Source organism: Comamonas sp. wu1-DMT (assembly GCF_040187805.1).
Lineage (GTDB): Bacteria > Pseudomonadota > Gammaproteobacteria > Burkholderiales > Burkholderiaceae_C > Comamonas > Comamonas thiooxydans.
Genome location: NZ_JBANEM010000014.1, coordinates 55,514 through 113,184, shown reverse-complemented (window position 1 = coordinate 113,184; position 57,671 = coordinate 55,514). Strand labels below are relative to the sequence as shown.

At 62.4% G+C, this 57,671-nt stretch carries 46 protein-coding genes, 1 other RNA gene and 3 pseudogenes (1 of these 50 cut by a window edge); 26 read left to right on the top strand and 24 right to left on the bottom strand.

The window, feature by feature from the left end; translation table 11 throughout:
- Positions 1-65 precede the first annotated feature (65 nt).
- From phnC to V8Z78_RS19310, 8 genes and pseudogenes are all read left to right on the top strand, one after another.
- Complete coding sequence (gene phnC, locus V8Z78_RS19345; protein WP_003056095.1) at positions 66-905, top strand: phosphonate ABC transporter ATP-binding protein; 840 nt, start codon at positions 66-68, stop codon at positions 903-905.
- Positions 899-1,777: a phosphate/phosphite/phosphonate ABC transporter substrate-binding protein gene (gene phnD / locus V8Z78_RS19340; protein ID WP_003056094.1), complete on the top strand. Its 879-nt coding sequence runs from the start codon at positions 899-901 to the stop codon at positions 1,775-1,777. Before phnC ends, phnD begins: the two co-directional genes overlap by 7 nt.
- The gene (phnE, locus tag V8Z78_RS19335; protein WP_003056093.1) at positions 1,774-2,574 is read left to right on the top strand and encodes a phosphonate ABC transporter, permease protein PhnE; all 801 of its coding nucleotides are present in this window, start codon (positions 1,774-1,776) and stop codon (positions 2,572-2,574) included. The genes phnD and phnE overlap by 4 nt, the downstream gene beginning before the upstream one ends.
- Before the next feature lie 8 nt (positions 2,575-2,582).
- Positions 2,583-3,566, top strand: coding sequence for an NAD(P)-dependent oxidoreductase (locus V8Z78_RS19330; protein WP_011517523.1), 984 nt, complete (start codon positions 2,583-2,585; stop codon positions 3,564-3,566).
- Between the two features lie 577 nt (positions 3,567-4,143).
- Positions 4,144-5,682, top strand: a pseudogene (locus V8Z78_RS19325) (IS3 family transposase).
- 70 nt (positions 5,683-5,752) lie between these two features.
- Positions 5,753-6,223: pseudogene (locus V8Z78_RS19320) on the top strand (LysR substrate-binding domain-containing protein); the annotation flags it as partial.
- Positions 6,220-6,888: an epoxyqueuosine reductase QueH gene (locus V8Z78_RS19315; RefSeq protein ID WP_003056085.1), complete on the top strand. Its 669-nt coding sequence runs from the start codon at positions 6,220-6,222 to the stop codon at positions 6,886-6,888. The pseudogene V8Z78_RS19320 and the gene V8Z78_RS19315, both read left to right, overlap by 4 nt.
- 103 nt (positions 6,889-6,991) lie before the next feature.
- Entirely contained in the window at positions 6,992-7,882 is an 891-nt protein-coding gene (locus V8Z78_RS19310) for a methylenetetrahydrofolate reductase (RefSeq protein WP_227472608.1), read from the top strand.
- Positions 7,883-8,409: 527 nt separating this feature from the next.
- Here V8Z78_RS19310 and rocF read toward each other — a convergent pair.
- Together rocF and ocd are read right to left on the bottom strand one after the other, a co-directional pair.
- The gene (gene rocF / locus V8Z78_RS19305) at positions 8,410-9,363 is read right to left on the bottom strand and encodes an arginase (RefSeq protein ID WP_280030893.1); all 954 of its coding nucleotides are present in this window, start codon (positions 9,361-9,363) and stop codon (positions 8,410-8,412) included.
- Between the two features lie 13 nt (positions 9,364-9,376).
- Positions 9,377-10,483: an ornithine cyclodeaminase gene (gene ocd, locus V8Z78_RS19300; RefSeq protein ID WP_349731918.1), complete on the bottom strand. Its 1,107-nt coding sequence runs from the start codon at positions 10,481-10,483 to the stop codon at positions 9,377-9,379.
- 129 nt (positions 10,484-10,612) lie between these two features.
- Here ocd and pyrC point away from each other — a divergent pair, with 129 nt between their 5' ends.
- From pyrC to V8Z78_RS19270, 6 genes are all read left to right on the top strand, one after another.
- The gene (pyrC, locus tag V8Z78_RS19295; protein WP_349731924.1) at positions 10,613-11,659 is read left to right on the top strand and encodes a dihydroorotase; all 1,047 of its coding nucleotides are present in this window, start codon (positions 10,613-10,615) and stop codon (positions 11,657-11,659) included.
- A gap of 150 nt (positions 11,660-11,809) precedes the next feature.
- Complete coding sequence (locus tag V8Z78_RS19290; RefSeq protein WP_012839874.1) at positions 11,810-12,691, top strand: NYN domain-containing protein; 882 nt, start codon at positions 11,810-11,812, stop codon at positions 12,689-12,691.
- A gap of 14 nt (positions 12,692-12,705) precedes the next feature.
- A complete protein-coding gene (locus V8Z78_RS19285; protein WP_349731923.1) occupies positions 12,706-13,524 on the top strand; it encodes a DUF3025 domain-containing protein in 819 nt (272 codons plus the stop codon).
- A 73-nt stretch (positions 13,525-13,597) separates the two neighbouring features.
- On the top strand, positions 13,598-14,470 hold the full coding sequence (gene htpX, locus V8Z78_RS19280; protein ID WP_003068113.1) for a protease HtpX: 873 nt from the start codon (positions 13,598-13,600) through the stop codon (positions 14,468-14,470).
- Positions 14,471-14,594: 124 nt separating this feature from the next.
- Positions 14,595-14,963: a YXWGXW repeat-containing protein gene (locus V8Z78_RS19275; protein WP_003068115.1), complete on the top strand. Its 369-nt coding sequence runs from the start codon at positions 14,595-14,597 to the stop codon at positions 14,961-14,963.
- 86 nt (positions 14,964-15,049) lie between these two features.
- Positions 15,050-15,844: an oxepin-CoA hydrolase, alternative type gene (locus V8Z78_RS19270; RefSeq protein ID WP_349731917.1), complete on the top strand. Its 795-nt coding sequence runs from the start codon at positions 15,050-15,052 to the stop codon at positions 15,842-15,844.
- Between the two features lie 18 nt (positions 15,845-15,862).
- Here V8Z78_RS19270 and V8Z78_RS19265 read toward each other — a convergent pair whose 3' ends face one another.
- The 5 genes from V8Z78_RS19265 to V8Z78_RS19245 all read right to left on the bottom strand — a co-directional run bounded on the left by V8Z78_RS19265 (position 15,863) and on the right by V8Z78_RS19245 (position 22,358).
- Positions 15,863-16,432, bottom strand: a complete 570-nt coding sequence (locus V8Z78_RS19265; RefSeq protein WP_012839871.1) for a hypothetical protein — start codon at positions 16,430-16,432, stop codon at positions 15,863-15,865.
- 176 nt (positions 16,433-16,608) lie between these two features.
- On the bottom strand, positions 16,609-18,393 hold the full coding sequence (locus V8Z78_RS19260; RefSeq protein WP_179626880.1) for an NAD(P)/FAD-dependent oxidoreductase: 1,785 nt from the start codon (positions 18,391-18,393) through the stop codon (positions 16,609-16,611).
- Between the two features lie 220 nt (positions 18,394-18,613).
- A complete protein-coding gene (locus V8Z78_RS19255) occupies positions 18,614-20,557 on the bottom strand; it encodes a TRAP transporter large permease (RefSeq protein ID WP_179626879.1) in 1,944 nt (647 codons plus the stop codon).
- Positions 20,554-21,126, bottom strand: coding sequence for a TRAP transporter small permease subunit (locus tag V8Z78_RS19250; protein WP_003068125.1), 573 nt, complete (start codon positions 21,124-21,126; stop codon positions 20,554-20,556). Before V8Z78_RS19250 ends, V8Z78_RS19255 begins: the two co-directional genes overlap by 4 nt.
- 116 nt (positions 21,127-21,242) lie before the next feature.
- Entirely contained in the window at positions 21,243-22,358 is a 1,116-nt protein-coding gene (locus V8Z78_RS19245) for a TRAP transporter substrate-binding protein (RefSeq protein ID WP_012839868.1), read from the bottom strand.
- Between the two features lie 339 nt (positions 22,359-22,697).
- Between V8Z78_RS19245 and V8Z78_RS19240 the strand changes: the two genes are divergently transcribed.
- The gene (locus tag V8Z78_RS19240; RefSeq protein WP_349731916.1) at positions 22,698-23,651 is read left to right on the top strand and encodes a dioxygenase family protein; all 954 of its coding nucleotides are present in this window, start codon (positions 22,698-22,700) and stop codon (positions 23,649-23,651) included.
- A gap of 8 nt (positions 23,652-23,659) precedes the next feature.
- Here V8Z78_RS19240 and V8Z78_RS19235 read toward each other — a convergent pair whose 3' ends face one another.
- The 4 genes from V8Z78_RS19235 to V8Z78_RS19220 are packed head-to-tail and all read right to left on the bottom strand — an operon-like array spanning position 23,660 to position 28,909.
- A complete protein-coding gene (locus V8Z78_RS19235) occupies positions 23,660-27,091 on the bottom strand; it encodes an AAA family ATPase (RefSeq protein WP_349731915.1) in 3,432 nt (1,143 codons plus the stop codon).
- Complete coding sequence (gene sbcD / locus V8Z78_RS19230) at positions 27,088-28,332, bottom strand: exonuclease subunit SbcD (RefSeq protein WP_349731914.1); 1,245 nt, start codon at positions 28,330-28,332, stop codon at positions 27,088-27,090. Before sbcD ends, V8Z78_RS19235 begins: the two co-directional genes overlap by 4 nt.
- 30 nt (positions 28,333-28,362) lie before the next feature.
- Positions 28,363-28,641: a hypothetical protein gene (locus tag V8Z78_RS19225; RefSeq protein WP_057093566.1), complete on the bottom strand. Its 279-nt coding sequence runs from the start codon at positions 28,639-28,641 to the stop codon at positions 28,363-28,365.
- A gap of 1 nt (position 28,642) precedes the next feature.
- A complete protein-coding gene (locus V8Z78_RS19220) occupies positions 28,643-28,909 on the bottom strand; it encodes a DUF2164 domain-containing protein (protein WP_003068137.1) in 267 nt (88 codons plus the stop codon).
- 241 nt (positions 28,910-29,150) lie between these two features.
- On the opposite strand from V8Z78_RS19220, the gene V8Z78_RS19215 reads away from it, so the two are divergent.
- Together V8Z78_RS19215 and V8Z78_RS19210 are read left to right on the top strand one after the other, a co-directional pair.
- Positions 29,151-30,125: a quinone oxidoreductase family protein gene (locus tag V8Z78_RS19215; RefSeq protein WP_280040327.1), complete on the top strand. Its 975-nt coding sequence runs from the start codon at positions 29,151-29,153 to the stop codon at positions 30,123-30,125.
- A 15-nt stretch (positions 30,126-30,140) separates the two neighbouring features.
- A complete protein-coding gene (locus tag V8Z78_RS19210) occupies positions 30,141-31,085 on the top strand; it encodes a LysR family transcriptional regulator (RefSeq protein WP_046460572.1) in 945 nt (314 codons plus the stop codon).
- Positions 31,086-31,163: 78 nt separating this feature from the next.
- Here V8Z78_RS19210 and V8Z78_RS19205 read toward each other — a convergent pair whose 3' ends face one another.
- From V8Z78_RS19205 to cysK, 6 genes and pseudogenes are all read right to left on the bottom strand, one after another.
- The gene (locus V8Z78_RS19205) at positions 31,164-32,405 is read right to left on the bottom strand and encodes a helix-turn-helix transcriptional regulator (RefSeq protein WP_046460573.1); all 1,242 of its coding nucleotides are present in this window, start codon (positions 32,403-32,405) and stop codon (positions 31,164-31,166) included.
- A 215-nt stretch (positions 32,406-32,620) separates the two neighbouring features.
- Positions 32,621-33,865, bottom strand: coding sequence for a TolC family protein (locus V8Z78_RS19200; protein WP_046460574.1), 1,245 nt, complete (start codon positions 33,863-33,865; stop codon positions 32,621-32,623).
- A gap of 65 nt (positions 33,866-33,930) precedes the next feature.
- The gene (locus V8Z78_RS19195) at positions 33,931-37,029 is read right to left on the bottom strand and encodes an efflux RND transporter permease subunit (RefSeq protein WP_349731913.1); all 3,099 of its coding nucleotides are present in this window, start codon (positions 37,027-37,029) and stop codon (positions 33,931-33,933) included.
- Positions 37,029-38,097 (bottom strand): annotated as a pseudogene (locus V8Z78_RS19190) (efflux RND transporter periplasmic adaptor subunit). The gene V8Z78_RS19195 and the pseudogene V8Z78_RS19190 overlap by 1 nt, the downstream one beginning before the upstream one ends.
- Positions 38,098-38,921: 824 nt before the next feature.
- The gene (locus V8Z78_RS19185; protein WP_349731912.1) at positions 38,922-40,766 is read right to left on the bottom strand and encodes an ABC transporter ATP-binding protein; all 1,845 of its coding nucleotides are present in this window, start codon (positions 40,764-40,766) and stop codon (positions 38,922-38,924) included.
- A 249-nt stretch (positions 40,767-41,015) separates the two neighbouring features.
- Positions 41,016-41,936, bottom strand: coding sequence for a cysteine synthase A (gene cysK / locus V8Z78_RS19180; protein ID WP_012839856.1), 921 nt, complete (start codon positions 41,934-41,936; stop codon positions 41,016-41,018).
- 156 nt (positions 41,937-42,092) lie between these two features.
- Between cysK and V8Z78_RS19175 the strand changes: the two genes are divergently transcribed.
- Positions 42,093-43,034, top strand: coding sequence for a LysR family transcriptional regulator (locus V8Z78_RS19175; protein WP_349731911.1), 942 nt, complete (start codon positions 42,093-42,095; stop codon positions 43,032-43,034).
- A 160-nt stretch (positions 43,035-43,194) separates the two neighbouring features.
- Here the strand turns inward: V8Z78_RS19175 and V8Z78_RS19170 are convergent, their stop codons facing one another.
- The 3 genes from V8Z78_RS19170 to V8Z78_RS19160 form a co-directional block, all read right to left on the bottom strand.
- Positions 43,195-44,559 (bottom strand): amidase, encoded by a 1,365-nt coding sequence (locus V8Z78_RS19170; protein ID WP_349731910.1) that lies wholly within the window; start codon positions 44,557-44,559, stop codon positions 43,195-43,197.
- A gap of 14 nt (positions 44,560-44,573) precedes the next feature.
- A complete protein-coding gene (locus V8Z78_RS19165) occupies positions 44,574-45,251 on the bottom strand; it encodes a DUF2848 domain-containing protein (protein WP_179626871.1) in 678 nt (225 codons plus the stop codon).
- 74 nt (positions 45,252-45,325) lie between these two features.
- Complete coding sequence (locus V8Z78_RS19160; RefSeq protein ID WP_349731909.1) at positions 45,326-46,645, bottom strand: MFS transporter; 1,320 nt, start codon at positions 46,643-46,645, stop codon at positions 45,326-45,328.
- 413 nt (positions 46,646-47,058) lie between these two features.
- Between V8Z78_RS19160 and V8Z78_RS19155 the strand changes: the two genes are divergently transcribed.
- Positions 47,059-47,223, top strand: coding sequence for a hypothetical protein (locus V8Z78_RS19155; RefSeq protein ID WP_230847704.1), 165 nt, complete (start codon positions 47,059-47,061; stop codon positions 47,221-47,223).
- Here V8Z78_RS19155 and V8Z78_RS19150 read toward each other — a convergent pair.
- Positions 47,207-48,121 carry a DMT family transporter gene (locus V8Z78_RS19150; RefSeq protein WP_039050235.1) on the bottom strand — a complete coding sequence of 305 codons (915 nt, stop codon included), beginning with the start codon at positions 48,119-48,121 and terminating at the stop codon, positions 47,207-47,209. The two genes, V8Z78_RS19155 and V8Z78_RS19150, sit on opposite strands and share 17 nt — an antisense overlap.
- 91 nt (positions 48,122-48,212) lie before the next feature.
- Between V8Z78_RS19150 and V8Z78_RS19145 the strand changes: the two genes are divergently transcribed.
- Positions 48,213-49,037, top strand: coding sequence for an AraC family transcriptional regulator (locus V8Z78_RS19145; RefSeq protein ID WP_179626869.1), 825 nt, complete (start codon positions 48,213-48,215; stop codon positions 49,035-49,037).
- A gap of 21 nt (positions 49,038-49,058) precedes the next feature.
- Positions 49,059-49,396, top strand: an RNA gene (rnpB, locus tag V8Z78_RS19140) — RNase P RNA component class A.
- Positions 49,397-49,437: 41 nt separating this feature from the next.
- On the opposite strand, the gene V8Z78_RS19135 is transcribed toward rnpB, so the two are convergent.
- Positions 49,438-50,220, bottom strand: a complete 783-nt coding sequence (locus tag V8Z78_RS19135) for a helix-turn-helix transcriptional regulator (protein ID WP_179627154.1) — start codon at positions 50,218-50,220, stop codon at positions 49,438-49,440.
- Positions 50,221-50,356: 136 nt separating this feature from the next.
- On the opposite strand from V8Z78_RS19135, the gene V8Z78_RS19130 reads away from it, so the two are divergent.
- Both V8Z78_RS19130 and V8Z78_RS19125 read left to right on the top strand, forming a co-directional pair.
- Complete coding sequence (locus tag V8Z78_RS19130; RefSeq protein ID WP_046460583.1) at positions 50,357-50,842, top strand: DUF3237 domain-containing protein; 486 nt, start codon at positions 50,357-50,359, stop codon at positions 50,840-50,842.
- Positions 50,843-50,869: 27 nt separating this feature from the next.
- On the top strand, positions 50,870-51,898 hold the full coding sequence (locus tag V8Z78_RS19125; RefSeq protein WP_223305622.1) for a Bug family tripartite tricarboxylate transporter substrate binding protein: 1,029 nt from the start codon (positions 50,870-50,872) through the stop codon (positions 51,896-51,898).
- A 45-nt stretch (positions 51,899-51,943) separates the two neighbouring features.
- Here the strand turns inward: V8Z78_RS19125 and V8Z78_RS19120 are convergent, their stop codons facing one another.
- Both V8Z78_RS19120 and V8Z78_RS19115 read right to left on the bottom strand, forming a co-directional pair.
- Complete coding sequence (locus V8Z78_RS19120) at positions 51,944-52,711, bottom strand: pseudouridine synthase (protein ID WP_349731908.1); 768 nt, start codon at positions 52,709-52,711, stop codon at positions 51,944-51,946.
- A 66-nt stretch (positions 52,712-52,777) separates the two neighbouring features.
- Positions 52,778-54,472 (bottom strand): MBL fold metallo-hydrolase, encoded by a 1,695-nt coding sequence (locus tag V8Z78_RS19115; RefSeq protein ID WP_349731907.1) that lies wholly within the window; start codon positions 54,470-54,472, stop codon positions 52,778-52,780.
- A 159-nt stretch (positions 54,473-54,631) separates the two neighbouring features.
- Between V8Z78_RS19115 and V8Z78_RS19110 the strand changes: the two genes are divergently transcribed.
- The 3 genes in view from V8Z78_RS19110 to V8Z78_RS19100 are tightly spaced (at most 60 nt apart) and all read left to right on the top strand, a layout consistent with a single transcriptional unit that may run on beyond the window.
- Entirely contained in the window at positions 54,632-55,414 is a 783-nt protein-coding gene (locus V8Z78_RS19110; protein ID WP_349731906.1) for a crotonase/enoyl-CoA hydratase family protein, read from the top strand.
- A gap of 38 nt (positions 55,415-55,452) precedes the next feature.
- On the top strand, positions 55,453-57,357 hold the full coding sequence (locus V8Z78_RS19105) for a feruloyl-CoA synthase (RefSeq protein ID WP_349731905.1): 1,905 nt from the start codon (positions 55,453-55,455) through the stop codon (positions 57,355-57,357).
- Positions 57,358-57,417: 60 nt separating this feature from the next.
- Positions 57,418-57,671, top strand: the beginning of a protein-coding gene (locus V8Z78_RS19100; RefSeq protein ID WP_179626865.1) for an SDR family NAD(P)-dependent oxidoreductase. 514 nt of this gene lie beyond the right edge of the window; only the first 254 of its 768 coding nucleotides appear in the window; the start codon lies at positions 57,418-57,420; its stop codon lies off the right edge, out of view.

Genomic DNA, 57,671 nt, shown 5'->3' with positions numbered 1-57,671 from the left:
GCGGCAAATGTGCGTCATAAGCGCTCTCGCGCTGCTCGCAGGCAGAAACTTGCAAAGGTAACAACATGAAGTTGGAGAAGGACCGAGACGTTCTGAGTCTCAAGGGTGTTTCCGTCCGCTACGTTGACTCGACCGTGGCCTTGCACCCGACGAGTCTGGATGTGAAGCAGGGAGAGTTTTTGGTGCTTCTGGGCGCCTCGGGCGCAGGGAAGTCCACCTTGTTACGAAGCATCAATGGACTGGTGCTGCCCACAAAAGGCGAGGTATCGATACCTGGCCTGGCAGGTGGGGTAGTCAACGCAAAGACGCTGAGAGAGCACCGCAAGCGCTGTGGGATGGTTTTCCAGCAGCATCATCTGATTGGACGTCAGTCGGTCCTCAGGAATGTTCTGATGGGAAAGCTCGGTGACAGGGGTGCATTCGCTTCGCTATGGCCGTGGAGCAAGAAGGACAAGCTGGAGGCGCTCACAGTGATTGAGCGTGTCGGGCTGCTCGAAAAGGCGCTCTCCCGGGCTGATGCCTTGTCTGGGGGGCAGCAGCAGCGCGTAGGCATAGCTAGGGCGCTAATACAGAAGCCACGAATCCTGCTGGCCGATGAGCCTGTTGCCAGCCTGGACCCGGCAACCGCACATAGCGTGCTCACCTTGTTGCATGAGATCTGCAAAAAGGACCACCTCACCGCAATCGTGAGTCTTCACCAGGTGGAGCTCGCGCGCTCGTTTGCAGACCGAATCATTGGGCTCCGCCAGGGAGCTGTTGTATTCGAGGGTAGGGCAGAGCAGCTGAGTCCTGATGTTGCGCGGAACCTCTATGCAAAGCAGTCCAACGCTTCCAACACGAGTGCGTCCACTGATAGCCCCCGAACTCTTCAATCCAGTCAAACCAAGGAGCTCTTGCCATGCTGAATCGCCGTAACTTCTCTCTTGTTGTCAGCGCAGCTTCTTTTGCTGCACTCCTTCCTCTGTGGGCTCATGCGCAGGGAAAGGATCCATCAAAGCTTCGTGTCGCCCTTCTTCCAGATGAGAACGCTGCCAGCATCATCCAGAACGCGCAGCCTCTTAAGCGCTATCTTGAACAGCAGCTCAAGAAGGATGTTGAGATTGTGGTGACTACCGATTACTCCTCGATGATCGAGGCAATGCGGTTCGGTCGGATTGAGGTAGCGTACTTTGGACCGTTTTCGTACGTTTTGGCCAAATCTAAGGCGTCCGGGATTGAGCCCTTTGCGGTGGGCGTTGAACGTGGGTCGCCCACATACCAGTCGGTCCTCATCGCAACGGCCGGAGGGCCGGTGAAAACGCTTGAAGACGTGCGCGGCAAGCCCTTCGGATTTGGCGACCAGGCGTCCACATCAAGCCACCTTGCACCACGTGCACACCTGCTCAAGAAGTACAAGCTTGATGGTGAGAAGGACTATCGGCCAGTTCACCTTGGGGCACATGACGCGGTCGCACGTGCGGTGCAGTCGGGTCAGATTCCAGCCGGGGCTCTGTCCAAGCCGATTCTGGACAACCTCATCGCTCGAGGAAGCATTGATGCCACGAAGATTGTTCAGCTTGACCTTTCTGCTCCCATTCCAAACTATCCGGTCGTCATGCAGGGGGACCTCAAGCCTGAGCTCAAAGCTGCCATCCGCTCTGCCTTTCTGGACATGAAGGATGCTGAGGTGCTCAAGGCGTTTCGTGTCCAGGCGTTTGCCGCCACTGATGACGCTGCATATGACGTCCTTAGGGATACCGCAACCATCCTGAAGCTTGATTTGGGCCGTATGCAATGACCTCGGCTGCATTCGAGAACATCATCAGTCGCGACAAGCGGGAGCAGTTCATTGGACTGCGCAATACAGCGTTCGTCCTTCTGGTTTGCCTTGTAGCCCTGTACGTCACGGGGTTCTTCGATGCACAGCGGTTCATCGAAGGCGCCCCGGCTGTCAAGCAGCTCTCATCTGAGATGGTCCCTCCCAACTTCGACCGCTGGGAGCACTGGGTCATCCCGCTGAGGGACACCTTGGCGATGTCGATTGCCGGCACAGCACTGACTATCGTGCTTTCACTTCCGCTGGCGCTCCTGGCGGCTCCAAACACCACCCCCAATCCTTTGGTGGGAAGAGTGGCCAGAGTCATCCTGGCGGCATTCCGGTCCGTGCCAGAAATCATTCTTGGCATTCTGTTCGTGGCAGCCGTAGGGTTTGGTGCTCTACCTGGGGTGCTCGCACTAGCGTTGCATTCCACGGGAATGGTCGCAAAGTTTTACGCGGAAGCCATTGAGCACGTGGATCCGAAGCCACTTGAAGCAGCTGCTGCGGTAGGCGCAAGCCGCTTTCAGGTCATCTCGCATGCCGTTATCCCCCAAGTCCTTCCACAGTTGGCAGACATAACCATCTATCGCTGGGAGTACCACTTCAGGGCCTCCGCAGTACTTGGCATTGTCGGTGCAGGTGGCATCGGCTTCGAGCTGATGGCAGCACTTCGCCTTGTCAAGTATGACGAGGTCTCAGCCATCCTTCTGTCGATTCTTGCCTGTGTCCTCGTGGTTGACAGCATTGGATCGATGCTGCGAAAGCGTCTCAAGTAAATCGAAAAATGAATCATCGGAAAATCGTCGTAACGCAGCCAGTTCATGAAGAGGTTCTAAGGAAGCTCCAGGCTGAGGGTGAGGTCATCATGAATCCAGGGCCTGACCCCTGGAGCCCCAGCCAGCTCAGGGAGTACCTCGTGGATGCTGATGCCATGATGGCCTTCATGACAGACAGTGTGACCAAAGAGTCGCTGCTGAACGCTCCCAGGCTCAAGACCATCTCCTGTGCACTCAAGGGGTACGACAACTTCGACCTGAGGGCTTGCGCACAAGCCGGGGTGAGCGTCACCTTTGTTCCTGACCTCCTCACAGAGCCCACAGCCGAGCTGGCCATCGGATTGGCTATTGCTGCTGGCAGGAACGTGCTTCAGGGTGACGCCGCTACAAGAGCAGGCTACTCTGGGTGGAGGCCAGCTCTATACGGAACCGGGCTTCATGGGTCGGTGGCCAGCGTGATCGGTCTCGGAAAAGTTGGGCAGGCCATATTGGCGCGACTCGCGGGCTTTGGCTGCGCGCGGCTGCTTGGTGTAGACCCAAGTGTGCGTCTAGATCAGGTCGAACTGGTCACGCTTGATGAGGCTGTCAGCACATCGGACTATGTGTTCCTGGCAGTGCCTCTTGTTAGCGATACGCGCCACCTGGTTGACTCCAGGATGCTTCAACTATCGAAAAAGGGCCAGATCCTTGTAAACGTGGGTAGGGGGTCTGTGGTCGACGAAAGGGCGGTTGTCGATGCCTTGGCGAATGAGCAACTTGGCGCGTACGCCGCTGACGTCTATGAGATGGAAGATTGGCTACTTCCAGACAGACCTCGCGAAATTCATCCGGGATTGACCAACAACGCCAGAACAGTACTCACTCCCCACATCGGCTCGGCTGTGAGACGCGTACGGTTCGAAATTGAAATGCGGGCTGCTGAGAACCTAGTCCGCTCACTCAGGGGCGAGAGTTTGAGTGATGTTGCTGTCGAGGCCAGCGCGGCAGCATAGGTATGGTTGCTCGGCGGTTTGCACGCCAGCTGAAATGGGCGCGGCTTCAGAGCCTATGTCCTATGGCTGGGTGCAACCTGCCCGTGTGATGCCATCCTGCTCGCCAAGGGGAAATGACTTGAGTCATCATCGAAGTGGTTTAGCGATGATGTTCTCTGCACGGCGCAGCTCATGGGGTAAGCCCAAATGGGCGCATGGCAAACACCAGATACTTCGAGGGGTCAGGCTACAACACTGATCGTTCTTGGCCTCTGATAGTGGTTTCAACCCAGGACGTTTCAGCTGAGGTCATTACATTCGGCTCGTAGTAGAGGTGACGCTGCTTTGCGAGTTCTTGGACTGCACGGCTGAACCCTAGGTCTAATACAACCGCACTGCGCAGAGTGTTGAGATGCACCGCCGAAAGTGTCTCCCTCGCCCCTTTAGGGTCTGCCTTAGAGTTCACGCAGACGACGAGGTGCGTTGTCGCCGATAGACTGCTTTGATGCATCTCAATGAATCTAGGCTGTTGATTTCCACGCAGAACTGACCCGCCGGGGATGCGGACAAAAACTTGGACTACCAGGGGAGGTAGTTCATGTACTCATACGCAGACAGGATTCGTGCAGTTGCGCTTTACATCAAGCTTGGCTTGCGTGTCAGAGCCACGATTCGCCAGTTGGGGTACCCAACCAAGAACGCATTGAAAGGCTGGTATCAGCACTACCTGAAGCATCAGGATTTGCCAGCAAGCCAAGCTCCAAGAGCACCAAAATATTCGCTGCAGCAAAGGCAGGTGGCTATTGCTCATTACCTCGCCCATGATCGCTGTATTGCTGCAACGATGAGGGCTTTGGGTTATCCGGGTCGAGGAACGTTGACTGCGTGGGTTCGGCAAGACTGCCCTGACACCTGCAAATCGAGAGTAGGCAGATCTTGGCCGGCTACAAAGCCTGATGCCTTGATGTGTGAGGGCGTGGTGCAGCTGTGTGCCCGTCGATCAAGTGCACAGCAGATTGCGGACAAGTTAGGGGTGTGTAGGGGGACCTTGTACAACTGGAAAAATCAGTTGCTTGGCCCTTGTGCCCCAGCCTCAATGAAACACAGTCCAAAGCGATCGCCAGTGTTGGATGAAGCAGCACTCAGGCGCCAAGTTGAATCATTGCGCCAGGATGTTCGGCGGCTGAAGATAGAACGTGAGCTTCTCAAGCAGGCCCATGAAATCTTAAAAAATGGGGCTGACATTGATCTGCATAGGCTGGCAAACAAAGATAAGGCTGTGCTGGTTGAAGCGTTGCACGGGCAGTATGAATTGCCAGAACTGCTTTCTCTTGTTGGCCTTGCTAGAAGCTCGTATTTTTACCATCGTGCTCGGCTGAAGCTGGCTGACAAATACGTTGATTTACGCCGAAGCATCACAGAGATCTTCGACAACAACTACCGTTGCTATGGATATCGCAGGGTGCAGGCATCTCTGCTCAAGGAGTGCACGGGCATCTCAGAGAAGGTGGTTCGTCGGCTGATGAAGCAGGAGGGGTTGATCGTGGCCAAGCCCAAACGCCGCAGATATAACTCCTACCTTGGAGAGATAGGTGCCGCCCCGCAAAACCTCATCAATCGAGACTTCCGTGCCGCTGCGCCCAATGAGAAGTGGCTCACCGACATTACTGAACTCCAGATTCCTGCTGGCAAGGTTTACCTGTCGCCAGTCATTGATTGCTTTGACGGGCTGGTGGTGAGCTGGTCGATTGGGACTCATCCCAACGCACATCTCGTCAACACAATGCTGGATGCGGCCATTGATGCTGTTCAAGGCAGCGAGAGCCGCCCTGTGATTCATTCTGATCGTGGAGCTCACTACCGCTGGCCAGGCTGGCTCTCGAGGGTCCATGATGCAAAGTTGACTCGCTCGATGTCTCGCAAAGGGTGCTCACCAGACAACGCTGCGTGCGAAGGCTTTTTTGGAAGGCTAAAGATGGAGCTGTTCTATCCCAACAACTGGCAATCAACAACGATTGAGCAGTTCATTGAAGCTGTCGATGCGTACATTCGTTGATACAACGAAAAACGTATCAAGGTATCTCTGGGACGTTTAAGTCCTGTGGAATACCAGCACAAACTTGGCCTAGCCGCATAAAACCAGTCCAAGTTTTTATCCGCACCCCCACCGGGGGCTAGTGGGTCACTTCTGGGTGGAAATCAACACGCTGTTCAAGCCGGGGCTGAAGTTCGAACCCGTGTTCGACTACGAGCAGGTGCTGGTCGTGGCCAAAGACCACCCCCTGGCTTCTACGGCCTACGTGAAGCCCCAGCAGCTGACCCGGGAAGTGCTCATCAGTTACCCCGTGGACATCGAACGCCTGGACATCTACAGCCAGTTCCTGTTGCCGGCCGGCGTGACGCCCAAGCGCCACAAAGCCATCGAAACCACCGACATCATGGTGCAGATGGTGGCCAGCGGCCGCGGTGTCGCCGCGCTGCCGCGCTGGCTGGTCGAGGAATATGCGGCCAGGATGGACGTGGTGCCTGTGCGGCTGGGCGCGCGCGGTATTGCCAAGCAGATCTTCCTGGGCGCACGCGAGGCGGATACCGCCATTGACTACGTGCGGGCCTTCGTCGAACTGGCCCGCCAGCCTGCAACTGCCACCACCGCTATTGCCCAAGGAGCCAAGGGATGAACACCACCGTCGAACGCAAAGCGCTTGCGCTGCCCGGAGGCCACGACAAGGTGCTGCTGCATTCGTGCTGCGCGCCGTGCTCAGGCGAGGTCATGGAGGCCATGCTGGCCTCGGGCATTGACTACACCATCTTTTTCTACAACCCCAACATTCATCCGCTCAAGGAATACGAGCTGCGCAAGAACGAGAACATCCGCTTCGCGGAGCAGTTCGGCGTGCCCTTCGTCGATGCGGACTACGACCGGGACAACTGGTTCGAGCGCGCCAAGGGCATGGAGCACGAGCCCGAACGCGGCGTGCGCTGCACCATGTGCTTCGACATGCGTTTCGAGCGCACGGCGCTGTATGCGCATGAGCACGGCTTTCCGGTGATCACCAGTTCCCTGGGCATCTCGCGCTGGAAGAACATGCAGCAGATCAATGACTGCGGCGTGCGTGCGGCGGCCAAGTACTCTGGCCTGATGTACTGGGAATACAACTGGCGCAAGGGCGGCGGCTCGGCGCGCATGATCGAGATCAGCAAGCGCGAGAACTTCTACCAACAGGAATACTGCGGCTGCGTCTACTCGCTGCGCGACACGAACCGCCACCGCGTGGAAAGCGGCCGCGAGCGCATCCAGCTCGGCGTGACGTTCTACGGTGACGAACAGCCCCCCAAAGATTGACGCGCCTTGCCGGGTGAGCGATGCCGCTCCATGGCTTCCAACCGACCCGATCAGCGCTGGCGGGTCGGAACTCTCCCAACAGTCGCCAGATATGGCAAGCCCCTTGCTTCATTCCGACAAGTCCAAGCCCATCGGCAACATCACCGACGCCTATTCGTTAGAGGTCAACGCGAAGGATATCTCTGCGCTGACCGCAGCGGCGCCGCGTGTATTGCCCGGGTCAACCATTTCCATTCCCTACCTGGCGAACCAGGACAACGACGCGCGACTGGCCGCAGCGCAGGCCGTTCGCGGACTCGGCTTTGAGCCCATGCCTCACCTCGCTGCACGCCGTATCGCCTCGTTCGCAAAACTGGAGTCGTTCATCCAGCGCGCGGTCGCGGAAGCCGGCGTCAAGCGTTGCTTCGTGATCGCTGGAGATCCGTCCACCCCGCTGGGGCCGTTTGCCGACAGCTCCTCACTGATCGAATCAGGCGTGTTCGAGCGCTCGGGCATTCAGATGGTCGGCGTGGGTGGCCATCCCGAGGGCCATCCGGTCATGAGCACATCTGATCGTTGGAAAGTGCTCGAACACAAGTGTCGCTGCATCGAAGGGCGCGGCATGGCGCCCTTGATCGTCACGCAATTTGCCTTCGATGCCGACATCGTGCTGGCCTGGCTGGAAGCCCTGCGCGGGCGTGGCGTCGAACATCCCGTACGCGTGGGCGTGCCGGGCCCTGCAGGCGTGGCGGTGCTGGCGCGCTATGCCGCCTTGTGTGGCGTTAGCGCATGCGCGTCGATGTTGTCCAAGTACGGCATCTCGATCAGCAAGCTGTTCGGCATAGCAGGCCCGGATCTCTTTGTGGATCGTCTGACCACCCGCCTGACCGAAGCACATGGAAAGGTGAGCCTGCATTTCTTTCCATTCGGAGGCATCGCTCAGTCCGTGAAGTGGGTAGAGCAGTACTGCTCGCGTGCCGAGCCTGAACAACCCATCGACACGGCTCCCATGTGATTACTGCGCCTCCAGCAGTCGCTTGCACTGGCATGCCCCATAGAAGCAGACCTCGTTGGGGCGAACGCTTCGAGAGCATCCTACCGCCCGCCTCAGCCTTCGCGTTGCGCAAGCGCCCCATGGGCGCGATCCCATTGGCACAGGACACACGCGGCCAACATCACCGGACGCAGGCGCAAGTGCCACATCGAAATGGATCGCCCGCATCATCGGCTTCGACGGTGCGAGCTATCGATTGGCAGATTGGGGGGGCAAACACGATAAACGCCCTTCTCGAACTGCCTTCTGTAGGAAGATGGTGATAGACCGAAACTTTGATGATGCGACTTTGCTCGCTGAGACATCCTTACGTTTGCCACTGCAAAGCGCCTATGTGGCACCTAGCTCGCAAATCAGCAAGGATGCGTAGCGACCAAAATATGGACTAACCTGTTATTCCATAAGACCTTTTACGGAACTGTCCGTCTACATCAAAGACTTGACAGCGGACATTTTTCATGGCCTCGCGCCAGACCCAGACCGGCCGCTCAGCATTGCAGCACGCCGCGAGGCTCGCGCATCAGCGTGCTCTGGCCAAACAGGCTTTGCACCAGATCCACCACCAGCTCCGCCGTCTGGTTGCGCAGGTCCAGCGCCGGGTTGAGCTCCACAATGTCCAGCGAGGCAAGACGGCCGGAGTCGGCAATCATTTCCATGCACAGCTGGGCCTCGCGGTAGGTGGGTCCGCCGCGTACCGGCGTGCCGGTGCCGGGAGCAATGTCAGGATCGAGAAAGTCCACGTCAAAGCTCAGATGCAGATGGATGTCTCTGTCGTTGCGTCCCAGCAGGCTGACCAGGGCGCGGCGCATCACTTCACGCATGCCCAGCTCGTCAATGGCCCGCATGTCGTAGACCTCCAGCCCCAGCTCTCGGATCATGTGCTTTTCGCTCTCGTCCACGCTGCGCAGGCCGATCTGGCAGAACGATGAGGCAGGCAGGGCGGGAGTCGTGCCCGACAGCGAGGCCAGTTCCGCCGGTCCCAGTCCGCAGAGGCTTGAAACCGGCATGCCGTGCAGATTGCCCGTGGGCGAACTTTCGGGGGTATTGCAATCCGAGTGGGCATCCAGCCAGAGCACGCGCAGCTGCTTGCCCGTGGCGCGGCAATGGCGGGCCACGGCGCTGATGGAGCCTGTGGCAAGCGTATGGTCGCCACCCAGCAGTATGGGTAGCCGGTTTTGCTGCAGCACCTGCAGCACTGCGTCATGGGCGATCCGGTTCCAGCTCAGGCATTCGGCCAGATTGCGCAGACCCTGGGCATCGCGCGCGCCACGCGGGTTGGCGGGGCCGCTCAGATTGCCAAGATCGCTGACCTGCACGCCCAGCCGTTCCAGAGCCGGGCCCAGCTGGGCTACACGCAGGGCATCGGGCCCCATGGCCGCGCCCAGGCGCGAGGCGCCGATATCGGTGGGTAGACCGATCAGTGTGGACGATGTGTATGCCATGAGCCGCTCCGCTTCAGGCCGTCTTACGGGCCGCAAGATTGATGATCTGGGGATTGGCTGCCTGTCTCACCATGGCAAACAGATCCTTGGGGTCGGCGAGCTCCGGCACCAGCTCGATCTGTGACAGCAGGCCAGCGCCTCGTGCCAGGCTATGCATGGTGCGCAGCGCCGAGTAGTCCTCCAGCGCGAAGCCCACGGAGTCGAACAGGGTGATCTGGGCATCCGATGTCCGGCCCGGCGCCAGCTTCTGCAGCACGCGCCAGAGCTCGGTCACGGCAAAGTCGGCGGGCATTTGCTGCAGCTCGCCCTCGATGCGCGTCTGCGGCTCGTACTCGACAAAGACCTGCGCACGCTGCAGGGCGCTGGCATCGAACTCGGTCTTGCCGGGGCAATCACCGCCCACGGCATTGATATGCATGCCGGGCTCCAGCAAATGTCCGGGGATGATGGTGGCGCGGGTCTTGTCGGCGGTGGCGGTGGTCACGATGTCCGTGCCGGCCACGGCGTCCCGCACGCTGGTGCAGACGATGGCCGTGGCGCAAAAGCCGGGCAGGAACGGCTGCAGGTTGCGCAGCAGCTTTTGCGATGCCGCAGGGTCGATGTCGAACAGGCGCAGCTCGCGCACGCCCAGCAGCTCCATGAAGGCCAGAGCCTGGAATTCGCTTTGCGAGCCATTGCCGATCAGCGCCATGCTGCGGTTGCCGGCGCGCGCCAGATGGCGCGCAGCCATGGCGGATGTGGCGGCGGTGCGCAAGGCCGTGGTCAGCGTCAGCTCGCTGACAAAGCGAGGCATGCCGGTGGCGACATCGGCCAGCGCGCCGAAAGCCATCACGGTGGGCAGGCCCAGGCGCGGATTGTGCGGGTGGCCGTTGACGTATTTGAAGGCGTAGTCCCGCGCATCGGCCACCGGCATCAGCTCGATCACGCCGCTGGCTGAATGGGCGGCGGTGCGCGCGCTTTTGTCGAAGTCCTGCCAGCGGCCGAAGTCGGCCTCCAGGGCTTGGTTGATCAGGCGCAGCACCTGGGTGATGCCGACGCGCGCGACCAGCCGGGCAGCGTCGCTGGCACTGAGAAAGTCGGTCCGGAATGGTGTGCCGGCCGGAGCTTGAGGAACAGGCATGAGACTTCCTCCTTGGCTTCATTTTTGAGGATTTTTGCGCCAAATGCCAGAGAGAAGAGCCTGCGGTCGCCGTGGGAGCACTGCTCTTGCGGGGTCGGGTGCGGCCTTGCCGCCAGCGAAGATGGGACAATATCGGCCATGACTCAGACCATCACGATTACCCGCCCCGATGATTGGCACTTGCATGTGCGCGATGGCGATGCCATGCGCTGCGTGGTGCCGCACACTGCCCGCCAGATGGGCCGTGCCATCATCATGCCCAACCTCAAGCCCCCGGTCACCACGGCGGAGATGGCTGCGGACTACCGCGCCCGCATTCTGTCGGCCGTGCCTGAAGACAGCCAGTTCCAGCCGCTGATGACGCTGTATCTGACGGACAACCTGGGCCCTCAGGAAATCGTGCGCGCCAAGGCGGCCGGCGTGGTGGCCTGCAAGCTTTACCCCGCAGGTGCCACGACCAATTCCGACCATGGCGTGACCGATCTGCGCAAGATTTATCCCACGCTGCAAGCCATGCAGCGCGAAGGTCTGGTGCTGCTGGTGCATGGTGAAGTCACCGATCAGAGCATCGACCTGTTCGACCGTGAAGCCGTGTTCATCGAGCAGCAGCTCAAGCCTCTGCGCAAGGATTTCCCCGAGCTCAAGATCGTCATGGAGCATGTGACGACCAAGGAAGCGGCCGAGTACGTGGCTGAGGCCGATGATTTCCTGGCTGCGACCATCACGCCACAGCATCTGCTGTTCAACCGCAACGCCATCTTCCTGGGCGGCGTGCGCCCGCATTTCTATTGCCTGCCGGTCCTGAAGCGCGAAACCCATCGCCTGGCGCTGGTGCAGGCCGCCACCAGCGGCAGCAGCAAGTTCTTCCTGGGCACGGACAGCGCACCCCATGCAGCGCATCTGAAGGAAGCCGCGACCGGTTGCGCCGGCTGCTACAGTGCCCACGCCGCCATCGAGATGTATGCCGAGGTGTTCGACGGCGTCGGGGCTCTCGACAAACTGGAAGCCTTTGCTTCCTTCAACGGAGCCGATTTCTACGGACTGCCCCGCAACACCGACACCATCACCCTGGTCAAGGAAAGCTGGACGCCGCCCGTGAGCTTTGCATACGGCGAAGGGGCGCAGCTCAAGCCGCTGCGCTTTGGCGAAGCCCTGCCCTGGAAGATGCTGGATTAAAAACAGTAGCTGCAAGCGCCTGTGTTCACTTGAATCAAAGGTGTTTCCGGTCTGAAATCAAGAAAGGAGTTGCGCAAGCCGCTCCTTTTTTTAGTTTGGCTTTGCGCAGAGCCTCGGTTAGGCTTGGCCAAACAGCGCTCAGGAGATTGCATGCCCAACGATGTCCAGCCCAGGATTGCCTTGCTGATCGATGCGGACAACGCGCCCGCAGAGATGATTGACGAGATATTGACCGAGCTGTCCACCTTCGGCCTGATCAATATTCGCCGTGCCTATGGCAACTGGACCAAGGCCGGTCTGCATGGCTGGCAGAGCAAGCTGCTCGAATATGCCGTGCGGCCCATGCAGCAGTTCGACTACTCCAAGGGCAAGAACGCGACCGATATGGCCATGACGGTGGATGCCATGGAGCTGCTCTATACCGAAAAGCCCGATGCCTTCGGCATCGTTTCCTCGGACGCCGACTTCACGCCGCTGGTCATGCATTTGCGCGCCAAGGGAGCTGCGGTCTATGGATTCGGTGCGGAGCAGACGCCCAGGGCTTTCGTCAATGCCTGCTCGCGCTTTCTGTATTTCGATGCGCTCAAGGAACTCGGCGACGGCATTGTCAGCCGCAGTGAACGCCGCGAAGCACTGGAGGCCGAGGCAGTTCCACGTGCAGTGCCTGCGGCAAGCCAGCCATCCGAGCAGACCCTCCCTGTCAGCAATGGCAAGGTGGCCGGTGGCACGGGCGCTGCAGCCCCGGCATGCACCACGTTGCGCGTGCCTTCGCACATGCTCAAGGAAGACAGGCAGCTCATTGCCATGCTGCGCGATGCCGTCAAGGCGACGCAGGACGAAGCCGGCTGGGCACGTGTGGCTGCGGTGGGTACGCATATCGGCAACAAGTTGTCGTTTGATGCGCGCAACTATGGCTATGCCTCGCTGACCAAGCTCATGGCCGCGACCCAGGTGTTCGAGCTGCGTGACGAGGGCACGGCCCGCGTGGCGGTGCGCGATCTGCGTGGGCATCAGGACGAGGTGCTGCCTTGATGCAGCCAGCCGCAATGCCGTCGGTGGATTGGGCCATTGACTGGCAGGCGCCCTGGCTGGCACCGCTGCAAGCGCTTGGACGTCAGGTTCATGACCGGGTGCTGGGCGGTGCCGGCGTGGCCCGGGCCTTGCAGGAGGTGGCTGCCGCCCACGGGCTGCTGCCGGGCTGGCAGTTCGTCGATCAGCTGCAGCTGCCTGCCGGCCAGGCCTATGAGGCATTCATCCACAGCCGGCGCAGCATTCCCACGCGCGACAATCTGCATGACTTCTTCAACGGCCTGATCTGGCTGCACTGGCCGTTGCTCAAGCAGCGGCTCAACGCGCTGCAGGCGGCCGAGATAGAGCGCCAGGGTGTGGGAGCGCAGCGCGGGCGCCTGCGCGATTCGATCACGGTGCTGGACGAAAACGGCGGCTTGCTGCTGGCGCCGCAGGCCCTGTGCGATGCGCTGCGCGACAAGCGCTGGCAGGAGCTGTTTGTGGCCCGGCGTGCGCTGTGGGAGCAGGCGCGCTTCCTGCCCATAGGCCATGCCCTGCTGGAAAAGCTGGTTCAGCCGCGCAAGGCCATCACCGCGCATGTGATCTGTGTACCGACGCAGCAGGCGCCGCGCCTGGCATCGCTGGCCGAGGCAGACGGCTGGCTGGACCATCAGTTGCGGACCCAGTCTTGCAATCTGGCCAGCAAGCCCTATCTACCAATTCCCATATTGGGAATCCCGGACTGGTGCCTGCAAAACCAGAACTTTTCCTTCTATGATGACTCTCTAGTTTTCCGAGCCCCACGTACCGCACAAACAACACAACAAAGGGTACTGCCAGAAAGAGAACTGGCTTGATGAGCATTTGCCCTGCACAGGCGGTGCCTCAGGGGTTCTGGTCATTTTGTCCCCTGTGTGGAGTACACCCTCGATGAAACGTATTGCCTTATTTCTACTGACCAATATCGCCGTGGTGGCGGTATTGGGCATCGTCGCCAGCTTGCTGGGCGTCAACCGCTACCTCACTGCCAACGGCCTCAATCTGGGCGCCCTGCTGGGTTTTGCCTTCATCATGGGTTTTGGCGGCGCCATCATCTCGCTGCTGATCTCCAAGCCCATGGCCAAGTGGACATCGGGCGTGCAGGTCATCAACGAGCCGCGCAATGCCGATGAGGCCTGGATCGTCAACACCGTGCGCGGCTTTGCCGAAAAGGCTGGCATCGGCATGCCCGAGGTCGGCATCTATGAGGGCGAGCCCAACGCCTTTGCGACCGGCGCTTTCAAGAACTCGGCCCTGGTGGCCGTGTCCACAGGTCTGCTCGAAGGCATGACCCGTGAAGAGGTCGAGGCCGTGATCGGTCACGAAGTGGCCCACATCGCCAATGGCGACATGGTGACCATGACGCTGATCCAGGGCGTGATGAACACCTTTGTGGTCTTCCTCTCGCGCGTGATCGGCTATGCGGTCGACTCCTTCCTGCGCCGCAACGACGAGCAAAGCTCCGGCCCCGGCATCGGCTACATGATCACCACCGTGGTGCTGGATATCCTGCTGGGCTTTGTCGCCGCCATGATCGTGGCCTGGTTCTCGCGCCAGCGCGAGTTCCGTGCCGATGCGGGTGCTGCCCAGCTCATGGGGCGCAAGCAGCCCATGATGAATGCGCTGGCCCGTTTGGGCGGCATGCATCCGGGCGAGCTGCCCAAGAGCGTGGCGGCCATGGGCATTGCCGGTGGCATCGGCCAGCTGTTCTCTACCCACCCGCCCATCGAGCAGCGCATTGCTGCACTGCAAAACGCCCGCTAAGCGTACGCATGTGTAAACGGCAGTAGCCGGTCTTTACCGCTGCTTCACAAGCCCCTGTCAACAACCGGCAGGGGCTTTTGCGTTGTAGGAGCATATACATGTCCCCGGACTTTCAGGAGTTGTGATGTCCTTCATCTCTCAAACCATGACCCGCCGACTGCTGCCGGTCTTGCTGCTGGGCGGCTCCGCTGCCCTGCTTACGGGCTGCGTGGTGGCCCCGGCCTATCCGGCTTATGGAACCGAGGTGGTTGCGGGCGACGTCTATGCACCCATGGCCCCGCCTCCCCTGATCAACGAGGTGATCCCGGTGGCTCCCTCGCCGGCCTATGTCTGGATCGGCGGCTCCTGGGGCTGGGGCGGCGGGCGCTACAACTGGCGTCCCGGCCGCTGGGCCATGCCGCCACGTCCCGGCTATGGCTGGCATGAGGGTGGGTGGAATCATGGTCCTGGCGGCTGGCATCACGGCGGCGGCCATTGGGGACCGCGCCGCTGAGGGCGTCCGCTAGGTGACAAGAGAGGGCATCCGCCCGCTAGGCGGGCCGTGCCTGTATCGCTAGAGTCGGATGCAGGAGGTTTGCCGTGAATCCTGCTCTTGTCACCCGCCGCGAAGGCGCTGTTCTCATCCTCTCCAACAACAACCAGGCAGCGCGCAATGCGCTGTCGCCCGAGTATTACCACGCGGTCATGGAAGCGCTGCGTGCGGCCGGCACCGATGCCTCGGTGGCCGCCGTGATTCTGACAGGCGAGGGCGGTCATTTCTGCGCTGGCGGCGATCTGAACCAGCTGGCAACGAGGCGCGAGATGCCGCTGGCCGAACGCCGCCTAAAGCTTGAGGACCTCAACCATCTGATTCGTGCCATACGCGACTGCCCCAAACCCGTGATCGCGGCGGTGGAGGGCGCTGCCGCGGGTGCAGGCCTGTCTCTGGCCATGGCTTGCGACATGCTGGTGGCTGCAAGGTCGGCGGTTTTCTCGGTGGCCTATGTGAAGGTTGGCCTCACACCCGACGGTGGCGCGACTTCGTTTCTGGCCGAATTCATGTCCCGCCAATTGCTGACCGAGCTCTGCCTGACGGGCGAGCGCATCAGCGGCGAGCGCATGCACGCGCATGGCTGCATCAACCGTTTGACGGAGCCGGGCCAGGCCCTGGCCCAAGCGCTGGAGCTGGCGCGGCAACTGGCCCAGGGGCCGGAAGTGGCGACTGCGCGAATCAAGGCGCTGTGTTGGGTGGCCCACAGCCACAGCCTGGAGCAGCAGCTGGCGCTGGAGGCTGACCATATGGTCGAGGCCCAGGGCAGCGAGGAGTCCCGCGAAGGCATTGCGGCCTTTCTGGAAAAGCGTGCGCCCGACTTTGCCAGGCTGCGCGGAGCCTGACAGGTCGTTCCCGACGGCCTAGCGAACCGTGTAGTTGAGCTGGAACATCACGCCGGCGTTGCCAAGGACGTTGATTTGGGCGCCCCAGTTGCTGTTGAAGTCGTAGCCCACGGCCGGAATGGCCGTGATGCCCCAGCCATGCCGGTTGTTGAACGGGATCTTCTTGTTGTACGGAAACTTGTAGCCGTGAATGATGCCGCCCGTGACCTTGAAGAAAAGGCCTGGCACGCTGTCAAACGGCCTGAAGCGCCAGCCGTAATAGGCGTACTGGCTGGGCTGACCGAATGAATTCCTGAAATAGGCAAAGCCTGCGATATGGCGTTCGTCCAGCTCCTTCTCGGCCTGGATCAGCCAGACATAGGCGTGCTTTTGTTCGTCGGGCTCGAAATCGTTTTCCTTCTTGGCATCGGAGAAATGCCAGTCCAGAGGGGCGTAGCCGAACATCCAGCCCGAGAGCGCCGAGGGCTTGTCGGCGCTCTTGTCCGCCGCGGCAGCGGGATCACTGGTTTGTGCGCCGGCACTGGCGGCAGCCAGCCAGCAGGCCAGTCCCAGGGTGGCAGAGGCAGGGGCGAGTCGCAGAGATTTCATGATGACGCTGGCATGCGATGAAGTCCCCAGCGTAGCGATGCCAGGCCCTGGACCATGTCAGTCAGAGTCCCAAAACTTGTAAAAGCCATGACCGCCGGTGTGCTCGTGCCCCTCAAAGGCAGCCAGCCGCGGGGCAGCCATGCCTGGGACACACAAAGAGGCCGCTGCCGCGTTGCTTACAGCGCGCCGCCCGAGCCGCGCGCGCCCGAGGAGGGCACCTCTACGCCGAGAATCGCCGCAGCCACGGCCTCGCCGACCTTGATGCCATCCACACCGGCCGACAGAATGCCGCCTGCGTAACTCGCACCTTCACCGGCCGGGTATAGACCGCGCGTGTTGTCGCTCTGGAAGTCGGCGCCGCGGCCGATCTTGACCGGGGACGAGGTGCGGGTTTCCACACCGGTCAGCACCGCATCCTTCATGTCGTAGCCGCGAATCTTCTTGCCAAAGGCGGGCAAGGCCTCGCGCATGGCCTCGATCGCATAGGCGGGCAGGGCCTGGTGCAGATCGCCGAGGCTGATGCCGGGCTTGTACGAGGGTTGCACCTCGCCAAACTCGGTGGAGGGCTTGCCAGACACAAAGTCGCCCACGAGCTGGCCGGGCGCACTGTAGTTCTGGCCGCCGAGCACATAGGCCCTGGACTCCAGCTGGCGCTGTAGCACAATGCCGGAAAGCGGGTGATGCTCGCCTTTTTGCTGCTTTTCAACACCAAAGGTCTTGCCGTCAAAGGCCCAGGCAAAGCTCTCGGCGTCTTGCGGGTAGTCCTCGGGGCTGATGGCGCAGACCATGCCGGCATTGGCATTGCGCTCGGCGCGCGAATACTGGCTCATGCCGTTGGTGACGACGCGCCCGGGTTCGCTGGTCGCTGCCACCACGGTGCCGCCCGGGCACATGCAGAAGCTGTAGACGGCGCGGCCATTTTTGGCATGGTGCACCAGCTTGTAGTCGGCAGCGCCCAGCAGCGGGTGGCCGGCATCCTTGCCCCAGCGGGCGCGGTCGATCACGCTTTGCGGATGCTCGATGCGAAAGCCCACGGAGAAGGGTTTGGCCTCCATGGCCACGCCGCGCTCGTAGAACATGGCAAAAGTGTCGCGCGAGCTGTGGCCCAGAGCCATCACAGCATGATGGGTGGGCAGCGCATAGCTTTGGCCTGTGGCCTGGTCGAGCACCTGCAGGCCGACCAGTTGGCGCTGGCCGTCGACTTCTTCGATCTGTACATCGGTCACGCGCTGCTCGAAGCGGATTTCGCCGCCCAGGCGCACGATTTCCTCGCGAATGCCTTCGACCAGCTTGACCAGCTTGAAAGTTCCGATATGGGGGTGAGCCGCATAGAGAATTTCGGGCGGCGCGCCATAGGTCACGAACTCGGTCAGCACCTTGCGGCCCAGATGGCGCGGGTCCTTGATCTGGCTGTAGAGCTTGCCGTCGGAGAAGGTGCCGGCGCCGCCTTCGCCGTACTGCACATTGGACTCGGGCGTCAGCTCGCGCTTGCGCCACAACCGCCATGTGTCCTTGGTGCGCTCGCGCACGGTCTTGCCGCGCTCCAGCACGATGGGCTTGAAGCCCATCTGGGCCAGAACCAGCCCGGCAAACATGCCGCAGGGGCCAAAGCCCACGACCACGGGGCGCTCATCCAGATCCGCCGGGGCCTGGCCCACGGGTTTCCAGCTCATGTCTGGCGTCGGGTTGACATGGGGATGGTCGGCAAACTGCGTCAGCAGCGCGGCCTCCTGGCCCTCGTCGGCCAGCGTGATGTCGACAATGTAGACGGCCAGCAGTTCCGCCTTGCGCGCATCGAAGCTGCGTTTGTGCACATGCAGCTTGGCAATGGCGGCGGCCGCAATTCCCAGGCGCTCGGCAGCAAGCTGCGTGAGCTTGTCCGTGGGCTGGTATTCGGTGTGGTTCTCGGGGTGGTATTCAACCGCCGAGAGAGGGAGTTTGAGTTCTGCGATCCGGATCATGGCTTGTACCTATCAAGCAAGGGTCTGGATGGTACGGCAAAGACCTGATGACTGCGCGACAAGGCCATGGTGACCTCGGCTTTTGTTGTGCTTATCGCTTCTAAGAAGATAGCGGTTTGCGCTTGATACAGCTCATGTTCTCATCTCTTTGAACACGAAGTTGCTATGTAACAAGCGCAGTCAGCTATGCATTTGATAGTGATGTGCTGGTGGCCTTTTGTTATTTGTAGAGCAGTTGCGGCAGCCACAGACCGATCTGCGGCCAGATGTAGAGCAGCACGATGGCCAGGATTTGTATGCCCATGAAGGGCATCATGCCCACGAATATCTGGTTGAGCGTCACCGAAGGCGGTGCCACCCCCTTGAGGTAGAAGGCAGACATGGCCACGGGTGGAGAGAGGAAGGCCGTCTGCAGATTCAGCGCCACCAGCAGGCCGAAGAACAGCGGGTCAACGCCAAAGTGGTTGAGCAGAGGGATGAAGATGGGCATGAAGATGACGATGATCTCCGTCCATTCCAGCGGCCAGCCCAGCAGAAAGATCACGACCTGGGAGAGGATCATGAACTCTATCTTGCTGAGGTTCATGGACAGCACCCAGCGCTCTATCAGCTCCTGCCCGCCCAGCAATGCAAAGGCGGCGGAGAAAATGGCCGAGCCCACAAACAGCCAGCAGACCATGGCCGAGGTCTTGGCGGTCAGGTACACGGACTCCTTGACGACATCGATACTCAGGCGCTTGTAGGCAGCGGCAAGCACAAAGCCGCCCAAGGCACCCATGGCAGCCGCTTCGGTCGGCGTGGCCAGGCCAAAGACAATGGAGCCGAGTACGGTCAGGATCAGCACCACCAGCGGAAAGAACGAGCCCAGCAGCATCTTGAAGATTTCCAGCCGCGCAAAACTCAGAAACAGATAAAACAGTGCGGTGCAGGTCCCCAGCACTGCAAAGCCAATCCACCACCAGGTGGGGGCTGGCTGGGTTTCAGCCTGGCTGGCAGCAGGCACGCCCGGTGCGTTGCTGCCTGTTTCAGGCTCTGCCGGCGCCGTTGCTGCCACCGGGGCGGAGGACTCTGAGCCGGGCGGCTCCTGTAGCCCTCCTTCTGTGGGTGGTTCCTGCAAGCCACCTTCTATGGGCGGCTCGGCAAGGCCAGTGCCGGAGCTGGAGCTGGAGGAGCTGCCGCTTTCCATGCCTATGGGCTGGATCTCGAACTGTTCCTGCACCGCAGGCGTCGTCACTGCCTGCCAGCTGCTGGCAGCCAGCAGCAGGAACAGCATTCCGGGCAGAACCACCACGGCCAGCTGGCGCAGCAGATAGCCCGTGGGAACCTGTGCATTGCGCTGGCCTTTGAGTGCGGCCAGCAGGCGCATGGGGGCGTATTGCTGAGCGGTGGCGGGCAGCTCGCGAGTCAGGGGCGGTAGAGCTACCTGGCGCTCGGCGGCTGACAGCGGTGGTGCCCAGGCCGGCTTGATCTTGGCCATGATAACCACATAGCCCACGTACAGGCCGGCAAGCATCAGGCCAGGGAAGAAAGCGCCGGCATACAGCTGGACGACGGAAACGCCTGCTGTCGCGCCATAGAGAATCAGCAGCACCGAAGGCGGTATCAAGATGCCCAGGCAGCCACCCGCCGTGATGGCCCCTGCCGCCATGGACGTGCTGTAGCCGGCACGCAGCATGGTGGGCAGTGCCAGCAGGCCCATGAGCGTGACCACGGCGCCCACAATGCCGGTGGCGGTGGCAAACACGGTGCAGGTCACCAGCGTGGCCACAGCAAGCGAGCCCGGCACGCGGGCCATGGCCAGGTGCATGCTTTTGAACAGCTTTTCGATCAGGTTGGCGCGCTCGACCAGATAGCCCATGAAGACGAAAAGGGGGATGGCGATGAGCACGTCATTGGTCATGCTCTTGTAGGCTGACTGCACCATCAAATCCAGTGTGCGTGTGGTATCGCGCTCATAGGCCAGCCAGGTGAAGATCATGCCCATGCCCATCAGCGTGAAGGCAGTGGGAAAGCCCAGCATGATGGCGACCACCACCAGCGACAGCATCAGCAGGCCCAGATGGCCGTTGGTGATGTTTTCTACGCCCAGCAGCAGCACGATGGCCGAGAGCACGACCAGGGCCATGATGGAAAAGCCGAACCAGAGTTCCTTTCGCATCTTCATGCTTTGCCCTCCTGCACCATTTCCTTGAGCTTTTCCACATCCACTTCTTCCACGTCTGCGCCGCGACGGGGCCATTGGCCGTCGCGCAGGCACAGCATGCAGCGGGCGATTTCAGCCAGGCCCTGAAGCAGCAGCACGCCACCAGCCAGCGGAATCATGAATTTGAATGGATACAGCGGCAACGGATGGGCAGAGAAGGTCTGCTCGCGAATATCCAGCGATTCGTGGGCATAGGTCCAGCCGGCCCAGGTCAGCGCCAGTACGCCAGGCAGGAAGAACAGGATGTACAGGCACAGATCCACGGCAGCCTGCGCACGCGGGCTGAAGAAGCCGTAGAGCACATCGCCGCGCACATGGCCGTTCTTGGACAGGGTGTAGGCGCCGGCCAGCATGAACATGGTGCCGTAGAGCATGATCTGTGCATCCAGCACCCAGGCGTGAGGTTTGTTCAGTGCATAGCGGGAGAACACCTCCCAGCTGATCAGCATTGTCAGCAGCACCACGGCCCAGGCCGCCACCTTGCCGATAAAGGTCGAGAACGCATCGACAGCAAGCAGAATTTTTTGCATGGCAGTCTCCGCTGCGTGATGCAGCGAGGTGCGAAGAAGATGAGATGCCCGCCTGCCGGGGCGGGACTGCGGGAGGCAGACAGGCGCAGCCCCTGCTGGGCTGCGCTGCGTCGGAATCAACTGCGCTTTTGCGCGAAGTAGTGGTTCCAGGCCATCTTGAAGTCGAGGTCGGTATCGTTTTGCCAGCGTCCGCTGCGCTGGGCAAACGTGCGCATGGAGTCCATCACCCGCTTGAACATGGGGTTCTCGGAGGCCTTCTTGGATGTCACCTTGTCCCAGGCGGCCAGTTGGGCGCGCAGGATGGTGTCGGGTGTCTTGTAGAACTTCACGCCCTGCTTGGACTGCATCTCTGCATAGTCCTTGGCATAGCGGTCGGTGGCCTTCCAGCTCATGTCGGCGCTGGCGGCCTGGGTGGCGTACTCGATGATGGACTTGATCTCGGCCGGCAGGGCATTGAACTTGGTCTTGTTGAACAACACCTCGAACTGCTCGCTCGACTGGTGAAAGCTTTGCAGCATGCAGTTCTTGGTCACATCCGGAAAGCCCAGCACGCGGTCGCTGGATGCATTGTTGAACTCGGCGGCATCCAGCAGGCCGCGATCCAGGGCTGGAACGATCTCACCGGCAGGCAGCGGGTTCACTGCCAGACCCATTTCCGTAAACACATCCACGGCAAGGCCGACGGTGCGGAATTTCAGTCCCTTCAGGTCCTCCACCTTGGCCACGGGTTTCTTGAACCAGCCCAGCGGCTGGGTCGGCATGGGGCCATAGAGTTTGGAGACCACGTCCATTTTCAGGCCGCCGTAGATCTCGTCCAGCAGCTCCTTGCCTCCGCCATAGTTGTGCCAGGCCAGCACCATATTGGCATCCATGCCAAAGGCCGGTCCGGACCCCCACAGCGCTACGGCCTGGCTTTTGCCATACCAGTACGCAATCACGCCGTGCCCGCCATCCAGCGTGCCTTTGGATACGGCATCCAGCAACTGGAATGCAGGCACCACGGAGCCGGCAGGCAGCACCTCGATCTTGAGGCGGTTGCCGGTCATGTCGTTGACTTTCTTCGCGAAGTCCTGGGCAAACTCGTGAAAAATATCCTTGGCTGGCCAGGTACTCTGAAAGCGCCAGGACGTGGTCTGGGCCGTGCTTATCATGGGCACGGACATGGCGGAAGCAGCCACCGCGGCACCTTTGAGTAGGTTGCGGCGGCCGGTTTTCTGGGTCTCCTGTGTCATCTACTTCATCTCCTCTGGGTGGTTATCCTGGCCTTCCGCCAGTGCATGCATCTTTGAAGCGAGTGACAGGCCGGCGCAGAGGGTTAACACCAGACTTGATGGACGGGTTGCTGCTTGAGGTCTTGATTTTTCTTTATTGAAATCAATCTATTACGCCCGAAATCAAAGTGGTGTTTGCTATGGATTGGTGAGTGCTTTGCAGTGCTGGAGATCTGTCGGTTAAGGGTAATTTGGGGGGCGCTGCGTGGATGTATCGTTGCGGTAAAGCTCGCAAAGCAAGCGCCTGAATGACTTGCCGTGCACTAGCATGCGGTCAGTCTGACTTGACGCCCAAGCTCCATGTCCCATTCATCCTCCGACTCGTTCCTGCCGCTTACCCGCAGGCATTGGCTGCAGCATTCCGGTGCTGTACTGGGGGCGCTGCCCGTCATTCCCTTGCTCGGCTGCGCCGCTCCCGCAGCGGAGTCGGTGAGGAGCGGGAGGCAAGCGGCTGCTCCATGGCTGAGCGGTGGTACGGCGGCCATCACAGCTGCCGTGCGCAGCATCAACCCGTTTGCCGGTGCCGGGCTGGCGGGCGGTTGCCGCCTGACCTGCGAGGCCACCATCGGCCCCTGCCACACGCTGTCGCCGCAGCGAACGGATATCAGCGATGGCTGGGATGGCCTGCCGCTGCATATGCAGATCCGCGTGGTCAACGAGCGCTGCGAGCCGGTGGCGGGAACGATTGTCGAGATCTGGCATACCAATCACACGGGCGGTTACTCGGGCCAGATTCACCGCATGTGCAACAACGATGCCGCCGATGTGAACAAGCAGTTCTTTCGCGGCTATCAGCGCACCGACGGCAATGGCGTGGCGCGCTTTGATAGCTGCTACCCGGGCTGGTACCGAGGCCGCGCCGTGCATGTGCACTTTCGCATTCTGCAAGGCAGCTACGACCCGGCAGACAGTGCTGCATCGTGGCTGACCAGCCAGTTGTTGTTCAGCGATGCGCTCAACGGCGAAATCTTTGCGCAGGCGCCGCCCTACAGGGACAAGGGCCAGCCCGATACCCGCCTGGATGTGGATAACGTGGTCGGGCAGGAGCCGGACAAGACGGCTTATGTCTTCGATGTGCAGAACCTGGGCGGGGTGATGCTGGCATCGAAGACCGTGGTGGTGCGCAGCGATACCGCAGACAAGCTCTGCCAGGTCAAGGGCTCCATGCCGCCGGGCGGACCAGGCGGGCCGGGAGGTCCGGGGCGGCGGCCGCCGCGCCCGGGCATGATGCCGCCACCTCCGCCCGGCACCTGAAACAGGCTTCAGATCACCAGTCTGGAGTAGCCGATTCCGGCCGCTTTTTCCACGCGGATCTGCGCTGGAATGCGCTCCTTGAGAGCCTCCACATGGCTGATGACGCCAATCATCTTGCCGCTGGCGTTGAGTGCATCGAGCGCGGCGAGGGCCATCTCCAGCGTGTCTCCGTCCAGCGTGCCGAAGCCTTCGTCGAGGAATAGCGAGTCAATCGAGGTCTTGCTGCTGACCAGATCGGACAGTGCCAGTGCCAGTGCCAGGCTGACGAGAAAAGCCTCGCCGCCCGAGAGAGTGCGCGTGTCGCGTGCCACATCACCCTGCCAGCCGTCCACGATGTCCAACTCCAGCTCGCCAGTGGGCTTGCGCCGCAGCAGATAGCGACCATGCAGACGCTCGAGGTGCCGGTTGGCCAGATGCAGCAAATGGTCTAGCGTCAGCCCCTGTGCAAATTTGCGGAACTTGTCGCCCTTGGCGGAGCCGATCAGGCCGTCCAGCCGCTGCCACAGGTCGCAGTCTTTTTCCTGCTCGGCAATCTGGGCCAGCAAGGCCTGCTGGCCCGCGCGGCGCTCATCGTCATCTTTGAGGCGGGCGCGGTGGGCGCCCAGTTGCTCGGCTTGCTGGGCGCGTTCGGTCTCCAGCTGGGTGATCTGCTCGGTAATGGTTTCGGGTGCTTCATCGCTGAGCGCCTGTGCTTGCAGTGCGGTCAGGCGCTGGTGGGCGTCTGCATGCAAAGTCGCTGCGCGTTGCGCCGTATTCTGAAGCTGGTTGCTCAGTGCCTGCAGGCCTTGCTGTTCGGCATCGGACAGCAGGGCTGCGGTGTATTGCGCCTCGTCGGAGAACGGGCTGGCCTGCAGTGCCTGCTGCCATTCGACCAGGGTCTGCTGCGTCGATTGCTGCAGCTGATCGAGCGTGGCTTGTGCCTGGCTTGCCTGACCTTGCAGCCTGGCCAGTTGCTGCGCTGTTTGTTCGAGCAGAACTCTGCAGTCCTGCAGCGTGACGGCGGCTGGCACTGTATAGGCGGTGGCGTCGGCGGACATGTCAGGCAGGGCCTGGCTGCGTTGCAGCCAGTGCTCTGCATCCTCTGCGGCTTGTTCGACCTGGCGTTGCAGAAGGTCGATCTGCTGGGTCAGCTCTTGCATTGCCTGTTGCTGGCGCTGCCATTGCTGCCATTCCTGCTGACGCGCATCCAGCCAGTCTGCGGTGTCTGCGCTGTCGGGCAATGCGTAGCCTGCCGTCTGCAGAGCAAGCTGCAAGCGAGTTTGCAGGCCGCCGGCCTGCTGCATCAAGGCTTGCAGTGCCTGAGCGGTCTGCTCCTGCTGCGTCAGATTGCTCTGCAGAGCCTGCCGGGTGCTGGCCTGTGCATGCTCGATCTGCTGCTGGTGTTGCACAGCCGCCTGGCAGGCGTCCTTGGACTGTTGCAGCTGGCGTTCGGCAGTTTCGGCATCGGCCAGGTTCTGCTGCAGCTGCACAATCTGCTGCCCGGCTTCAGCGCAAGCGGTGCGCAGTGCTTCGGGCTGCTGCCATGCCGCCTCATCCAGCGGCACTGCGCTCTGCGCGCGCAAGTCAGTCCAGCGTGACAGCCATTTTTCAATCTGCTGGGCAATGGCCTGGTGCTGCTCCTGCTGCTGCTGCCGCTGGCCCTGGGCAGTGGCCAGCGCGGTGTTCAGCTGCTCGCCCTGGCGCTGCAGCGACTCGAGTTCGCTCTGTGCCTGCTGCAGCGCAGCGGCTGTGGCTGATACATCCAGCGCCGCGTATTCGGTGATGGCTGGGTGGTCCTGAGACCCGCACAGCGGGCAGGCATCTCCGGGCTGCAGCGCAGCGCGGTGCTCTTGCAGGCTTTGGATGAGGCGCTCCTGGTCAAGCAGGGCTTGCTTGTCGGCCACCTTTTCCTTGAGAGCCTTGTACTGCACACGCAAGTCATCGCGTTGCGCCAGCTGCTCCTGAATGCGGGAATCAACGGAGCTCAGCGCCTGCGAATTGCGCTGCTGCTGCACGTCCAGGGGCTGGCGCAGTTCGGCATGTTCCTGCAACTGCTGCCAGTGATGCAGCTGGCGCTCTGCGTTTTGCCAGTGGCTGCGCAGCTGAGGCAGGCTGCCGTGCGTGGTCAGCTGCTGCTGCAGGGCTTGCTCTGCGGCCTGCTGCTGTTGCAGCGTCTGGGAGACTTGCCGTGTCGACTGCGTGGATTGCTGCGTCTGTGCGTCTGCTTGCTGCTGCAGTTGCCGGGCGAGCTTCTGCAGCTGCGTCATCTGGCCTTCTGCCTGGACGGTTTGCCGTTGTAGTTGCTGGCCTTGCTGCAGCTGCTCGCGCCAGCCGCTGAGGTTTTCACCCAGTAGGGCGCGGCTGGCATGGGCTTGCTGCCATGCCGTCAAGTCGGCCTGCCGGGCCTGTGCAGACTGCAGTTGCAGCCTTGACTGCTGCAGCTGATCGTCAGCCAGTTGCCGGGCCTGTTGGTGTTGATGCCATTGCGCGCTTTGGGCTTGCAGCCGCAGGGTATGCAGTTGCTGCAATTGCGCGGCCTGTTCGCTTTGCTGGTCTTGTGCCAGCTGCCAGCGATGGTGCATGGGCTGGATTGCCTGCGCAGGTCCGTGGGCCTGCAGGCGCAGCAAATCTTGTGCTGCATCACTCAGCGCTTGCTGGGCGTTTGCTTGTGCATTGCGCGCCTGCTCAACCTCCTCCATGGCCTGCATGGTCTGTGCCTGCCAGCGTTGTACGGTTTGCAGTTGCTGGTGGCGTGCCTGCAGATCCGTCAAGCCGGTCTGTAGCAGTGCCGCCTGGGACTGCAGCTGCTCGCGTGTGCCTGCATCCAGCAGTTGCATGCCCTGTGCCTGGGCCTGTTGCTTTTCCAGGGCTTGGCGGGCGTCGCGCGCTCTTTCGAAAACGGACTGCGAGATGCGACCGTAGATATCGGTGCCGGTCAGTTCTTCGAGCAGCTCGGCGCGCTCATTGGCCGTGGCCTGCAAGAAGGCGGCAAAGCCTCCCTGGGCCAGCAGCATGGACTTGGTAAAGCGCGCAAAGTCCAGTCCGGTGATTTCGGCGATGCGCCGGGTTTTGTCCTTGATATGGGTGGTGAGTATGCTGCCGTCCGCCACCAGTGCCAGCTCCACCCTGGGAGCTTGAAGGGCAGCATCCGGCTTGCCGCGCGCGCGGCGCTGGCTCCAGAAGGCGCGGTAGGCCACGCCCTTGACTTCGAACTCCACCTCGGCTTCGCACTCACCGGTGTGGCGCGTCATGATGTCGTTGCTGCCGCTGATGCTGTCTAGGCGCGGCGTCTGGTGATAGAGCGCAAGGCAGATGGCATCGAGCAGCGTGGACTTGCCAGCGCCCGTGGATCCGGTGATGGCAAACAGGCCGTTGTCGGCAAAGGGGGCAGCGGTGAAGTCGATGTTCCACTCGCCCTTGAGCGAGTTCAGGTTCTTCAGCCGCAGTTTGAGAATTCTCATGCCGCTGCTCCTTGCTCGTCGTGGAGGCCGTGCAGCACCTGTTGATAGCGCTCGGTCAGCGCCGATTGCAGTGGGGGCTCCAGGCTCTCCAGGGCCAGTCGGCGTGCAAACACATCGAGCGGGGTGAGTTCATCCAGCGACTCGTGGGCTTCGCCGGACAGCTGTGCCGCAGCCTGGCCGCGCTGGCGCTTGATGCGCAGAATCTCCACGGGCAGCGACTCGGCCATGGCCTGCACGCGCGCCGTGAGGTCGGAGAGATAGTCGTCTTCCTGTACCGTCACCTCCAGCCAGACCGGTCGATCGGCTTGTGCCTGGGCCGAGGTAGATTTCAGCAATGCAGGCATGTGCGTCAGACTGCCGGCGATGGAGGCCATGGGCTGGAACACCGGCACGGGCAGGGCGGTGACGGCCTGCAGCCCATCGGCATTGAGATCCACCAGCTGTACCTGCTTGGTCTGCCTGGCTTCGTCAAAGCCCAGGGCGATGGGCGAGCCACTGTAGCGGATGTGATCGAGCCCGCCGACGAGCTGCGGCTTGTGGATATGGCCAAGGGCGATATAGCAGGCTGGCGGGAAAGCATTGGTCGGAAAAGCCTCCAGTGCGCCTACATAGATTTCACGCACCGATTCATTGCTGCTGGCACCCACCGTGGTCAGATGGCCGGTGGCAATGATGGGCAGCAGTTCACCCTGGCTGGCCTGTATCTCATTCTGCGTTTGAAGGGCTGCGGCATACACGCGCTGGTAGGTGGATGCAATCGCGGCTTGCAGTGCCTGTTGCTTGTCCTGTGCGCTTTGTCCGGCCTGGCTTTGCTGCACATCACGCGGGCGGATGAAGGGCAGTGCGCAGACGATGCAGCCAGGCTCCCGCGCTGTGCCACGTCGAGGCAGCGTGACGACATGCCGGGCCTCATCACCGGTCGAGCTGACCACCTGGGCGCCCAGGTAGGTCAGCAGCTCGCGGCTTTCATCGAGCACGCTGACCGAGTCATGATTGCCCGCCAGGATCAGCAAGGCCGCGCCTGCGTCGTGCAGGCGCACGATGAGCTGGTTGTACAGCTCGCGCGCATAGCTGGGCGGGGCTCCGGTGTCGAAGATGTCGCCGGCGATCAGCACGGCATCCACGGCATGGGCCTGCACCTGGGCGAGCAACCAGTCGATCAGGGCCTGATGCTCGGCCTGACGGCTGCGGCCCATGAAGTGCTGGCCCAGATGCCAGTCGGAGGTATGGAGAAGACGCATGCGGCGATGGTATGCCAGCCGGCCCCCGTCTTACTCGCTGTCCAGCCGTTCTTGCGACAGCTCCTGCTCGAACAAGGCATGGCCTTTGGCCCAGCCGCCACCCCAGATCAGGTCCATGATCCCGGCCAGAGCTTCCAGGCGCTGTTCATCGAGGTCCGAGCGCGCATGCTCGGCCTGGAACAGGCGGTAGAGCGCGGCCTGGCTCATGCCTTCATCCCTGAGGGCATGAGCCAGTTTCTCCAACGCCGCCGCAGTTGGTGCCGGCTGGTCTGGCCGCAGAGCTGCCTGCAGGCGTCTGGCTGGAGTCATTTCAGCGCTTGCCTGTGCGCTTGGCCGTCCAGTAGCTGAATTCTTCCTTGCCGACTTCATAGTCCAGCTCCTGCAGCCTGGCCTGCAGGTTTTCCTGCACATCGGCCACGGCACGGTTGTAGATGCTGGGGCCTATTTCCGCGAGAAAGAAATTCAGCAGGGCACCGGATTGCATATTGCCTATGGGTTCGTCCATGTTTTCGCGGAAATAGCGTTCTATGGAGGCAATGGCCTGCTGCTGCGCGTGTTTGGGGAGTTCTATGCTCATTGATCAAGCTTTCTTGTAAATTTTCTTTCGCTTCAAGCGTCGGATTCTTCTTCAGCTGACTAACTACCTTGTCTCGCAACTGGCGGTGTGACAGTGGCAGTCCGCTTCATGGCTTCGGCCAAGCACGGAGCGTCATGCGGTGATTGCTGCACCACATGCACTTATTATGTGCATGAGCTCATGTTGATGCACGCAGATGGCATGAATACGATGTCTTCTTCATCATTCCCAAGGAAAAGCCATGGCTGTCGCCATTCGAATCTACAGCTCAGGTGCGCCCGAAGTGATGCAGCTCGAAGAGCTGGATCTGCCGTCACCGGGGCCGGGCGAAGTTCTGCTCGAGCAGACCGCCATCGGCGTCAATCCTCTGGATGTCAATCAGCGCAAAGGGCTGGTCCCGATTGCATTGCCTTCGGGACTGGGTCTGGAGGGCGCGGGAACAGTGGCAGCCGTGGGCTCGGGAGTGTCGGGCCTGAAGTCGGGGGACCGTGTCGGCTACGCAACCGGGCCGCTGGGCGCGTATGCCAGTGCGCGCTTGTTCCCCGCTGATCGTCTGATCCGGCTTCCGGACAGTCTCGCGGATGATGCTGCTGCGTCGGTCCTGTTCAAGGGCATCACGGCCCAGTATCTGCTCAAGACCACGGGCCAGGTGAAGCAGGGCAGCCGCGTACTGATCTATGGCGCTGCGGGGGCGCTGGGGCAGCTGATGTGCGCCTGGGCAAGGCACCTGGGAGCCCAGGTACTGGGCGTCGTTTCCAAGCCGGCCAGCGTGGAGCGCGCCAAGGCGGCGGGCTGCGACCAGGTCTTTGTCTTCGAGGCGCAGTCGCTGCCATCCCAGGTGATGCAGGCCACGCAGGGGCACAAGGTGGACGTCGTTTACGACCCCATCGGAAAAGACACCTTCTCCGCTTCGCTGGACTGCCTGCGACCCAGAGGGCTGATGGTGTCGTTTGGTGCCACATCGGGCCTGCCGCCTGCCATTGAGGTCGGCGTGCTCAATGCCAAGGGCTCGCTGTTTCTGACCCGTCCGTCTCTGGCCGCGCATACGGCAACGATAGAGGAATATCAGAGCCGTGCGCAGGACGTGCTTGACGCCATCGCAGCCGGCATACTCACGCCTCGCATATGGAAAAGCTACGCGCTCAAGGACGCAGCCCTGGCGCATGCAGACTTGGAGCAAGGACGCTCGCAAGGCTCGATCATCCTCACCCCCTGAATCGCTACAGACACCATGGAGACATTCGACAGCCAGCACACGGATGAGCTCGCCACGCTGGTCGCACTGGCAGACCAGGGTTCGTTTGCCGCTGCGGGACGATTGCTGGCGCGTCACCCTTCGGTGCTCTCCAAGCGCATGCAGGCTCTCGAGCGAAGACTGGGCGTGCGCCTGGTGGAGCGCACCACGCGCCAGCTGCATTTCACCAACGAAGGCTGGCGACTTGTCGAAAAGCTGCGCCAGGCTGCCCATCTGATTCGGGATGCAGAGCAGGAAGCAGCGCAGGGAGCGCAGGAAATACGGGGGCGCCTGCGCTTGTCCATGCCCGCGACGATGGGGCGGCGGTGGATCAGCCCCATGCTGGCGGATTTTTCCCTGGCCTACCCGGAAGTGGCGCTCGAAGTGGAGTACAGCGAGCGCATCGTGGACATTGTGGGAGAGCGTTTTGACGCCGCCATACGTATCGGCAATCTGGCGGACAGCCGGCTGGTTGCCACGCGGCTATGCGATCAGTACCGCCTTCTGTGTGCATCATCCAGCTATCTTGAGCGCCATGAAGCGCCAGACAGGCCTGCAGATCTCGTCCGTCACAACTGCCTGGGCTACACCGGCCTCCTGGACTTTCCGCAATGGCGACTGGTTCAGTCGGCAGGAAAGAAGGTCGCCAGTGTTGCCGAATCAGTGCGCGTCAGCGGCTCCATCCTCAGCAACGACAACGAAGCCTTGCTTCATGCGGCAATCAAAGGGGTGGGCATCATCGCCGGCAGTGACTGGCACCTCATGCCCTCCATCCATGCTGGAGAGCTGGTCCGCATACTGCCGCAATGGACATTGGGGGAAGCCGGCGGCATCTACTTGCTGCGACCTTCGGGGCAGTACAACACGGGCGCCATGAAGGCGTTCAAGCAATGGGTGACGGAGGCTTTCGCGGCGGCTCCCTGGCGGCCCTCAGACCGCTGAGGAGTCCTGCCTGCCCTGCTGCTTCAGGGCGATGAGTACAGGTCGCCCAAGGCCTGGAACTCGGTTGCCGCGCGAGGATCAGGAGCCGCTCTTGCTTCCCAGCCAGGCAGCGCTATTGAGAAAAAAGCGTACCAGCTCGCTTTGACGGCGGGCGCCGGTCTTGGAGAAGATGGAGCGCAGGTGAGCTCTTGCGGTATTGAGGCGAATGCCCAGCGCTTTGGCTGCTTCCTCCAGCGTCAGGCCGTGGGTCAGCTGGATCACCAGCGCGGTCTCCGCCGACGTGAGCTGAAACAGCTGCTGGGCCAGGTGCGCTGACGGATCGGCCTTGTCATCGGTGTTGCGCATGAACACCGCGACGCAGGGACGGCTCTTGGCCTCTGCGTTGTCACCCGAGGAAATGCTTTGGACCACAAGCCCCCAGTTGAGCTGACCCGAAGGACGGGCAATCGAGATGCCTTCGGTCATGACGGACGCGGATGCCAGGGAGGACAGCAAGGCATCCTTGACCAGTCGCTGGAGCTTTCGGTTGTCGCTGGCATATTCAGCCTCCAGCATGCCACCGGAGATCCTGAGTCCATCCTGAGCATCGAGAATGCCTTTGGCCGCAGGATTGCTTTCCAGCACTTGGCCATTCTGGTCCAGGATGACGACACCCACCATCAAGCGAGCCGTGACGGTGCTGTACAGCGACATGACCTGGCGATCATGGTGCAGTGCCAGATGCATATTCAGTGCACGGCGGATGTGTGGCATGATCATGCGCCCCAGATCCAGATCCCGCTGGCTGAAGGCCGGTTCCGACTCGGGGCGCGTGATCCGCAGGCCGTAGACACTGCCATCGGTGGTCACGATATCGGCAGCCATCACATGGAAGATATTGTGCACACGGCACCAGTCCTTGTAATAGACGCTGCTGCGCCATTCGCTTTCGGACATCAGGTCGGGAATGGTCTTGAATTGTTCCTTGGGCATGCCAAGGAAAGGACTGTGCTCGCTGTAGACGTCGTGCGTAAGCAAGCCCTCAAGCCCTCCGGATGCGGTGATCGTCAAACCGATATTGTCTCCCTCGGTCTGGCGGATGATCAGCACTGCAAAATTGCTGCGCATATGCGTGCGAATCACCTCCAGGCAGGGAACCCAGGCCTCCGGCAAAGAAGCCGCATCGTAGAGGTGATTGATGAATTCGCTGAAGCGCTCCGCACTGATCAGCTCTGCTGTCTCTGGGCTCTGAACTCCGGAGATCGAGCCATCTTTGAGAGCAAAAGTCATTGAGGCTTGTGCGTAATCCATGGGTTTCAGTTTGCCGTAGGTGGGGCTCATTGCGTTGACCTCTTGCTGTCTCGCATTATCTGCGCCTGATTGTTCGGCTTCGATTTGCAAGACTTCATCCATGGTGTCATTAGTGTCCCTGGCTCCGGCGCTGGCCAGGACGAGCCGGCAGGAATTGGCAGGGCCGACACTCTCGGTCCTGGCCCGATCAGCACCGGCAGCCGCAGGTGCCGGCACACGGAGGCATCGCACTGCTTGGCGAGACATCAATCGTCAAAGTCCCAGAGCTCATGCAGGTCCAGGCGCAGACGACTATCGCTCTCCAGCGTGTCCATACGTGCCATGCGCTCGGCCAGCACTGCGTCGGCAAGCACACGGCGCGCAGCCAGGAGCTCGGCCAAGCCGGACTCGCCGGCACGATAGGCGCGCATTGTGCGGTCGGTCGCACTGCGCTGAAGCGTCGCCGCTCGGACCTGCGCCGCGGCTGCAGCACGCCTGCCATTCAGCTGACTCCAGAGCACATCGAAGTCCGCCCCCAGGCGTCTGGCTACCGCCAGGCGACGCGACAGCGCCACATCGGCATCGGCCAGCGCGGCCGCAGCCTGGGAAGCCCGGTGGGCGGAGCCCAGTGGCAGACTGATGCTGAGGCCTGCAATGCGCTCGGCACCACCACGCTCGCTGCTGGCAAACACACCGATCGTGAGGTCTGGGCGGCGTTCGAGATCCGTGCGGCGGGCCTGGTGCAGCGCAAGAGTCTCCTCGGACAGGGCCAGCAAATACTCATGGCTGTGCTCTATGTAGCGCGAGCGCAGCTGAGCCTCCGATCCGTTCGGGAGTGCGGGCAGCGCGCTTGCGTCGATTGAAATGCCGGCCAGAGGGCAGAGGTCGGGAAAGCGTGAGCAGAGCTCGGCCTGCGCCGAGGCCTGTGCGGCCTCTGCTGCGGCCAGCGCAGCCTGCATGCGGGCCTGTTCGGCGGCCGCCAGCTCGGCTTCAAGCCTGGCCGCATCGCCCGCGCGCAGACGGCGCTCGGTGATGCTTGCAAGCTCTGCGGCGGCATCGGCATTGCCCTGCGCCGCCTGCCGGGCTTGAGCAGAGCGCTGAACCGAAAACCACAAGGCCAGCAATTGGCGTGCAGTCTCGTGCCGGGCGTCTTGCGCTGCCAGCAGGCCGGTGGCCCGGGTTGTCTCGGCCAGCTCGGCGTCGACGGCTGCCTTGCCCCAGAGTCGTAGCGGTCGCTCGATGGCAATCTGGCCTTCGGTGAATCGCTGGCCGGAGCCATCATGGGTCCAACGGCGCTGACCACTAGCTCGGACCACCGTTTCATGAGGGCCCACGCGCAGACCGTCGGCTCGAGCCTGAGCACCCCTTCGTGCTGCGTCGGCCGCTTGCACAGTAGGCGACTGTTCTACCGCCATGCGCACCGCCGTCTCCGAAGGCAGGTAGCTCTGAGCCTGGGCTGCACTCGTAAAAAGTAGAACTGCGGCACAGGCATGAAGCAGACGATTTTTCATAGGCAAACTCAGAAAATACGATTTGGAGCTACCGTGTGCTCTATTGCAAAAAGCGTTTGCAGCTTTCATTTTTGTACTTCCCTAGCACTGCGTGCTACGCCAAAGCGCTCAAACAGCAGTGGTAACAACAGCAAGGTCAGAGCCGTGGAACTGATCAATCCCCCTGCCACGACAACGGCCAACGGACGCTGCATTTCCGAGCCAGGGCCAGTAGCCAGCAGCAGCGGCACCATGCCCAGAGCCGTGATGCAGGCCGTCATAAGCACAGGCCTCAGACGGTCGCGCACGCCTTGACGTACAGCCTGGGTCAGCTCCATGCCCGACACCAGCAGTGCGTTGAAGTGCGAAACCAGCACCACGCCGTTGAGCACGGCAATGCCCAGCAGTGCAATAAAGCCCACAGAGGCGGGCACCGACAGGTATTCGCCGCTTATGCGCAATGCGGCCATGCCTCCCACTAGTGCGAACGGAATGTTGGCAATGACCAGCAAGGCCTGGCGCATTGAGCGGAAGGTGAGAACCAGCAACACGAAGATCGCCGAGAGCGCCACAGGAACGACCAACGCAAGGCGGGCAGCCGCGCGCTGCTGGTTTTCGAACTGGCCGCCCCAGACAATGCGCAGATCCTTGAGTGCGGGGTCGGCAGTCACAGATGCCCGGGCCTCGTTGACGAAGCTTGCGAGATCGCGTCCTTCGACATTGACCTGAACCACGGCGAAGCGCGCTCCGTCCTCATGGTCGATACGTACCGGTCCGTCCTGAGGGGAAAGTGTCGCTAGCGAAGTGAGTGGCCAAGTGGTCCCGTCGGGGGCGGTCACAAGAAGGCTTGCCAGGCCTTCGGGTGATTGCCGCAGTGTCGTTCCGCCACGAAGCAGTAGCGGCGTACGCACCATGCCTTCGGGCACGATGCCTATACGATCGCCCTCAATCAATGCGCGTAACTGGGCCTGCAAGGCATCACCGGAAAAGCCGGATTGGCCAAGTGCAGCACGATTGAGAACGACTTGCAGATATTGCACGCCGCTGTTGCTGGGGGCAATGACTTCGGAGGCGCCGGAGACGGTGCGCATGCGTGCAGCAATCGCCTGGGCCGCGGCATCGATCTTGGCCAGATCGGTACCGAAGATCTTGATGGCCACGTCGCCTCGCGAGCCGGTCAGCATCTCGGACACGCGCATCTCGATGGGCTGCGTAAAGCCGTAGATCAGGCCCGGAAAGCCTTCCATCACGCGGCGGATGGCATCTGCAATATCTTCCTTGCTGCCACGCCACTCAGCACGTGGCTTGAGCACCAGAAAGGTGTCGGTCTCGTTGAGGCCCATGGGATCCAGCCCCAGATCGTCCGAGCCCGTGCGCGCCACGATGGAGCGGATTTCCGGGACGCCTTCGAGCAGGGCTTGTTGCACGCGCTGATCCATATCCAGCGATGCAGTCAGTGAAATTGACGGAGATTTTTGCAGCTGCACGATGAGATCGCCTTCGTCCATGGTTGGCATAAAGGTCTTTCCCACTGACAGATACAGGGCTGCCGCGCCGGCCAGCGTCGCCAGTGCGATGCCAAACACCGTGCGCCGGTGCGCCAGGCTCCAGGCCTGTAGCCAGGCAAAGCCGCCGGACAGCTTTCGCATCAGCCAGGGCGCATCGCTGGCGTGCGAGCGCAGCAGCAGTGAAGCCAGCGCCGGAACGACAGTAAATGCAATGAGTACAGAAGCGCTTAGGGCCAGAACGATGGTCAGGGCGACTGGCGCGAACAGCTTGCCTTCCAGGCCTTGCAGCGTCAGCAGCGGCAGGAACACAATGGCGATGATGGAAACGCCTGCCAGCATGGGAGCAGACACTGCCGATACGGCATCCCGGATCAGGCCGAAACGGTCCACGGACTTTGCCGAAGACGCATCTTCTTGACTGTGCGCCAGTGCTGTCTCGATGTTCTCCACCACCACCACCGAGGCATCCACCAACATGCCCAAAGCGATGGCCAGACCACCCAGGCTCATCAGATTGGCCGTCAAGCCCACGTAGCGCATGAGCAGGAATGTGGCCAGCATGGACAGAGGGAGTGTGGCCGCCACTACCAATGCAGCGCGCACGCCGCCAAGGAACAGATAAAGGATGACGACTACAAGCACACTGGCTTCGACCAATGCGCGCACTACGGTGCCGGCGGCACGCGAAACCAGTTCGCCCCGGTTATAGAACACCTGGATGCTCATCCCTTTGGGCAGGCGCGGTTCCAGTTCGTCGAGTCTGGCCTGCACTGCATCGACCAGACTACGAGCATCCACGCCGCGCAGTCCCAGCACCAGTCCCTGGACGGCCTCGCCCTGGCCATCACGACTCACGGCGCCGTTGCGAGTGGCCTCGCCCAGGCGTACCGTGGCCACATCACCTACCGTGGCTGCGGCCTGTCCGTTTCTGGCCGGAACGATCACGACGGCCCGCAAATCGTCGAGCCCGCGCACGCCACCTTCCACGCGCACCACCCAATGCTCCTCACCTCGGTCCAGCCGGCCTGCTCCATCGTTGCGATTGTTGGCATCGAGTGCCTGACGCAACTGATCCAAGGTCACGCCACGCGCGCGCAGCCTCGCAGGATCGGGAATCACCTCGTAGCCCCGTACCACGCCACCCAGGGCATTCACGTCGGCAACGCCGGCGACAGTGCGCAAGGCTGGCCGTATCACCCAGTCCAGCACACGTCGGCGTTCGGCCAGAGAGTAGCTCTCGCCATCAACCGTAAACATGAACATCTCGCCCAACGGCGTGGTGATGGGGGCCAGCCCACCTTCTGCGGTAGCAGGCAGGTCGCGCTGTATGCCGGTCAGCCTTTCGGAAACCTGCTGGCGAGCCCAGTAAACGTCCGTGCCTTCCGAGAAGTCCACGGTCACGTCGCTGATGCCGTACTTGGAAACGGAACGCACGATGGTCTTGTGCGGCAGACCCAGTAGCTCCTGCTCTACCGGTGTGGAGACGCGCTGCTCCACTTCTTCAGGCGTCATGCCGGCCACCTTCAGGATCACTTTGACCTGGGTTGGTGAGATGTCGGGGAACGCATCTATGGGTAGATGCACATAGGCCCAGGCGCCGGCCAGTGCCAGGGCCAGGGCCGCGAGTAGCACCAGAGCCCGCTGACGTAGCGAAAAATCGATCAGCCTAGCCAGCATCACTGACCTCCGGACAGCAGGTTCTTGAGCGCAGCGATACCTGCGATCGCAATCTCCGCATTTGCTGGAAGCACTCCGCGCACCACGGCTGTAGCTTCGTCTCTGGTGTCCACCGACAAGGGGACGAAGCGCACGCTCTTGCCCGTGCGAATGAACACACCGGTCTGGCCTTGCCAGTACACCAGTGCTGAGGCTGAGATGCGCAGACGGTTTCCTGCTTTCGACTGCGCCTTTTCCGTGTCTGAATCTTTCAACGTCAATATGGCTGTAACACTTTCTCCCAAGCGCAGATCCCCGCTCTTGATTAGCGCAACACGCACACGCATCCCTGCGCTACCGTCACCAACTGGTGCAATACCCTCGACACGGCCTGCGGCGCCGCGAGTGATGACCTGCACACTGTCACCTACGGCGGGCAGCGGAACCTCTCGACCCAGTAGCAAATCAAGCTCCAACGCCTTGGGATCAGCCACTCTCACCAAGGGTGCTGATGCATCAACACGCGCGCCTGGTTGGACCATTACTTCAGTCACAATGCCTGCACGCGTTGCCAGCAACTGCGCCTCATTCCCAGCCAGCTTCACACCACTGGAAGCCAGCTCGGCGCGTCGGGCTTGGGCCATGGCCGCAGCTTCTGTGGCGCGTGCCTGTGTTGACTGCCATCGACTGGCAGCGATGATGCCGTCTTCATGGAGCAATCGGTCTCGCGTCAGGGATTGCTGTGCCAGCCGCGACTGTGACTCGGCTTCCGCCACTGCGCGACGCGCTTCATAGAGCTGAGGGCTGGTGAAAGTCACCACGGGCTGACCCGCTCGCACGGACTGGCCTACAGCGACCAGCACACGTGGCAGCCCCCCCCGCATAAGGCGCAGCCACAACGACCTGAGCATCGGGTTTCAGAACCACACGCGCATGAGCCGAAATATTGAGCTCGTCAGAACTCTGGATGGATTGGAAGCGCACGCCCAAGGTACGCGCCTGCTCAGGGGATAGAGACACGGCCTCGGCGGCCATGCCTGCGACTGGCAGCGCAAGTGCGCCGGCCAACAGCCATTGGTGGAAGAACATTCCTGACTCCGGAAAAAGAAAAGACATGCATCCATGCGTCTGCATGGATGCTGGCAAGCCTGTGAAAGGCTTGGGGGGTCAGGAAAACTGAGGCGGAGCTTGGGCCGGGGATGGTCGTATGACGCGACCTTGCCAGCGTGAAAGCCTGTGCGCCGGCTCGGGGGGCGGTGTGGGCCTTGCAGCAGTGCAACGCATGAGCGAGGCACGCAAACCCCAAGTCAGCAGAGTAAGGCCAATAACGGCCAACAACGGGACAGGGAGCAGATCTAGTGGTTGCAGTGCGTTCTGCACGTCAACTTCAAAAGGCTCGGATTGAGCTTGATGGACATCGTGGTCACTGAGAGAGTCGTGTCCAGTGAACAGATGGAAATGAGAATCAGCAATTCTGGAAGGTGTCGTGTGCACATGCAGGCCAGATTGATTCGGAGTCCCGAAGTGGCCGTGCAGCAGCGGTATCAGCAGTTGCGCCGCCATGATCAGCAGCAGCAATGCGCTCCGAAGAGAAAGTCTCTGGATGGCACGCGACATACGATCGATTGTAGCGCTGCGACTTTCGGTGCAACAGCGCAATCTATTGATCAGGATTAGACATTCCGCCGACAAGACGCCCGGCCGTTCGGCTGGCCGCTGCTGGGCGGCTATCCGCAGCAGCGTCTACAGCGATGGATATGGCTCGAGTGCATGGCGCCGTGCCGGGCATTGCATGGCTGCTGCAGCGCAGCCAAAAAAGGGGAGCCAAGCTCCCCTTCGAATTGCTGGTGCCCTCAAGAAAGAGCCTGATGAGCCGCATATCCAGCGCTGCAAGTCATGCCGGCTGGGCCGGCTTATTGCACGGCTTCGTCCTGGTCGGCCAGGAAGCCGCCGCTCTGGTGCGCCCAGAGCTTGGCGTAGATGCCGCCGCGCTGCAGCAGTTGCTGGTGCGTGCCTTCTTCCACGATATGGCCTTCGTTCATGACGATCAGGCGATCCATGGCGGCGATGGTGGACAGGCGGTGGGCAATGGCGATCACGGTCTTGCCGTCCATCAGCGAGTCCAGGCTTTCCTGGATGGCGGCCTCCACCTCGCTGTCCAGCGCGCTGGTGGCTTCGTCGAGCAGCAAAATCGGAGCGTCCTTGAGCATTACGCGCGCAATCGCCACGCGCTGGCGCTGGCCGCCCGAGAGCTTGATGCCGCGCTCGCCCACCTGGGCGTCATAGCCGCTGCGGCCCTTGAGGTCGGTCAGTGTGGCGATGAAGTCCGAGGCCTCGGCCTTGTCGGCCGCGGCCTGCATCTCGGCTTCGCTGGCGTCGGGGCGGCCATAGAGGATGTTGTCGCGCATGGAGCGGTGCAGCAGCGAGGTGTCCTGCGTCACCATGCCGATGGCGCTACGCAGGCTGTCCTGCGTCACGCTGCGGATGTCCTGGCCGTCGATGGTGATGCGCCCGCTTTGTGGCTCGTGAAAGCGCAGCAGCAGATTGACCAGCGTGGACTTGCCCGCGCCCGAACGGCCGATCAGGCCGATGCGCTCGCCGGGACGGATGTGCAGGTTCAGGTGGTCCAGCACCTTTTTGCCGCCAGCCTTGTAGCCAAAGCTCACATCCTCGAAGGCAATCGCTCCTCGCGTGACCTGCAGCGGCTTGGCGTCGGGTGCATCGACGATGGTGCGCGGCTTGGTCAGCGTGGTGATGCCGTCCTGGATGGTGCCCACGTTCTCGAACAGGCCCGTCATCTGCCACATCACCCAGTGCGAGTAACCCATCAGCCGCAGCGCCATGGCAATCACGGCAGCCACCACGCCCGCAGATGCCTGAGCCTGCGTCCACAGATACAGCGCCGTGCCGCCGCTGGCCAGCAGCAGCAGGGCAATCATCAGGTGGTTGGTGATCTCGAACAGGCTGACCAGACGCATCTGCGCATAGCCCGTGGCCTTGAAGGCTTCCATGGCATTGCGCGCATATTCGGCTTCGCGGCGCGTGTGGGCGAACAGCTTGACGGTGGCGATATTGGTATAGGCATCGGTGACGCGGCCCGTCATCATGGAGCGCGCATCGGCCTGCTCCTTGCCGATCTGGCCCAGGCGCGGCACAAAGTAGAAGCAGGCGCCGGCATAGGCGACGAACCACAGTGCAAACGGAATCATCAGCCGCCACTCGAAGCTGGCGGCCAGAATCAGAATGCCGATCATGTAGACGCCCACGCCCACAAACACATCCACCACCATGAACACCACTTCTCGCACCGACAGCGCGGTCTGCATGATCTTGGTGGTGATGCGGCCGGCAAATTCGTCCGCATAGAAAGACATGCTCTGGCCCAGCATCAGCTTGTGAAACACCCAGCGCAGCCGCATGGGAAAGTTGATGGCCAGCACCTGGTGCATGACGGTGGTGTGCAGGGCCAGCAGCACCACGCTGCCCAGCAGGATGGCGGCGATGCCCAGCACCGTGGCCTGTTGTTCGGCCCAGAAGTTGGCGGGCGAGACCGTGCCAAGCCAATCCACCACGCGGCCCATGATGGCGAACAGCACTGCTTCGTAGGCGGCCAGCAGTGCCGAGGTGAGGGTCATCAGACCAATCCAGCCGCGCATGCCCTGGGTACAGGCCCAGACAAAGGCAAAAAAACCTTTGGGCGGGACCTTGGGCTCCTGTGCAGGATAAGGTGGAACCTGTTTTTCAAAAAATCGGAACAAGATGGAAATTCTCCCGGTTCATGCTTGTGGCATATCTTGTCTCCATGGTAGGGGAGTGCCCTGGATTGGTGTCAAGCGTACGGGATGACCGCTTGTCCCATGGGCCATTGGTGCGGGCCTGATGAATGCATGGCGCGCTCGGGCTATAGCGAGTTGTAGCGGGCTATATAGCGGGCTGTTGCGGCGGCTTGCGCGGCGAAAAAAAAACGCCGCATCTTGTGCGGCGTGGCAGCAAAGCGCGCGGCGCGATCAGGCGTTGGGCAGAAAGCCTTCCACCGACAGATAGCGCTCGCCCGTGTCGTAGGCAAAGCCCAGCACCCTGGCGCTGGGTGGCAGCTCGGGCAGCTTCTGGGCAATGGCGGCCAGTGTGGCGCCCGAGGAGATGCCGACCAGCAGGCCTTCCTCGCGAGCGGCGCGGCGCGCGTATTCGCGTGCGGGCTCGGCCTCCACCTGAATCACGCCGTCGAGCAGGCTGACGTCAAGATTCTTGGGCACAAAGCCGGCGCCGATACCCTGGATCGGGTGGGGCGCGGGCTGACCGCCGGAGATTACGGGCGATGCCGCGGGCTCCACCGCATAGACCTTGAGGTTGGGGAACTTGGCCTTGAGCACCTTGGCCACGCCGGACAGGTGGCCGCCCGTGCCCACGCCGGTGATGAAGGCGTCGATGCCGTCGGGGAAGTCGCGCAGGATTTCCTGGGCCGTGGTGGCCTCATGCACGGCCACGTTGGCGGGGTTCTCGAACTGCTGGGGAATCCAGGCGCCGGGCGTCTGGGCGGCCAGTTCCTGGGCGCGGGCGATGGCGCCCTTCATGCCTTTTTCCTTGGGCGTCAGATCGAACGATGCGCCATAGGCCAGCATCAGGCGGCGGCGTTCGATGCTCATGCTCTCGGGCATGACCAGGATCAGCTTGTAGCCCTTGACGGCCGCGACCAGGGCCAGGCCCACGCCGGTGTTGCCGCTGGTGGGCTCGATGATGACGCCACCGGGTTTGAGCGCGCCGGATTTCTCGGCGTCCTCCACCATGGACAGGGCAATACGATCCTTGATGGAGCCGCCCGGGTTGCTGCGCTCGGACTTGATCCAGACGTTGGTATTGCTGCCGAACAGACGGTTGATGTGAATGACGGGCGTGTCGCCAATCGTTTGCAGAATGTTGTCAGCTCTCATCGGACCTCCGCGAATAAGGGATGGTGGGACAGTGGATCGCAGCGCAGGTTGTCTGCGCAGACACAGAGCATTGTGCACGCAAGCGTTCTGCGAATGGGCTATATCGATATGACCCGAAAAGTGGGCAAGGCCGCGGTCGATGATTAACATCGACCCATGAATCTACGGTTTCTGGAAACCTTTGTGCTGCTGGCCGAGCTGCGCAACTTCCGCATGACGGCCGAGCGGCTGTTCACCACACAGGCTGCCGTCTCCAGCCGCATTGCCACGCTGGAGCAGGAGTTCGGCGTGCGCCTGTTCGATCGCGGCGTGCGCGAGGTCACGCTCACGGCCGACGGCGCCAAGGCCCTGGTGCATGCCGAGCGCATGCTCAGGCTGATGCGCGAGATGCGCGAGGACATGCTGGACAAGCAGGCCTATGCGGGCGTGATCCGCATCGGCGCCATCGAATCCATCGTGCACAGCTGGTTCCCCGACTTTCTCGCGCTGCTGCAGCAGCGCTATCCGCGCCTGCAGGTGGAGATCGCCTGCGACACCACCATCCATATGTCGGAGCAGCTGCTCAAGGGCCAGCTCGATGTCTCGCTGCAAGCCAAGCCCGTCTCCGGCGGCGCCATCGCCAATCTGTCGCTGGGCGAGTTCGCCATGGCCTGGGTGGGCAGCCCCAAGCTGGGCATAGGCGACGAGACCCTGAGCCTGGCCGAGCTGGCGGCTTTTCCCATCATGAGCTTTGCGCGCGGCTCGGAGCCGTATGCGGTGATCGAGCAACTGTTCAGCGCCGAAGGCAGCGCCTCGCCGCACATGAACTGCATTGCTTCTGTGGCGACCATGATCCGCGTGGTCTGCGACGGCCTAGGCGTGGCGGCCGTGCCGCCGGCCATCATCCAGCGCGAGCTGGCCGAGCAGCGCCTGCGCCTGCTGCGCGTGGATCGCGAGTTTCCTTCGCTGCCGCTGGTGGCCTGCTGGCGCAACGATCACCAGAACCCGCTGGCCGAAACCGTGGTGCGCGCCGCCGAAGAGGTGGCCACGGCCTTTGCGCTGAACCACGGCCAGGCCGTGGCGCGGCTGCCCGGCCCCCGTCTGGCGGGGGGTGCATAAAGCGCAGGAGCAGGCGCCAATGCCTGCCGTGCATTGGGGTGTGCCTCAGTACTGAATAAAAAAGGAGCTGCCAGCGCCTGATACCTATCTATTTCAGAGTGTTTCCTGTCTGAAATCGATTGCAGTCAAGCGCTGGCAGCTCCTGTTTTTTTCTCAGCAATCAGGCTTGGGCGAGCAAAGCCTCGACGGCCAGAGCCACCGACAACAGGCGCTGGTCCTGACCAGCCAGGCCGGCCAGGCTCAGGCCTACGGGCGCTTCGCCCGCGCGGTGGCAGGGCAGGGAGACCGCGCAGCCGTCGAGGAAGTTGATCAGCGTGGGATTGCGCAGCATCAGCCCGTTGGCCGCAAAATAGGCTTCGTCGCTGGCCTGCAGCTCGGCAATCTTGGGCGCGATCACGGGCACCGTGGGCATGAGCATCAGGTCGTGATCGGCCATCTGCGCCTCCACTCGGGCAATCCACTGCTGGCGGCGCGCCAGCAGCTCGATATAGTCGGCCGCGCTGATGTCCTTGCCGCGCAGAATGCGCGTGCCCACGCGCGGATCGTATTCGGCCAGGCGGCCGGCGCCGTCGATATGGCTGCGGTGCCAGGCCCAGGCCTCGGCGGCCGTGAAGCCACCCTTGGCATTGATCTGCGCAAGCTCGGAGAAGGGCGGCACCACGGCCTCGGTGATCTGCACGCCGGCCGCATACAGCAGCGACAGCGCGCGCTGCCAGGCCGCGGCCACGGCGCTGTCCATGCCGTCCAGCACCACATTCGTGGGCGCCAGCAGGCGCAGTCCCTGCAGCGAGGCCGCGCGCAGTTCGCCATGCGATTGGCCCGACAGCACCGCGTCCAGCGCGGCGCAGCAGCGCACGCTGGGCGCCAGCGGGCCTATGGAGTCCAGGTTGGCAGACAGCGGCAGCACGCCCTGCATGGAAACGCGCCGCGCCGTGGGCTTGAAGCCGGTCAGGCCACACAGCGCCGAAGGAATGCGCACCGAGCCGCCGGTGTCCGAGCCGATGGCGGCCAGCGCCATGCCGTCGGTCACCGAGATGGCCGCGCCCGAGGACGATCCGCCGGGAATGCGGCCGCCGTCGATATCACGCTGCCAGGGATTGCGCGGCGTGCCGTAGTGCGGATTCAGCCCCAGGCCCGAGTAGGCGAACTCGGTCATATTGGTCGTGCCCACGATGACCGCGCCCGCGCGGCGCAGACGCTGCACGACTTCGGCCGTTTGCGTGGCGGGTGCGGCATCGGCCAGCAGCCTGGAGCCGCCCAGCGTGGGGTGGCCGGCAATGTCGAACAGATCCTTGACCGAGATGGGCAGGCCTTCCAGGGGCGAGCGCGCCAGGCCGGCCGCGCGCAGCGCATCGCTGGCGCGGGCTTCGGCCAGAGCCTGCTCGCGCAGCACGCGGGTGAACACGCGCGGGCCTTCGCCTTGCGTGGCGCGCTCCAGGGCCTGCTCAGCCAGTTGCACAGCGCTGGTCTGGCCTTGGGCCAGGCGCTCGGAGACCTGGTCCAGGCGGGGAGAGACTGAAGTCATGGGTAGCTCCGTGTTCAGGCGACGATGTCCAGCAGCTCGCTGAGGTAGCGGTGGCGGATGCTGCGCTGGCTGCGCGGGTCGTACAGCTCCATGGCGAACTGCGTGGCAGGGCGTATGCCGCCGATGGCCGCCATGGTGCCGCAGGTCATGCCGCTGCCTTCGGGCAGTTGGCTCTGGCCGCCGGTGTAGCCCGCGATCAGGTCCTGGGGCGTGCGCAGGCTGGCCAGCGTGTCTTCCTGGTACAGCACTTCGCAGCCGTCCTCCACGATCCACGAGCGCAGGATCAGCTCGTCCCAGTGGCCGGCCACATCGGCAAAGCGCCAGGCCTGGGTGGCCACGGGCTTGATGCAGGCCTGCTTGGAGAAGGCCACGCTATAGGCCTCGAGCTTGCGGTCGGTGTGGTCCGAGGCCAGGCTCACGAACATCTCGCCGCCGTGGCTGAAGACGAAGACCTCGGCCTCGCCCGAGGAGTTCGGGCCCAGCACCTGCAGCGTGCTGCTCTGGCTCAGCTGGTTGCTGGCGATGCGGTAGTACAGCGGCACGGCGCTGGGGCGCGGAATGCCGAGCGCGGCCAGCTCCTCGATGTGGTGCTCGATGGCCGCATGGTCGCGTCCGGCCCAGCCGGCGACGATCAGGGTGTCGAAGATAGGGGCCAGGGTCTGGCCTTCGGGGGTGGTGAATTGCAGTTGCATGGCGAAAAGCTCAAAAAGGGGAAGGCGGGGCCGTGGGCCCCGCAAAGCGGCGCTACGCAGGCAGCGTCAGGCGGTCACTGCTTCTTGACGAAGAGCACGACCAGGAAGGCGGCGAGGAACTCCAGCGCGGCCACGAAGTACAGCCCCGAGGACAGCGAGCCGGTGCTGGTCTTGAGCGCGCCGATCATGTAGGGCGCCACAAAGCCGGCCAGGTTGCCGATGGAGTTGATGAGGGCGATGCCGCCAGCGGCCGCCGTGCCGGCCAGAAAGGCCGAGGGAATGGACCAGAACACGGGGAAGGCAGCGAGGATGCCGACGGAGGCCAGCGTCAGCGCGCACAGGGCCAGCACGGCGTCGTGCAGGAACATGCCGGTCAGGATCAGGCCTGTGGCGGCGATGAGCGCGGGGATGGCGCTGTGCATGCGGCGCTCGCCGGTCTTGTCCGAATGCATGCCGTTCCAGACCATGGCCAGCGTGCCGGCCAGGAAGGGAATGGCCGAGATCAGGCCGATCTGCAGATTGTTCTGGATGCCGATCTCCTTGATGATGGACGGTGACCAGAAGGCGATCGTGGCGTTGCCGCTGACGATGCAGAAGTACACGGCGGCACACAGCCAGACACGGTAGTTGCGGCAGGCGTCGGCGAAGGAATGCTGCTTGTGGCCTTGCTGGCTCTCCTGGGCCACGGCGGCGCTGACGGCGCGCTGCTCGGCGGCGCTCAGCCACTTGGCGTTCTCGGGCTTCTCGGGCAGCCAGGCCAGCACGAAGAAGCCGGCGATCACCGAGGGGATGCCTTCAAGGATGAATAGCCATTGCCAGTTGGTCAGATGGCCCACGTCCTGCATGCCGTTCATGATGGCGCCCGCGATCGGGCCGCCCACGGCGCCGGCGATGGCGAACGAGGTCATGAACAAGCCGTTGATGCGCGCGCGGTGGCGGGCCGGGAACCAGTAGGTCAGATACAGCACCACGCCGGGAAAGAAGCCCGCCTCGACCACGCCCAGGATGAAGCGCAGTACATAGAACATGGTGGGCGTGGTCACATAGGCCATGGCCATGGAGGCCGCGCCCCAGAGGATGGTGATGCGCGCCAGCGTCTTGCGTGCGCCGATCCTCTCCAGCAGCAGGTTGCTGGGCACTTCGAACAGGAAGTAGCCGATGAAGAAGATGCCGGCGCCCAGGCCGTAGACGGCCTCGCTGAACTGCAGGTCCTGCAGCATCTGCAGCTTGGCGAAGCCGACGTTGACGCGGTCTATCCAGGCCAGGACAAAGAGAAAGACCAGAAAGGGGATCAGGCGCCAGGTGATCTTGCGGTAGGTGGCGTCCATGTCGGGGTGCGCGTGCGCACCGGCATGGCCGGCAAGAGGGTGGGTGGCGGAAGCCGGGCTGCTCATGGGGAGTCTCCTGTATGCGAAAGTGCAGCGGGCACATGGGGCGCTTTTGCTGGCGCTCCTGTGTGTCTTGGAACAGTGGAATGCGGCGCGGGCCGGTGTTCCTGTGGCGGCAGTATCGAAAGGCAGCGAGGGGCTGTCCAACAAGAAATTCTGAGCGGCCCTGAATGCAAATTCTTATGAGCAGAGGTGGTGCGGGCTGTGCACCGGCATGAGGCAGGCGTGCACCGATAAAGCACGGGGAAACCCTAGGGGTCATGCGTACCCGATCGCGCTGCCGTCCGCTCAAAACCCCGGTCTGCGCCTGGTGTCGGGGATTGGCGATTGATTCACATCAAGCCTAGGGGCGATGGTGTTTCCCCTGGGGCCTGCAATCGGGAACAATGGAACGAAGTCTGTTTGAGGGAGGACTGTTCTTGCTCACGTTCAACACAATTTTGATGCTGCTGGGGGCCTGCTGCGTAGGCCTGCTGGTCGGTTTTTCCTGGCGCGAGCAGCGCTGGGGCCCCTGGGTCATGCTGGTGTTCGTGGTGAGTCTGCTGTCGCTGATGAGCTACGCGATTCTCAATCTGCTGCTTTAGCACCGCAGGCCAAGGCGGGACGCGCGCGCAGCGGGGCCTTCCACAGCTCGGCCAGCAGCAGACCGGCAATCGTCATGATGCCGCCCACGGCATGGTAGGCCGCCAGGGGCTCGTTCAGGGCGAATGCCGCGATCAGGGCGGTGAAGACCGGGATCAGATTGAAGAACATGCTCGATCGCCCGGGCCCCAGCGTCTGCACCGCCTTCATCCACAGCAGCGGCGCGGCGATGGAGGCCATGATGCCGGCATAGCCCACCAGCGGCAGGTTGCTGGCGTCAAGCCCGGTCTTGGGCGAGAAGAGATAGAGTGGGAACTGCACGATCACGGCAACCAGCACCTGCAGATACAGCAGCTGCACCGTGGCCAGGCGCGGCATGGGCCAGCGCTTGAGCAGGATGTTGTAGACCGCATAGGCCAGCATGGCCAGGAACATCATGGCGTCGCCCAGATTCAGGCCCTCGGAAGCCAGATGGCTGAGCCGGCCCGATGAAACCACCAGCGCGACTCCCAGGATCGCCAGCAATGAGCCCCAGATGCCGCCATGCGTCAGCGGCTGGCCCAGCATGAACACGGCCAGGGCCAGCACCAGCATGGGCGTGAGCGAGCCGATGATGCCCATATGCGTGGCCGTGGTGAAGTGGGCGGCGTAATAGGCCAGGCTTTGGTAGATGACCATGCCCAGCACGCCCAGCACGAAGATCCGTGGCAGCAGAGGCTTGATGTCGGCGCGCTGGCGCCAGATCGAGGGCAGGACGAAGGGCGTGAACAGCACGGCGGCCACCAGCCAGCGAAAGAACCCGATCTCGGCCGCGCTGATGCTGTCTGCGGCCAGCTTGCTGACCACGGTGTTGACCGACCAGATCAGCACCGCGCCCAGTGGTAATAGGTATGCACCCATATGAAACTCCTTGAGGTGCTTATGATGCGCTTGACGTATTTGAAGCGCATTGCTGATTTCAGACATTTCATAACTCAAGCCGGACGAACCCATGCCTGCCTCTGCCCCGACTCCCGGCCCGGCCGCCAAGCGGTACGCCGTACAGATACTGGACACCGACACAGTGCCTGGCAGCTACTACTTTCGGTATGACGAGTTCGGCGAACACAGCGAGGCTCCGCCGCACAGCCACCGCTGGGGGCATCTGAACTATGCGGCCCACGGCAGCCTGAACATGGATGTGCCCAGCGGCCATATCCTGTGTCCGCCGCAGCACGGGGTATGGATTCCGCCGGGCGTGGTGCACAGCTGCTATTTGCAGCATGCGGTGCAGTACCGCTCCGTCTATCTGGCCCCCGATCTGTGTGCGGACCTGCCGCAGACGGCGGGCTGCATGCGCCTGGGACCCATCGTCAAGGCCGTGCTCGCGGACTTCGGCGCCAGGGGCGTGCAGATCCCGGTGACGGACGCAGATCTGCGTCTGGCACGGGTGGTGCATGACCAGTTACGAGCCACGCCGCTGGAGCTGAGCTTTCTGCCCATGGCCCGGCATCCGGCGCTGGTGCAGGTGCTGGACGCCATGCAGTCGCGCCCCGACGACCACCGCAGCCTGGCCGAATGGGCCGAGACCGTGCACATGACGGAGCGCACGCTGGCACGCCACTGCCAGCGCGAGCTGGGCATGAGTCTGGGCGAATGGCGCCAGCGCATGCGTTATCTGCAGGCCATCGACGCGCTGGAGGCCGGCCACACCGTGCAGCAGATCGCCTACGACCTGGGCTACAGCACGCCCTCGGCCTTTATTGCCATGTTCCAGCGCGAGTCCGGCCTACCTCCCGAGCAGTTCAGGCGCGAGTTCTGTGCAAGTTCTTTCTGAACGCGGGATAATGCGCGCCGTGAAGTGCGCCAGACCGCCGCTGGTACAAGTGCCGAAAGGCCGTACTGGAGGAACGTCCGGACTGCATAGGGCGGCGTAGCAGCTAACAGCTGTCCACCGTGAGGTGAGGATCAGAGCAACAGAGACGAGTCTGGCAGGAGTGCCGCAAGGCAGACCAACCAGGGTGAAACGGGCAATCTCTACGCGCAGCAATACCAAGTAGGCACACGTTGACGGGGCCCCCGGAGTGTGCGGGTAGGTAGCACCGAGCCATCAGGCGACTGATGGCCAAGATTAATGGCGGTCACATGGCGGGCAACCGTTGTGCACAGAATCCGGCTTATCGGCGCACTTCACACTTTCTTCCTCGACCGGGCACAGCCCGGCGAATCCACTGCATTCACTCCACCATCAGCGCGAACAGCTGATGGCGGTGGTGGATATCGAGCCGCGCAAAGGCGCGGTTGCGATAGGTCTTCACGGTGGCTGCGCTCAGTCCGAGATCGGCCGCAATGCCGTCCTGGGTCATGCCGCGCAGCAGGCGCAGGCAGACCTCGAGTTCGCGCACTGTCAGACCCGGTGCCAGCTCTCGCAGGCGAGCCGACCATTTCTCATCGCCGGCAGCCATGTCCGCCGTCAGCGCTATGTGCTTGTGCGTCAGAGCCATCAGGGCGCTGGACAGGTCCGCGAAGTCGCTCAGATGCCGGTCGGCAAAGGGTTTCTGGTGCGCATGGCGATAGAGGTTGACGGCGAACACCGAGCCATCGGCACCGGGCTCGGCGATCGAGATGCGCTCTGCCACGCCATGCGCGTCATACACGCACTGGCGATGCAAGGGCGTGACCTCGTTGGCCTGCACATGGACCAGATTGCGGGCGCCTGGCGTGCGCATATGTCCGGGCCATTCCTGGCCCCAGCTTCTGTCCTCGTGCTGGGGTCCCGATAGATAGGCGCTCCAGCACTGGCGCGTGGTGTCCAGGACGCCCTGGGAGGCCGAGAGAAACAGCCGCGGCCGGCAGCTGCCGATGCGATACACCGACAGCGAGGCCGTGGGCGCAATGGCGCTCAGCTGCGCGAGCGCGGCCTGGGCAAAACAGCCCTGTCCCAGATGCTCCACCAGACCAGCCAGCAAGGCGCTGGCCTGGGCCATGCCACTGGCCTGGGCCATATCACCGGCCGGCATGGAGTCAGTCGTCGAAGGTAGCTTCCAGGTTCTCATCGGTGTGTCTTGGCGTGGGTTGTCATCTTCTTGGGGGACAGCGAAATCTTCAACAGTGCTTACGCTCATGTTCCTGTGCTTGGACATCGCAAGGAGAGCAATGCTGTCGCCAAACCATGATTTCCAGATTGCCGCTCCAGGGCTGCGCCACTTTGCCGAATTTCGCGTGCAGGTGGGGCCGGCGCAGGAGGTGGGCGAAACGACACGCGGCTTGCGGCGTGTGATCCCCATCGTCGGCGGCCAGGTACAGGGAGAGGACTGGTCGGCGCGTGTGCTGTCGGGCGGGGCCGACTTCCAGCTGCTGGTCAGCGATGAAGTGGCCGAGCTGGACGCACGCTATGTCATCGAAACCGACGGCGGCGATCTGATCTATGTGAGCAACCATGCCTTGCGCACCGGGCCGGCCGAGCTGATGCAGCGTCTGCGCCGCGGCGAGAGCGTTGATCCCTCGGCGATCTACTTTCGTTGTGCGCCCCGCTTTGAAACAGCCTCCAAGCGCTTTGCCTGGCTGGGGCAGCGCCTATTCGTGGGTGCGGGAGCGCGCTTTCCGGAGCAGGTCGTCATGCGGTTTTTCGAAGTGCTGTGAAACAGCATCGCAACAAGGAGACAAAACATGAAAGTACTGCAAATGCAGAACCTGCCCGGACTCACTTCAGCACGGGCCTGGCGACGTCGGCGGCTGGCCCTGGCACTGCTGGCCGGCGGCAGTGCAGCCCTGGGCGTCGCTCAGGCCCAGACGGCTTATCCGAGCAAGACGGTGCGCATGATCGTGGGCTTTCCGGCGGGCACGGGACCCGATGTAGTGGCCCGGCTGCTGGCACAGAAGCTTTCCGAAGCATGGGGAGGCGTGGGCGTAGTGGTGGACAACAAGCCCGGTGCCGCCGGCCTGATCGCAGCCAGCGAGGCGGCGCGTGCATCGGCCGACGGCTACACCATCATGCTGGCCGAGACGGGACAGCTCAGCATCGCTCCCAATACCTACCAACGGCTTGCCTACCAACCGCGCAAGGATTTCGCCCCCGTCAGCCAGGTGGTGAGTTCCGACTTCGTGCTGCTGGTCAACCCCGAAAAGGTCAAGGCGCGTAACGTCAGGGACTTTGTGGCCTGGACCCGGCAGCAAAACGGCTTGTTCATGGCCACTTTCGGAGCGGGAACGCCGGGGCATTTCGGGGCTTATATGTTTGGCGATGCCGTGCAGTCCAAACCCGAGGTGGTGCACTACAAGAGCACTTCGGATGCCTTGAGCGGCCTTTTCAGCGGCGATGTGCAGGGGGTGTTCGCTTCCTCCGGCATGGCGATCCCGCAGGTGCGTGCCGGCAAGCTGGTGGCCCTGGGAAGCACGGGCAGCGCGCGCGTGGAGCAACTGCCCGAGCTGCCGACCATGAAGGAGCAGGGCTTTGGCAACCTGGAGTTCAGCTCCTGGTTCGGCATCGTGGCGCCCGCCAGGACACCTGCGGAGGTGGTGAGCAAGCTCAATACCGATCTGCTCAAGGTCCTGCAATCGGGCGACGGCAGGGCGCGGCTGCAGGAGGCGGGCTTCAGAGTCACGGGCACCAGCGCGCAGCAGTTTGCCGACATCATTGCTGCCGATACCGTCAAATGGGGCAAGGCGGTGGCAGCGACGGGCTTCAAGGCGGATTGAGCGGACCGGCGCGTGCCGCGTGGCGGCGCGCGAAGGCCGTTCCGCTCAGAACCTTTCCCAGGGCATCAGATAGCGCCACTGGCCCTCGGGCACCTTGGCCAGGGAGACGCGGCCAAGGCGCAGCCGGCGCATGCTGACCACCGTCAGGCCGATGGCGGCGCACATCTTCTCGATCTCTTCGGGCGCAATGCCCTTGAGAGCGAAACGCAGGTGGTTTTCGCTCTGCCAGCTCACATGGCAGGGAGGCATGCGACGATGGCCGTTGCCGCCAGGGATAGGCAAGCCTTCGTACAGAATTTCCAGGCCATCTTCAATGATCTGGCCCTCTACGCCGACGATGATTTCCTGCTCCAGCCACATGCCTTCTTCGGCCAGCTTGCGTGCCACGCGCTTGTCCTGGGTGTAGACGATGAGGCCGCTGGCAGGCAGGGGAATCGTCAGAAACGACTCCAGATTCCTGAAGTGATGATCCAGCACCAGCTGGGGCATGGGCGTGTCCAGCTTGGCTTTGGTGTCTTCTCTCAGCAGCGAATGCGCGCTGCGCACGCGGCCGTAGGCCTTGCCCTGGGTCATGCCCGAAGGCTTGTTCATCAGGATGGTGACGGGCGGAATGGCTTCAGGCTTGGCATCCTTGCGCAGGATCACTACCTGATCGGGGCGCGCGCGGGTTTCGGGCACTTGCACCACTTTGCCGTCCACCTGGACATTGCCCGCGACGATATGGAGCTCGGCTTCGCGGCGCGAGCATTGTTCTTGCTCCGCCACGCGTTTGGCCAGGCGGATGCTTTCTTGTTCAGGCAGGGATTCAGACATGGCGAGAGCTTAATGCTCCGGCCATGTCCTAGTTGTCCACAGGTCTAGCGCGGCGGTCGCTGGGCGCTATCTGCCAAGGCAGAGCTTTTGAATGCGCTCCACATGCGCCAGCAGCGATTGCTGGGCCACGGGCCACAGGGCTTGAGGTGTGTCGGCGTAGGCAATCGCCACCCAGTCCTGAATGCTGCCGTCGGGCTTGGTGCGCATGGCCTGATGTACCTTGGCCTCGCGCGCCAGGCGGTGGGCCTTGAGGCGGGTGATCTGATGTCGCGCAAAGCCCAGCACATAGCCATGGGCGGGCAGGATGTAGCGAATGTCGTGCTCCAGGCACATGGAGTGGAGCCTGTCCAGCGAATCGAGGTAATCGATCATGTTGCCGTCCGGCGGGCTGATGACGGTGGTGCTGCCATTGAGGATGTGATCGCCACTGAATAGCAGCGCGTCCTCCTCCAGCAAAAAGCACAGGTGGTTGGCCGCGTGGCCGGGCGTGAAGATGGCTTGCAGCGTATGCGTGATCTCGCCTTCTGCCCCTTGTCCGGCAAGCGTGATGCGCTCTCCGTCCCGTAGCGTCACCTCGGGTTTGAAGCGACTGTTGGTGCGCGCGGTGGGCGCCGAAGGCCGGCCCATGATGGGCGGCCTGGCATGGCCGGAGAGCAGGACCATGGCCTGCAGCGGCGCGGCACCCGGCGAGTGATCGGGGTGGGAATGGGTGCAGACGATGTAGCGGATATCGCCGCCGGCGGCATCGTGCAGTCGCTGCAGATGTTCGGCATCGTTCGGTCCGGGGTCGATGGCGATATAGCCGGTATGCGCATCGCCGACCAGATAGCTGTTGGTGCCGGGGCCGGTCATCATGCCGGGGTTGGGGGCCGTCAGACGCAGCAGGTTCTTGCGCAGCGGAACGGCTTTTTCAGGCTGCCAGTCCAGATGGTGAATGCCGTGGCCGTCGGGCAGCACCATTTCCAGTTCGCCATAGGCCATATCGGTTTCGGTATGGCGTGTGTCTTTGCCTTTCAGGTGGCCGCCACGGGGGCAGGCCTGCCACAGCGGCTTCTCGCTGAGCAGGGCGTGGATCACGGCCTGGGTATCGGGCTGGTGAGCGATGCGCTGCAATGTACGCTGGGTGGGAAAGAGGATAAACAGCTTTTTCTCTTCAAAGCGCGCAATCGCATCCTGCGGAGAAATCCAGGTGGGCTCGAACTGCTCGGTTTCGTCGGCCACCGCCGTCTGACCCTCGGGCATGCGGGCCACAAAGAACGGCACGTTAAAGCGCTTGGGCAGGTCCAGTGGTGCGGTCCAGTGGGCCAGATACCAGAGCTGGTCCACGGCCAGCGTCCAGCCGCGCGCGCGGCATTGCTCATACAGCGATGCCTTGCGGTCCAGTTGCTGAACTTGGGCCGGTGGAACGGGTTGGCCGGCCTGGTCATAGGCCAGCAGGATGCCCAGCTCCTCAAAAGTCTCGCGAATGCCTGCCAGAGCCTGGGTGATGCGTTCATCTCCCGCCTCGGCGATCATGCTGGGGCGCACGCGCGCCAGCGCATGACTGGCTGGGGCTGCATCTTCATCTTCCTGGCCGCCGCCGGGGAAAACATAGGCATTGGCAAAGATGCCTTGATCTGCACGCCTTGTCATCAGCACTTCAAAACCCTTGCCGTCGGCGCAGTCGCGCAGCAACAAAAGCGTGGAAGCATCGCGCGCGGGAACTGGCGTGCGCTGGGGCTGAAGCAACTGGCTGGGGCGGGGCTGGCTGGGTGATGTCATGAGGTCACATTATGCGAAGTCGCCGCGTTCGTGAATGTCACACCTGGACTAGTTGTGCACTCCTGCTGCGCGAATCGGGGAAAGCACTGAGAGCAAACGGCCAAGGATGTCTTGCATTTAGTTATTTTAAATAACAATAATGATGCAAAAGGAATGGTTATGACTCATAAAGAAATTGCAGTTGAGTTCCGCGGCGAAGCCGAACAGATCGCCGTCATTCGCCTGATGCGTGCCGCCAAACGCAACGCCTTGTCCGATGGGCTGGTGCTGGGTCTGCGCGATGTATTCATGAATCTGCCCGCCAGCGTGCGCGCTGCAGTGGTGGATGGAGATGGACCGCATTTCTGCGCCGGCCTGGATCTGAGCGAACTCAGCGAACGCGATGCGGCCCAGGGCGTTCTGCACTCACGCATGTGGCATGAGGCGCTGCGCCAGGTGCAGTTCGGCGCGGTGCCCGTGGTCGCCGCCCTGCATGGTGCCGTGGTGGGGGGCGGCCTGGAGCTGGCCAGTGCCTGCCATATCCGTGTGGCCGACAGCAGTACTTTCTATGCCTTGCCCGAAGGTTCGCGCGGCATTTTCGTCGGCGGCGGCGGCTCGGTGCGCATCCCACGCCTGATCGGAGCCGCACGCATGGCCGACATGATGTTCACAGGCCGTGTGTACAAGGCCGAAGAGGGTGAGCGCATTGGTCTGTCGCAATATCTGGTGCCCGAAGGACATGCGTTGGACAAGGCCGTGGAACTGGCGCTGCGCATTGCCGAAAACGCCCCCATGACCAATTACGCCCTGATGCACGCATTGCCCAGGATTGCCGATCAGCCCGCCGATCAGGGGCTGATGACAGAAGCTCTGATGGCTGCCGTGGCGCAGAGCGCGCCAGAAGCCAAGTTCCGTTTGCAGGAATTTCTGTCAGGGCGGGCCGCCAAGGTCAGCAAGGACTGAAAGCACTCTCAAAAAACAACGCTGTGGAGACAAAGACAATGCAGGAGACAAACACAGCCATGCAGGCCCTCGGCCAGGTGGTAGAGGGGGGTAGGCCCCGGTACCGCGAACTGGAGTTCGGCGTGCGCAGCATCCAGGTCAGGGAGGCAGGCGACGGCACTTTCTACGTGCGCTCCGACCGGGAGCTGGCAGAGCACGCAGCACGCATGACTGACAAGCTGGTGCACTGGGCGAAGACCACGCCGCAGCAGACCTTCATCGCCCAGCGGCAACGACTGGCCGACGGCAGCACCGGTGATTGGCAGCGCATCGACTATGCCCAGACGCTGGCAGCGGCGCGCAGCATTGCGCAGTCCTTGCTGGACAGAAAGCTTTCGGCAGAGCGTCCCGTCATCATCCTCAGCGAGAACGATCTCGACCATGCCATGCTGGCCATGGGTTGCCTGTATGCAGGCGTGCCCTATTGCTCGGTCTCCACGGCCTATTCACTGGTCAGCACTGATTACGCCAAGCTGCGCCATGTGGTCGATACGCTCACGCCAGGCCTGATCTTTGCCGCCGATGCGGCGCGTTATGACAAGGCGGTACGCGCCGTGCTGCCCGAGGGCTGTGAGGTGGTTTACCGCAAGCCGGCCGTCGATGCCCGGACCTGCACCTTGTTTGCCGACCTGCTGGCAACCGAGCCTACAACTGCGGTGGATGCCGCCATGCAGGCCACCGGGCCCGACACCATCACCAAGTTCTTGTTCACCTCGGGATCGACCAAGCTGCCCAAGGCCGTGATCAACACTCACGGAATGTGGTGCGCCAACCAGCAGCAGATTGCCCAGACCATGCCCGATATGGTCAAAGGCCCGCCCGTGCTGGTGGACTGGCTGCCCTGGAATCACACTTTCGGAGGCAACAAGAATATCGGCCTCGCGCTCTATCACGGCGGCACTGTCTATATCGACGAGGGCAAGCCTACGGCGGCGGGCATTGCCGAGACGCTGCGCAATCTGCGCGAGATCTCTCCCACCGTTTACTTCAACGTACCCACGGGCTTCGAATACATCGCCCGCGCCATGGAGGGCGATGCGCAGTTGCGCAACAGCCTGCTCAAGCGCGTCAAGATGTTCTTCTACGCAGGAGCCTCTCTGGCGCAGCCCGTCTGGGATAGCCTGCACCGCACGCAGGAGGCCGAGTGCGGCGAGCGCATCGTGATGGGCACGGGCTTGGGCATGACCGAGTCCTCGCCCTCGGCCCTGTTCATCAACCGTCCCGATGTGCGCTCGGGAGACCTGGGCGTACCGGTGCCGGGTCTGGAGCTCAAACTGGCGCCTGTGGATGGCAAGCTGGAGGTGCGCTACCGCGGGCCGAACGTCACGCCCGGCTACTGGCGCGCGCCCGAAGCCACGGCAGAGGCGTTTGACGAGGACGGATTCTTCCGCACCGGCGACGCCGTGCAGTGGCGCGACCCGCAGGATCGAAACCAGGGTCTGCGCTTTGACGGCCGCATTGCCGAAGACTTCAAGCTGGCCACGGGCACATTCGTCAACGTGGGGCCGCTGCGGGCCAGGATCATCCATGCCGGCGCGCCCTATATCCAGGATGTGGTGCTGACCGGTCTGGATCGCAAGGAGGTCGGTGCCATCGTTTTCGGGACCCCGGCCTGTGCGGCCTTGAGCGGCCTGGACGCGGGGGCGACGCTGGAGCAGATCATGCACAGCGAGCCCGTGCAGCAGCATCTGCAGACGGTTCTGAACCAGCTGGCGCAGACGGCCACCGGTAGTGCCACCCGCATTGCGCGGGCAGTGGCGGCGATCAGGGCGCCCTCGCTGGACCTGGGCGAAGTCACGGACAAGGGCTCCATCAACCAGCGTGCCGTGCTCCAGCATCGCGCCGATGTGGTGGCAGGCCTGTACGACGAAACGCTGGCCCTGATCCTGAAGCCCAATCTCTGAGCCAGGACAGGCTTGAGCCCAATGACAGAAAGCGCAAGCAGCTTTTAAAAGGATAGTGATATGCAAGTTCAGGATCAGATTGCCATCGTCACCGGAGGAGCCTCGGGCCTTGGCGAAGCCACGGCGCGTGCGCTGGCTGCCGCAGGCGCCAGGGTTGCCGTGCTGGATCGTCAGCTCGACAAGGCCAAGGTGGTGGCTGCCGAGATCGGCGGACTGGCGCTGGAGAGCGATATCTGCGATGCGGCCAGCGTCACTGCGGCGCTGGATACCGTTCGCGAGCAATGGGGCTCGGATGCACGCATTCTCATGAATGT

Coding starts and splice junctions, on each gene's coding strand:
- V8Z78_RS19285 (WP_349731923.1), top strand. CDS start 12,706: ATGCCGTCGGTGGATTGGGCCATTGACTGGCAGGCGCCCTGGCTGGCA.
- V8Z78_RS19160 (WP_349731909.1), bottom strand. CDS start 46,645: ATGAGCAGCCCGGCTTCCGCCACCCACCCTCTTGCCGGCCATGCCGGT.
- V8Z78_RS19175 (WP_349731911.1), top strand. CDS start 42,093: ATGAATCTACGGTTTCTGGAAACCTTTGTGCTGCTGGCCGAGCTGCGC.
- V8Z78_RS19215 (WP_280040327.1), top strand. CDS start 29,151: ATGGCTGTCGCCATTCGAATCTACAGCTCAGGTGCGCCCGAAGTGATG.
- phnE (WP_003056093.1), top strand. CDS start 1,774: ATGACCTCGGCTGCATTCGAGAACATCATCAGTCGCGACAAGCGGGAG.
- sbcD (WP_349731914.1), bottom strand. CDS start 28,332: ATGCGTCTTCTCCATACCTCCGACTGGCATCTGGGCCAGCACTTCATG.
- V8Z78_RS19290 (WP_012839874.1), top strand. CDS start 11,810: ATGCCCAACGATGTCCAGCCCAGGATTGCCTTGCTGATCGATGCGGAC.
- V8Z78_RS19235 (WP_349731915.1), bottom strand. CDS start 27,091: ATGAGAATTCTCAAACTGCGGCTGAAGAACCTGAACTCGCTCAAGGGC.
- V8Z78_RS19135 (WP_179627154.1), bottom strand. CDS start 50,220: ATGCCGGCCGGTGATATGGCCCAGGCCAGTGGCATGGCCCAGGCCAGC.
- V8Z78_RS19240 (WP_349731916.1), top strand. CDS start 22,698: ATGTCCCATTCATCCTCCGACTCGTTCCTGCCGCTTACCCGCAGGCAT.
- V8Z78_RS19265 (WP_012839871.1), bottom strand. CDS start 16,432: ATGAAATCTCTGCGACTCGCCCCTGCCTCTGCCACCCTGGGACTGGCC.
- phnC (WP_003056095.1), top strand. CDS start 66: ATGAAGTTGGAGAAGGACCGAGACGTTCTGAGTCTCAAGGGTGTTTCC.
- cysK (WP_012839856.1), bottom strand. CDS start 41,936: ATGAGAGCTGACAACATTCTGCAAACGATTGGCGACACGCCCGTCATT.
- phnD (WP_003056094.1), top strand. CDS start 899: ATGCTGAATCGCCGTAACTTCTCTCTTGTTGTCAGCGCAGCTTCTTTT.
- htpX (WP_003068113.1), top strand. CDS start 13,598: ATGAAACGTATTGCCTTATTTCTACTGACCAATATCGCCGTGGTGGCG.
- V8Z78_RS19195 (WP_349731913.1), bottom strand. CDS start 37,029: ATGCTGGCTAGGCTGATCGATTTTTCGCTACGTCAGCGGGCTCTGGTG.
- V8Z78_RS19260 (WP_179626880.1), bottom strand. CDS start 18,393: ATGATCCGGATCGCAGAACTCAAACTCCCTCTCTCGGCGGTTGAATAC.
- ocd (WP_349731918.1), bottom strand. CDS start 10,483: ATGCCTGTTCCTCAAGCTCCGGCCGGCACACCATTCCGGACCGACTTT.
- V8Z78_RS19250 (WP_003068125.1), bottom strand. CDS start 21,126: ATGCAAAAAATTCTGCTTGCTGTCGATGCGTTCTCGACCTTTATCGGC.
- V8Z78_RS19170 (WP_349731910.1), bottom strand. CDS start 44,559: ATGACTTCAGTCTCTCCCCGCCTGGACCAGGTCTCCGAGCGCCTGGCC.
- V8Z78_RS19200 (WP_046460574.1), bottom strand. CDS start 33,865: ATGAAAAATCGTCTGCTTCATGCCTGTGCCGCAGTTCTACTTTTTACG.
- V8Z78_RS19255 (WP_179626879.1), bottom strand. CDS start 20,557: ATGAAGATGCGAAAGGAACTCTGGTTCGGCTTTTCCATCATGGCCCTG.
- V8Z78_RS19225 (WP_057093566.1), bottom strand. CDS start 28,641: ATGACTCCAGCCAGACGCCTGCAGGCAGCTCTGCGGCCAGACCAGCCG.
- V8Z78_RS19275 (WP_003068115.1), top strand. CDS start 14,595: ATGTCCTTCATCTCTCAAACCATGACCCGCCGACTGCTGCCGGTCTTG.
- V8Z78_RS19130 (WP_046460583.1), top strand. CDS start 50,357: ATGCTGTCGCCAAACCATGATTTCCAGATTGCCGCTCCAGGGCTGCGC.
- rocF (WP_280030893.1), bottom strand. CDS start 9,363: ATGGCATACACATCGTCCACACTGATCGGTCTACCCACCGATATCGGC.
- V8Z78_RS19205 (WP_046460573.1), bottom strand. CDS start 32,405: ATGAGCCCCACCTACGGCAAACTGAAACCCATGGATTACGCACAAGCC.
- V8Z78_RS19330 (WP_011517523.1), top strand. CDS start 2,583: ATGAATCATCGGAAAATCGTCGTAACGCAGCCAGTTCATGAAGAGGTT.
- V8Z78_RS19210 (WP_046460572.1), top strand. CDS start 30,141: ATGGAGACATTCGACAGCCAGCACACGGATGAGCTCGCCACGCTGGTC.
- V8Z78_RS19105 (WP_349731905.1), top strand. CDS start 55,453: ATGCAGGAGACAAACACAGCCATGCAGGCCCTCGGCCAGGTGGTAGAG.
- V8Z78_RS19165 (WP_179626871.1), bottom strand. CDS start 45,251: ATGCAACTGCAATTCACCACCCCCGAAGGCCAGACCCTGGCCCCTATC.
- V8Z78_RS19145 (WP_179626869.1), top strand. CDS start 48,213: ATGCCTGCCTCTGCCCCGACTCCCGGCCCGGCCGCCAAGCGGTACGCC.
- V8Z78_RS19115 (WP_349731907.1), bottom strand. CDS start 54,472: ATGACATCACCCAGCCAGCCCCGCCCCAGCCAGTTGCTTCAGCCCCAG.
- V8Z78_RS19150 (WP_039050235.1), bottom strand. CDS start 48,121: ATGGGTGCATACCTATTACCACTGGGCGCGGTGCTGATCTGGTCGGTC.
- V8Z78_RS19315 (WP_003056085.1), top strand. CDS start 6,220: ATGAACACCACCGTCGAACGCAAAGCGCTTGCGCTGCCCGGAGGCCAC.
- V8Z78_RS19110 (WP_349731906.1), top strand. CDS start 54,632: ATGACTCATAAAGAAATTGCAGTTGAGTTCCGCGGCGAAGCCGAACAG.
- V8Z78_RS19245 (WP_012839868.1), bottom strand. CDS start 22,358: ATGACACAGGAGACCCAGAAAACCGGCCGCCGCAACCTACTCAAAGGT.
- V8Z78_RS19120 (WP_349731908.1), bottom strand. CDS start 52,711: ATGTCTGAATCCCTGCCTGAACAAGAAAGCATCCGCCTGGCCAAACGC.
- V8Z78_RS19125 (WP_223305622.1), top strand. CDS start 50,870: ATGAAAGTACTGCAAATGCAGAACCTGCCCGGACTCACTTCAGCACGG.
- V8Z78_RS19220 (WP_003068137.1), bottom strand. CDS start 28,909: ATGAGCATAGAACTCCCCAAACACGCGCAGCAGCAGGCCATTGCCTCC.